The organism is Microlunatus sp. YIM B11417, from assembly GCF_059617205.1.
The window spans coordinates 1-55,891 of sequence record NZ_JCAMPJ010000005.1; the positions used below are offsets into that span (position 1 = coordinate 1).

The window sequence follows — 55,891 nt, forward strand, 5'->3', positions numbered from 1 at the left end:
CGCCGAGGCCGAGTATCGGACAGCGGAATGGGTCGACTGGTACAACCACGACCGCCTCCACAGCCGGCTGGGCTACCGACCACCGGCAGAGCACGAGCAAGCCCACTACGATCGGCTCCAACCCGTGCACCAACCAGAGCCGGCCCACCAATAACCGACCGGCCCGAAACCCGTGACGGTTCAAAACCAATGTTGCTACGACCGTATGAATCTGCCCGATTTCATCCGGGCGTAACCTCACACTCGGCGTGAGCGGTAGGCCTCGCGGGAGGGGTGCAGCTTCGAGATCGGCTGCGGCCGCATCGGACCGACGCGCGAGTCCCCGACTCACGTCTCGGTTCTGACCGTCGACCACGTCGCGCCGAGTGGACCCACATGGCCTCGTGCCGCGCCGGTTCCGGGCCCAAGGCCTCCACTCGATGCCACCCCTAGGCCTCGGCCGGCGGACACCACCTGAGCCGGGTTGCCGCCTGCGGCGCAAGGTGCGTTCTTCGAACCTGCCGGATCCTCAAGGACGGCCGCGCGAAGGCAGTACGGTTCTCGACTCTGGCAGCTCTGCGAGGTTCTGGAGTGCCAGCCCGGAGATCTGCGCAGCTACGGCGACGGACCGGAGTCCGACTGAGAGCGCGTCAGCTCTTGCGGGTCCTGAGCTTCCGGGTCGAATCGCCGGGGACCAAGGTGGTCGGCAGGGTGTGCTTGCCGATCGCGCCCGGGTCGTCGATCTGGACCAGGGCCTGCTCGACGGAGCGTCGGCCGAGGGCGTCCTGATCTTGCCGGACATGGGTGAAGCGGAAGGCGGCTCGGTCGAAGAAGAGGTCCGGGTGGTCGAAGCAGACCACGGAGCGGTGCCGGGGGATCTCCAGGTCCAGCCGGCGGCAGGCCTCACGGAGCAGCAGCGCGATGTTGAACTCGGAGACGACGAAGCCGGTCAGGTCGCGTCGCGCCGCGACGAACTCGGTCAGCGCCTCGATGTCGTCCTCGATCGGCGTGTCCGAGAAGGGCCGGGTGGACTCGACGCCGCGGAACTCGTTGCGCTCGTCGTGGTCGACGCTCGCGGTCGCGTTCGCCAGCAGGAAGCCGCGCCGGCGCTCGTCCAGGGTGGACACCGGGCCGGCGCTGGTGATCAGCCCGATCCGGCGGTGACCCAGCTCGATCAGGTGCTCGGTCGCCTCCCGGGCGCCGGCGACGTTGTCCGACGCGATGGTGGAGACCGGGACGCCGTCCAGCAGCCGGTCGATGATCACCAGCGGGAACGAGCGGGTGATCAACTCCAGCACCACCGGCGGTACGAACTCGGACGAGCTCGGCTCGAGGATGATCGCCTTGGCGCCGGAGTCGACCAACGCCCGGATCAGCCGGTCCTCGGCGCTCTGGTCGCCCAGGCTGCGGTTGATCACCAGCGTCGCCCGGTCCTGCGCCTCGTCGATCGCGCCGCCGATGATCTTGGTGCCGAAGGTGTCGTCGAAGTTCGTGATCACGCAACCGATCAGCGGCCGGGTGCCGCCGGCCGGCTGCTCGGCGAACCCGGCGGTCTGCACGTCGCTGATCACGAAGGTGCCGAGCCGGGGCCGCCGGACGATGAAGCCGTCGGTGCGGAGCAGGTCGAGCGCACGCTTGATGGTGATCGAACTGACCTGGTGCAGTTCGACCAGTTCGGACTCGGGCGGCAGCCGGTCGCCGACGGCGATACGGTGCTGCTCGATGTCGGCCCGGAGCTTCTCGTACAGCTGCCGGTAGAGCGCGCTCACGCTGGCGTCAGTACCCTTCGCCGCGCTTGACCCGGGGCGGCGGGATCCGGAACCGGCGGATCTGGATGCAGCGGTTCATGCCGTACATCAGCAGACCCCGGGTGGACGCCCGCGGGAGCCGGTCGGCCAGCACCTTCTTGAAGCCGCGCCACATCAGGAACACGTCGATCACGGCGACCAGCAGGAACACGTACATCAACACCGTGGTGATGTAGGTGACGAACGGGAACACCGTGTTCAGGAAGGTCAGGGCCAAGATCACGACCAGGGCCGGCAGAACGAACTCGCCGATGTTGAACCGGGAGTCGACGTAGTCGCGCAGCAGCACCTTCTCCGGCGCGGCCTCCCGCTCGTTCATCACCCGGAGCCGTTCCTCGCGGGACCGGCGGCTGGCCTCCCGCTTGGCCTCCTTCGAGTTCAGGTTGCGGCCGACCCGTTGCCGCCGGGCGGCCTCGGCCTCCTTGCGCGTCGGCGTCGGGCGGTCCTTCTTGGCCGGCCCACCGGCCGGCGACGGGGTCGGTTCCGGCTGCTCCGGTTCCGGAGCGGCTTCGGTACGGCGGCGGAACAGTGCCACGGGTCCCTCTCGGCTTCTCGATCTCTCTTCGGTACGCGGCTCGTCGGGGCGGCTGCGTCCTTCGGTCTAGGGCGCATGCCCTGCCAGGTCACCGATTCTCTCAGGGATGCAACCCAAATGCCCAAACTCTTCGGCCCGGCACCGTGGGCTCGTTACCATGGCGGGCATAGGGTTGATCTCAGTTCAGTCAACCTCAGCCAAGCCGGGGACCGCACATCCGCCATCGGAAGGACCAGCTCTCGTCATGAGTGGCATCTTTCAGCGCATCTCGCTGATCTTTCGCGCCAAGACCGACAAGGCCTTGGACAAGTTGGAAGATCCGCGTCAGACCCTTGACTACTCCTACCAGCGCCAGCTCGAGCTGCTGCAGAAGGTGCGCCGCGGGGTGGCCGATGTCGCGACCAGCCGAAAGCGGGTGGAGCTGCAGGCCAACGGTCTCAGCACCCAGGCCGACAAGCTGACCCAGCAGGCGCAGAAGGCGCTGCAGATCGGTCGCGAGGATCTGGCCCGCGAGGCGCTGACCCGGCGGTCGGGGATCCAGCAGCAGATGGCGGACCTGCAGACCCAGCACGCCCAGCTGCAGGGCGAGGAGGAGAAGCTGACCCGCGCCAGCCAGCGGCTGCAGGCGAAGGTCGACTCCTTCCGGACCCGCAAGGAGACGATCAAGGCGACCTACTCGGCGGCAGAGGCGCAGACCCGGATCAACGAAGCCTTCTCCGGCATCAGCGAGGAGATGGGCGACGTCGGCATGGCGATCCAGCGGGCCGAGGACAAGACCGCGGAGATGCAGGCCCGGGCCGGTGCGATCGACGAGCTGCTGGCCTCCGGTGCCCTGGACGACCCGACCGGCACCGCCAAGGACGACATCACGCTGGAGCTGGAGCAGCTGGCCTCCACCTCCGACGTGGAGAGCGAACTCGCCCAGATGAAGGCCTCGCTCGGCGCCGGCAGCTCTGCCCCGCAGGCGATCGAGGGCCAGCCCGCCGCGGCCCCGCAGCAGCAGGCGGCTCCGCAGCAGCAGGCCGCTCCGCAGCCCGCAGCGGACCCGACGCTGGGCCAGCCGGCTCCGCAGCAGCCGAATCAGGGCGACCTGCGATGATCGTCCGAATCCTCGGTGAGGGCCAGTGGCGCCTCGCCGAAGACGCGCTCGCCGAACTGAACTCCCTGGACGACGCGGTCGAGCAGGCGGTCTCCGCGAACGACGCCGACCGGCTGGCCACGGCCCTGCACGAGTTGCTGGAGAAGGTCCGCTCCGGCTCCGAGCTGCCGGCCGACGAACTGCACGATTCCGACCTCATCCTGCCGTCGTCCGATGCGACGCTCGACGAGGTACGGCAGCTGCTGGACGACTCCGAAGAGGGCCTGATCCCCGGCTGACCGGGCCCGCTGCACCACCATTGCTGGCGCTTTACCAGGAAAGTTTCTCTGGTAAGGCGCCAGTTTTCACGTATACGTGAAAAACCGACCGGCTAGGATTACGCAAGAAGAGCGTTTCCTAATTTGGAGGTACGGGTGCGGACGGTGCGGGTGGCGATCGTGGGTGCGGGGCCGGCCGGGATCTACGCTGCGGCGGGGCTGGCGGCGGCGGGACCGGAGCACGGGGTGCGGGTGCTGGTCGACCTGTTCGACCGGCTGCCGACCCCGTACGGGCTGGTCCGGTACGGCACCGCACCGGACCACCAGCGGATCAAGGAGGTCGTGGTCGCGCTGCGGGCGGCGCTGGCGGCTCCGGAGCTCCGGTTCTTCGGCAACGTCGAGTACGGCAGTGACCTGAAGCTGGCCGAACTGCGGCAGTGCTATCACGCGGTCGTCATCGCGACCGGGGCGGCGGAGGACCGGCCGCTGGTGATCCCGGGGATCGACCTCCCGGGCAGCTACGGCGGCTCCGACTTCGTCGCCTGGTACAACGGCCACCCGGACGTGCCGCGGGACTGGCCGCTGACGGCGCGGACGGTCGCCGTGCTGGGGGCGGGCAACGTCGCGCTGGACGTGGCCCGGATGCTCGCCAAGCCGGTCGCCGAGCAGCTGACCACCGAGATTCCCGACAACGTGGCCCGGAGCCTGGCCGGAAACGCCGCCCGGGACATCCACCTGTTCGCCCGCCGAGGGCCGGCCGCTGCGAAGTTCACCCCGCTGGAACTGCGTGAGCTGGCGGAGTCGCCGAGTGTCGACGTGATCGTCGACCCGGTCGGCGCCGAGGTCTCGGCGGCCGAGGAGGAGGCGATCAAGCGCAGCCGGCAGCGCCGGACCGTGGTGCGTACGCTGCTCGACTGGGTGGGCCGGGAGCCGACCGGGGCGCCGCGGCGGATCCACCTGCACTTCCGGGCGGCGCCGGTCGCTCTGCTCGGCGACGGACGGGTCGAGACCCTTCGCACCGAGCGCACCGAGTCCGGTCCGGACGGCAAGATCAACTTCACCGGCGAGTACCGGGATTGCCTTGTCCAGGCGGTGTATCGCGCGATCGGGTACAGGTCGACGCCATTGCCGGATGTTCCGTTCGACGACGCCGGGGCCGTCATCCCGGACGCGGCCGGCCGGGTCGTCGATCTTGATCACGAGGTGGTGCCGGGGCTCTACGCGACCGGCTGGATCCGGCGCGGCCCGGTCGGGCTGATCGGCCATACGAAGTCGGACGCCGCGGAGACCGTCGGCTCGCTGCTGGCTGATCTTGACGTGTTGCCGGAGCCGGACTCGCCGGCCCCGGAAGCGATCGTGGAACTGCTGCGAGCGAAGAAGATCGACTTCACGACGCTGGCCGAGTGGGACCGGCTGGACGCCTATGAGATCTCCCTTGGAGAAGCGTCCGGACGTCAGCGTACCAAGGTTGTTTCCCGAAAAGCCATGATCAACGGCGGCCGCGACACTTGACAGAATTTCCCTAAAGCGGCAATGTCGGGAACCGAATCTGATCACAGTTCCAATATCGATTATTGTCGGCCGACTCGGGGATGGTTCATTCGCGAGTGTGGCGCGCCAACCTTCCGACGAACCATCCCCGGTCGCAGGTGAAGGGAGAAATCGATGCTCGACGCGCTCGTCCGTGCCTTGGGGGACGGACTATCAGCTGTGGTCACTTTCGTGCCACGGTTGCTCGGATTCCTGATCATTCTGCTGATCGGATGGCTCATTGCGAAGGGGCTGTCCAAGCTGGTCGGCCTCCTGCTGACCAAGATCGGCTTCGGGAATCTGCTGGAGAAGGCCGGACTCAAGCAGTTCGTCGCACGGGCGAATATCGACGTCGGCGGATTGATCGTCAAGATCGTCTACTACTTCGTGTTGTTGATCGCGTTGCAGTTCGCGTTCAGTGCATTCGGCCCGAATCCGGTCGAGCAGCTGCTCACGACGATCATCACGTTCCTGCCGAGGGTGATCGTTGCGATCATCCTGGTCGTCATCGCCGCGGCTGTCGCCAAGGTGCTGAAGGACCTCGTGCTCTCCGTGCTCAGCGGCCGGTCGTTCGCCAACCTGCTGGCCAATCTCGTGTACGGCCTCGTGATCGCGCTCGGTGCCATCGCGGCGGTGAACCAGCTCGGTGTCGCGACCACGGTCACCACGCCGGTGTTGATCACGGTGCTCGGCACCATCGGCGGCGTGATCATCGTCGGCGTCGGCGGTGGCCTGATCCGGCCGATGCAGCAGCGGTGGGAGGGCTGGCTGCAGAACCTGTCCGAGCAGTTGGCGGCTCCGCCCCAGAACGCGCCGGAGCAGCCGGCACGCGCCGCCGGGCCGGCGGACCAGACCGGCTACGTCGGCGATCCGGGCCAGACCGGGTATGCGGGTGATCCCGGCCAGGGCGGTTACGGGACCGATCCGGGCCAGGGCGGGTACCCGGGCGATCCGGGGCAGCACCCGCCGCAGCAGTAATTCGGCGCGAGCACCCCAGCGTCGCGGCCCGTCGTCGGACCCACCGAGGTCCGGCGGCGGGCCTTACTGCGTTCAGCTTCCGGCGACCGGTCCGACGGGTCCGACCTGTCCGCGTGGCGCGGTCGTCCTGGACGGTCCGCGTGGTGCGGTGGTCCCGGACGGTCCGGCTGGCCTGGCGGTCGTGGTCGGTCCGAGTGGGTCCGGCGGCCGTGGTCGGTCCGGGTGGTCTGGCAGTCCTGGTCGGGCGCGGGTGCGGGTGCGGGTGGTCCTGCATGGTCCGCGGGGTCCGGTGATCTTGAGCGGTCCGCATTGTGCGGCGGTTCTCGGTCGGTCCGCCTGGTCCGGAGGTTCTCGGTCGGTCCACCTGGTCTGGCAGTCCCGGTCGGTCCGCCTGATCCGCAGTCCCGGTCGGTCCGCGTGGTTCGGGTGGTCGTGGCCGGTCCGGGTGGGTCTGGTGGGCGTGGTCGGTCCGGGTGGCCTGGCGGTCGTGGTCGGTCCGCGCGGTCTGGCAGTCCTGGTCGGGCGCGGGCGTGCGCTGGTCCTGCGGGGTCCGGTGGTCTTGAGCGGTCCGCATTGTGCGGCGGTCCTGGTCGGTCCGCATGGTCCGGCGGTTCTCGGTTGGTCCGCCTGGTCTGGCAGTCCCAGTCGGTCCGCATGATCCGGCGGTCCTGGTCGGTCCGCATGGTCCGGCGGTTCTCGGTTGGTCCGCCTGGTCTGGCAGTCCCAGTCGGTCCGCATAATCCGGCGGTCCTGGTCGGTCCGCATAGCCCGAGGTCCCGGTTGGTCCGCCTGGTCCAGCAGTTCTGGTCGGTCCGCGGGATCCGGCCGCAGCGGACGGTCCCGGTCCGGCAGCCCCGGACGGTAGGTCCGAACGTCCCGAGCCGGCGGGCCGAACGGCAGTGGCGGTGCCTCGAGGGCCGGTCGAAAGTGGTCCCTGGAGCCGGGCCGCCGCCAACGGGCCGGGCAACGAGCGGTGCACTGTCGAATCGTCGGAGGGGGTTCCGGCGACACGGGGAGTGACAGGTTTGACCCCGGCGTCGGGTGTCAGGGAGCGCCGCGGCCCGGCGTTGGTGGGGGCGAGCGTCGGCCCGGCTCCGTGGTTCGGCCGCCGGGCGAACGTCAGGTCCGTCGTCGTCCGCAGGGGGACTTTCGGCCCTTGGGTGCCGCCCCGCAGCGGTTCATGATCAGGGACATGGTCGAAGGGGGACGCGTGGACAGTCTGTCCGAAGCGCAGTGCCGCCGGCTGCTCGCCTCCACTCCGGTGGGCCGTGTCGTCTACACCGACCAGGCCCTGCCCGCGATCGCCGTGGTGAACCACCGGGTCCGCGGCGACGACATCGTCTTCCGGGCCGACGACGGCGGCCGGCTCGCCGCAGCCGTACACCGCAGTGTGGTGGCCTTCGAGGCCGATGCCGTCGACCCCGAGACCGCGGTCGGCTGGTCGGTCGTCGCGGTCGGCGAGGCGCTCCGGGTGGAGGGTACGGCCGAACAGGAGTCGTTGGCCGACCTTGGCCTGCGGACCTGGTTCGGCTCGACCGCCGGCACCGAGCTCGTCCGGATCCGGATCCAGTTGCTCACCGGCCACGCCACCGGCGACAACGGCGGATCGGCCTCCGGCCAGCGGACCGTGATCCCGCTCGCCTCCGGCTGAGTCCCTGGCCACACCGCCGTTACCGGAACTCAGCGGGCCCGCCGAACGTGACAGTGACTACAGGGTGAGGGGGTAGGCACGATGCTGGACGACTGGGATCCGGACGAGCTGTACGACGAGCGGCGTCCGCCGAACGAGGATGCCCTCGAGCTGGACGACCTCGAACCGGACGACCAGTCCGCCGAGGAGGCGATGTTCGGGGAACCGGAGGACGAGTCCGAGGACTGGCTGGACGGCCCCGAGGCGGGCACCACGAGGCCCGCCGCTCAGGCCGGCCAGGGCGCCGACGAGGTGGACGACTGGTCGCCTCTGCGGCGTGCCGTTCTGGTCGGCGCTACCGCCGCGGTGGGCGTCGGCGCGATTCTCATCGCCGTGTTGCGGCGCCGCGGCTGACCGCCGCGCCGCACGAGCCCCATCGAGCGGGCACCGGCCTCGGGCGACAGCGTCGTACGTCCAGCGGTGGGTGCCCGCTCGATGTCGTCCGGCTCGGTGCGAGGCCTGGCGGACGGTCAGTCCTGGGCGGAATCGCCCGGCAGGTCGAGCATCCGCTGCAAGGCCTGCTTCGCGTACCGCTCGGTGTCGGCGTCCACCTGGATCTGGTTGACCACGCGGCCCTCGACCAGGTTCTCCAGCGACTGCACCAGGTGCGGCAGGTCGATCCGGTTCATCGTCGCGCAGTAGCAGACGTTCCGCTCCAGGAACGAGATCTCCAGCTCCGGATGGGCCTTGGCCAGCCGCTGGACCAGGTTGAGCTCGGTGCCGATCACCCACTTGGTGCCCGGCTCGGCCGCCTCGATCGTCTTGATGATGAACTCGGTCGACCCGATCAGGTCGGCCTTGAGCACCACCTCGTGCTGGCACTCCGGGTGCACCAGCACCTGGACGCCGGGGATCCGGGCCCGGGCCTCGTCGACCGCCTCCGGGGTGAACCGGCCGTGCACCGAGCAGTGGCCGCGCCACAAGATCATCTTGGCGTCGCGGAGCTGCTGCCGGGTGAGCCCGCCGTTCGGCTGCCGCGGGTCGTAGACGACGCAGTCGTCGAGCTCATACCCGAGTTGCAGGACCGCCGTGTTGCGGCCCAGGTGCTGGTCCGGCAGGAAGAGCACCTTCTCGCCCTGCTGGTACGCCCACTCGAGCACCCGCTTCGCGTTGGACGAGGTGCAGACGACGCCGCCGTTGCGGCCGCAGAAGGACTTGATGTCGGCCGAGGAGTTCATGTACGTCACCGGGACCGTCAGGTCGGCGACGCCCGCGTCGGCGAGCACGTCCCAGGCGTCCTCGACCTGGGCCAGCCGGGCCATGTCGGCCATCGAGCAGCCCGCCGCCAGGTCCGGCAGGATCACCCGCTGGTCCTCACCCGTCAGGATGTCGGCCGACTCGGCCATGAAGTGCACGCCGCAGAACACGATGTATTCCGCCTCGGGCCGTGCCGCGGCGTCGCGGGCCAGCTTGAACGAGTCGCCGGTGACGTCGGCAAACTGGATCACCTCGTCCCGCTGGTAGTGGTGGCCGAGGATGAAGAGCCGGTCGCCCAGCTTCTCCTTGGCCCGGCGGGCCCGTTCGACCAGGTCCGGGTCGGACGCGGGCGGCAGTTCGCCGGGGCACTCGACGCCGCGTTCGGTGTCAGGATCGGTGCCGCTGCCCAGCACGAAAAGCGGGAGCGGGCTGGTGATCGCCATTCGCACACCCTAACTCCGCCGCCACTCCAGCCCTGGGCCGAGAACGGTGAGCGAGATGAAGATCACCGGGCCCGGCGAGGGCCGACCGGCGTCGAGGCCCGCGCCCGGTCGTGACAGCATCGGCGCATGCAGGTGCTCGTGATCACCGACCGGATCGGCATGCTCAGCTCGGCCGAGGCCGGCCGGGTGCTCGCCGAGGGCTGGCCGGGTTCGACGGTCGTTCCGGCGGGTGGCGCCGGGGCCGGTTTCGGGCGGGCGTACGCCGACCTGATCGGGGCCGAGCTGATCACCGGAATGGCCGGTGCGACGCCGGCCTGGTGGGCGGCCGGGGAGGACGCGGCGGTGGCCGGGCTGGAGGTCCCGGCGCCCGGCGAAGACCGAGGAATTCCGTACCAGGCCAGCACGCTGGCGCTGGGCGAGGTGACCGCGACGGCCCTGCGCGCACGGCCCCGGCCGAGGCGACTGGTGATCGACTGCGCCGCCGGGGCACTCGCTCACGACGGCGGCGCCGGCCTGCTGGCGGGCCTCGGGGCGACCGCGGACGTGCCGCTGGACGGTGGCGTGGCCGGGCTGGACGGGGTCGGCGCCGTCGCCCTCGGCCGGGTACGGGAGCTGATCGGCGACGCCGAGGTGATCGGCGTGATCCCGGCCGACCAGGCCGACCAGCAACTGCTCGGGCTGCGCGGCATCACCTCGGTCCGGCGCGGTAGCGCGGTCGACCCGGAGCGGCTCCTGCGCACCGACGCGACGCTGGAGCGCTGGGCCGGGCTGCTCGGCGTCGCGGACACCGCCGGAGCGGGGGCCTGCGGCGGCGCGGCGCTCGCCGTGCTGGCGCTCGGCGGACGCCTGGTCACCGGTCCCGAGCTCTCGCTGGAGTCCGTACCGGAACGCCGGTTGGACCTGGTCGTCTCCGGCTGTGGTGTCTTCGACTTCGCCGAGCGCGGCGGCGAGGTGGTCGCGACCGCCGCCCGGGTGGCCGAGCGGTCGCTCTGCCCGGCGGTGGTGATCGCCGGGGAGGTCCTGATCGGCGGGCGCGAGATGCGGACGCTCGGCATCGAGTCCGCCTATCCGGTACGGGCCTCGGCGGCCGACGCCCCGGTGACCGACGGGATCGAGCCGGCCGAGCTGTCCGCGGTGGTTCGGCGGGTCGCTCGGTCCTGGCGGTGGTGACTACACTGAAACCGGCCGGGAATACATCCGCCCTGTAGGGGGTTGGCCCGGTTGTAGGCGTAATTCGTCCAGGATTTGGAGACAGAGATGGCGGCGACCGACCAGCTGACCGAGGCCCCGACCACCGACGGTGTGGTGCTCACCAACGAGGCAGCGAGCAAGGTGAAGGCGTTGCTGGAGGGCGAGGGTCGCGACGACCTGGCGCTGCGGATCGCGGTTCAGCCGGGCGGCTGCTCGGGCCTGCGGTACCAGTTGTTCTTCGACGAGCGGCAGCTGGACGGCGACGTCGTGAAGTCGTACGAGGGCGTCAGCGTGGTGACCGACCGGATGAGCGCCCCGTACCTGATGGGCGCCACGATCGACTTCGTCGACACCATCGAGAAGCAGGGCTTCACCATCGACAACCCGAACGCCACCGGCTCCTGCGCCTGTGGCGACAGCTTCCACTGATCTGACATCATCTTCATCGCCGTCCGGGCAATCCGGGCGGCGATGTTGCATCTGCGGACGGGAATCGATGACGCCGTACCAACTCCTCGAGCGGGCCGTGAGCCGGACGGCCGAGGCCGTCCGTGGCCGGACGCCGACCGGGCGGACCCACGACGACGCCGATGACGTGGTCGGCACGCTGGCCACCGACGGCGCGCTCGGCTACGACCCGCGCCCGCTGCTGGCCTCGCTGCACCGGGCCGGCGCGCCGGTGGTGATCATCGGCCAGGTGGCCGGGATTCTGCACGGATCGGCGGAATTGACCGGCGACCTGGACCTGCTCTGGGACGGCGATCCGCGGCACGCGCCGGCGCTGGCGGCCGGGTTCGCGACGGCGGGCGCCGAGCTGGCCGACGACGACGGGCACCCGGTGCCCTGCGGGCCCGACTCGTTCCTGCTGCCGAAGGTGACCTTCGAGGCTCCCGGTGCGACCGGCGACGCCTGCACGCCGGCCCTGCCCTGGGGTTCGCTACGGGTCGAGGACTACCTCGGCCGGGCGCTGCGACTGGAGAGCCCGGACGGTTGGTCCGCCGGCTATCTCCGGGCGGACGACCTGATCGAGATGCGGCGCGCGGTCGGCCGGCCCAAGGACCTCCGCCGCGCCGCCGAGCTCGAGGCCCTGCTGTCGAACGCGCACTGAGCTTGCCGAAGCGCGGAAAGGCCTACGCCGACCGATTCGAGGGCTGACGTCGGCGGCTCATGATCGCGCGCACTTCATGATCACGAAGCGCGGCGGGTCGCTGCTGATCAGGTCGTGGCCGCGCATCCGGCACCAGGCCAGGAGGTCCGGCCCGGCCGCCGGGTCGTCGGCCATGATCAGGATCTGCTCGCCGTCGGCCAGGGTCTCGATCCGGCGGGCCAGCTCGATGATCGGGCGAGGGCACTTCAGGCCGAGGCAGTCGAGTTCTTCCATGATCATGATCTCCTGGTGATCATGGCGCACCCAGCCGGGACCGGACCTGGTCGACGATCGGCGGCAGCGCGGTGATCAGCCGGTCGACGTCGGCCTCGGTGGTGGACCGGGTCAGCCCGATCCGTACGTTGCCGTGGGTGAGGGCGCCCATCGCGGCGAGCACATGCGACGGGGTCTCCGAGGAGGCGCTGCAGGCCGACCCGCTGGCCACGGCGATCCCGGCCCGGTCCAGTTCCAGGGTCAGCGTCTCGCCGTCGACGTACAGGACCGAGAACGTGAGCAGGTGCGGCACCCGGCGGACCGGATCGCCGACCACCTCGACATCGCTGATCCGCGCCGCCACCTCGGTCCGGATCCGGTCGATCAAGGCGAACTGGCGGGCCGCCGGCTCGGGCTGCTCCAGCCAACGGTGCAGGGCGGTGACGGCGGCGACGATCGCCGGCACATCCGGCGGTCCGGGCCAGCGGCCGTCCTGGTAGTCGTCCACGGAGAAGGGTGCCCGCCAGCGGGTGCCGCGCCGGATGATCATGAAACCGACCGACGCCGGACCGCCGAACGCGGCGGCCGAACCGACCATGATCGACCAGGGTCCGGCTGCGCTGAGGTCGATCCGGCCCAGGGCCGCCGTCGCGTCCAGCACCAGCGGCACGTCGGCGGCCCGGCAGGCCTCGGCCGCCTCGGCGTACGGCTGCAGGGTGCCGACCTCGTGATTGGCCACCTGGAGCACCGCGGCGGCGACGTCGGGCCGGGCGACGGCGCTCGTCCAGGCCGCCGGGTCGATCCGGCCGGTCTGGTCCACCTCGACCCGTACCGCTTCGCCGGCGGCCGCGGTCGCCGCCAGCACGGTCGAGTGCTCGATCGTCGACGTGATCATGGTCCGGCCGACCCGGCGCCGGCCCAGGGCCAGACCGTCGATGGCCGCCGTCGCGGCCTGCGGTCCCGGGCCGGTGAAGACGACCTCGTCCGGCCGGGCGCCGACCGCCCCGGCGACCAGCTCGCGGGCCCGGTCCAGGGCCTGCGCGGCCAGCCGTCCCGGCCGGTGCAACCGGAGCGGATCGCCCCAGCCGGAGTCCTGCGCGGCGAGCCAGGCCTGCCTGGCCTCCGGCAGCAGCGGCTCGGCCGTCGAGGCGTCCAGAAAGACCGTCGGATTCGGTCCGGTCACGGGCGTAAACCTACCCCCGGAAAGCGTGGCGCAGCGCACCCGCGCCCCGGCGCTTCGGGCCGGAGGATCTGCGTTAGGGTGAGGTCCGACTGGTGACGTGTCACCAGCGCGCCGGCGGGTGCTTCCCGACGGCCCGAGATCGGCAGAAGAACACGGAGTTGTCGAAGTGAAAGGGCGCGATGTGCGTGGCACTGGCAACAGGCCTGCCCCAGTAGGACGTCACGTAGGACGCCCCGGGACGGCCGCTCGGCGTGCGCTGCTCGCGCTCTCCGCCCTCGGGCTGGTGGCGCTGACCGGCTGTGAGAGCGTCGAGGACCTGGCCCGGCTGGGTTACCCGGTGATGGCGAGCGACCGCGCTCCGGTGATGCACGATCTGTGGATCGGCACCTGGATCGCCGCCGGCGTGGTCGGGGTCGGTGTCTGGGGCTTGATCATCTACGCGGCCGTCCGGTATCGCCGGCGCAACGCGGACGCCCCGAAGCAGAAGCGCTACAACCTGCCGATGGAGATCTTCTACTCGATCGCCCCGTTCGTGGTGATCGGTGTGCTCTTCTACTACACCGTGCTGGCCCAGGACCAGGTGCTGGCGCCGGTCCAGAAGCCGGACCACGTGGTCAAGGTGGTCGGCCAGAAGTGGTCCTGGACCTTCAACTACAACGAGGCCGAGAACCCGGCGGTGGGTGAGAACGTCTGGGAGGCCGGTACGGTCAACCACTCGCCGGACCTCTACCTCCCGGTCGGCCAGTCGGTCCGGTTCGAGCTCAGCTCGCCGGACGTCATCCACTCGTTCTGGATCCCGTCCTTCGCGTTCAAGCGCGACGTGATCCCGGGCCGGACGAGCAGCTTCGACGTGACGCCGACCCGCGAGGGCGTCTACGCCGGCAAGTGCGCCGAGCTCTGCGGTACGTACCACTCGGCGATGATCTTCAACGTGCACGTGGTCAGCGAGGCCGAGTACAACGCGTACCTGAAGGGGCTGGCCGAGCGCGGCAACATCGGCGAGGCCCTGGGCAACGAGTCGGCCAACAAGAACGGCCCGGCCATTCCGGAAGCAGGAGGCGCGCGATGACGACGGCGGAACGGACCGTCGACGCCGAGATCTCACCGGCACGACGCCGGCTCGGCACGATCTCGTGGTCCTGGCTGACCACGACCGATCACAAGGTGATCGGCAATCTGTACTTCATCACCTCGATGGTGTTCTTCGGCTTCGCCGGCCTGCTGGCGTTGGCGATCCGGGCCGAGCTCGCCTTCCCGGGGCTGCAGTACGTCTCCCACGAGACGTTCAACCAGTTCTTCACCATGCACGGCACGATCATGCTGCTGCTGTTCGCGACGCCGCTGTTCGCCGGCTTCGCCAACGCGATCATGCCGCTGCAGATCGGGTCCCCGGACGTCGCGTTCCCGCGGCTGAACATGCTGTCGTACTGGCTGTATCTGTTCGGCGGCCTGATCACGGTGTCCGGCTTCCTCACCCCGGGCGGCGCGGCGAGCTTCGGCTGGTTCGCGTACGCGCCGCTGAGTGACGCGATCAACTCCCCGGGCGTCGGCGGCGACCTGTGGATCATGGGCCTCTACCTGGCCGGCCTCGGCACCATCCTCGGCGCGGTGAACTTCATCACGACGATCCTGTGCATGCGGGCCCCGGGCATGACCATGTTCCGGCTGCCGATCTTCTGCTGGAACATCCTGGTCACCTCGATCCTGGTGCTGATCGCGTTCCCGATCCTGGCCGCGGCGCTGCTGTTGCTGGAGGCGGACCGGTCGCTCGGTGCCCTGGTCTTCGATCCGGCCACCGGCGGGCCGATGCTGTGGCAGCACCTGTTCTGGTTCTTCGGACACCCCGAGGTGTACATCATCGCGTTGCCGTTCTTCGGCATCATCACCGAGATCCTGCCGGTGTTCAGCCGCAAGCCCGTCTTCGGCTACGTCGGCCTGGTGATCGCGACGCTGTCGATCGCCGCGCTGTCGATCGCGGTGTGGGCGCACCACATGTTCGTGACCGGAGCGGTGAACCTGCCGTTCTTCTCGTTCATGACGTTCCTGATCGCGGTGCCGACCGGCATGAAGTTCTTCAACTGGATCGGCACCATGTGGGGCGGCAGCGTCAGCTTCGACACCCCGATGCTGTGGGCGATCGGCTTCCTGACCACCTTCCTGTTCGGCGGCCTGACCGGCATCATCCTGGCCAGCCCGCCGCTGGACTTCCAGTTGTCCGACTCGTACTTCGTGGTGGCGCACTTCCACTACGTGGTGTTCGGCACCGTCGTGTTCGCGATGTTCGCCGGCTTCTACTACTGGTGGCCGAAGTTCACCGGGCGGATGCTGGACGAGACGCTGGGCAAGATCCACTTCTGGCTGCTGTTCATCGGCTTCCACACCACCTTCCTGGTGCAGCACTGGCTGGGTGCCGAGGGCATGCCGCGGCGCTACGCCGACTACCTGCCGACCGAGGGCTTCACGATCCTCAACCAGGTCTCGTCGGCCGGTGCCTTCCTGCTCGGCGCGTCGATCCTGCCGTTCCTCTACAACGTCTGGAAGTCGCGGCGCGCGCCGCTGGTCGGCGTGGACGACCCGTGGGGCTGGGGCCGGTCGCTCGAGTGGGCGACCTCCTGCCCGCCGCCGCGGCACAACTTCGTCTCGCTGCCGCGGATCCGGTCCGAGGCGCCCGCCTTCGACCTGCACCATCCGGAGCTGGCGCTCGAGGAGTACGAGGACAACGCCACCGAGGACGGCCGGCTGCTCAAGGCCGGGACCGACGCCGGTGAGGACAAGGGTCGGGTCGAGGTGCTGGAACAGCGAGCCGACCAGGATGGGAAGGAAGGCCGATGAAGACCGAGGCGTGGATCTTCGCGATCCTGGCGATCTTCCTCCTGATCGTCACCCCCATCTACTTCCTGATGAGCGGTGACCCGACCGGCACCGCGGCCCTGACGCTGTGCTTCTTCCTGGCGCTGATGATCACCGGCTACCTCGGCCTGATCGCGCGCCGGATGGAGCAGCGGCCCGAGGACAAGAAGGACGGCGAGATCGCCGAGGGCGCGGGGGAGCTGGGCTTCTTCCCGCCGTCGAGCATCTGGCCGCTCTACGTGGCGCTGACCCTGGTGCTGATCGTGCTCGGCCCGGTGTTCGGCTGGTGGCTGATGATCTTGGGCTTCGGCGTCGGGATCATCACCTGCACCGGCCTGGTGTACGAGTTCTACCGCGGTGACCACGCTCACTGAGCGGAGCGCTTGAGCTGCTGCTCGTGCAGGACCAAGGCGAGCAGTGGCAGCAGGATTCCCAACCCGAAGACGATCACCTGGGCGGTCGCAGCCTGATGGCTGTGGCCGCCCAGATGCGTTGTGTGGAAGATGAAGTGCGGCACCGTGAAGAGCAGGTTCGCCGCCACCGCGAGCCGGACCAGGACCGGGCGTAGCGTGACCGCCGCGACGAAGATCAACATCACCCAACCCAGCGTGGCCGCGCCGACGTCGCGCATCAGATGTTCGTTGTACGGCGGCAGGGCCGCGACCCACGGGCCGTCCTCGTAGAAGGCGAGCGGGGCGAACAGCTGAACCAGAGCCCCGGCGCCCTGGCCGACCCCCAAGATCAACAACACGGTACGGATCGCGTACCTCATCGGGCACCTCCGCCGTAGCGGGTCGACCGCGGTTCGGGGACCGCCGCCAGATGATCATCGAACCGCGGCCCAGGGGCGGCCCGGTCGGGGGCGAGATGATCACCGCGCCGGAAGGCCGCGAACGCGGCACCGGGCAGCCGGACCGGCAGCAGCGGCCGGCGCCGCTCGGTGAACGCCAGGTAGCGCCGGGCCAGTTCCTGGAACCGCACCACCTCCGGTCCCGCCAGGTCGCCGACCCGGCCGGCCGGCGCCCCGGTCGCCAGCTCGGCCAGCCGGTCCGCCACGACCGCCGCGGCGATCGGCTGGAACGGCAGGTCGAGCGCCGGCAGCACGGGCAGCCTGGCCGCCAGCGCCAGGACGGTGCGGAGCAACTCGTGGAACTGGGTGGCGCGCAGGATCGTGTACGGCAGCCCGGAGTCCGCGATCGTCCGCTCGATCGCCAGCTTGCCCGCGTAGTAGCCGAACGGGATCGTGTCGACCCCGACGATGGACACGTCCACCAGGTGCCCGATCCCGGCCGCTCGCGCGGCCGCGGTCAGCTTCCGTACCGCCTCGACGTCCTCGCCCGCCCGCGGCCGTCCGGCACAGTGCACCACCGTCGCCGCCCCGGCCAACGCGTCCGGCAGTCCGGCCCCGCTGACCAGGTCAGCCACCGCCCACGCATAGCCCCCGGTGTCCGACACCGGCCGCGGCCGCCGGCTCACCACCCGAACCGCCCGCCCCTGCTCCCGGAGCCGCCGAACCACCAGCCGCCCGACCTCTCCGGTCCCACCGGTCACCACCACGGTCTCGTTCGTCACGCAGGTAAGACCAGATCCGGACCCCGTTCGTGACACGCACCCTGCCTGTCCTGTCCGGCGCGCCGGGGGTGGGAGCGGGATTCGGCCTACTGGCCGGCCAACCGGGCGACGACCGGCGCGAGGGCGTCGGCGAAGTCGGCGCCGATGACGAAGTAGGAGAAGCCGATCTCCTCGCGGCGCCGTTGGATCTCCTCGGCGGCGGCCGCCGGGTCGCTCGGGAGGATGACCAGCGAGTCCGCCTCTCGGAGCGCCGCCGTGTCGAGGGTCGGTGGCGCCATGAACGGTGCCACGCCGTCGCCGACGGCCGCGATGTGCTGGGCGAGTTCGAGGTCCCCGCGGGCACCGAACTCCCGGACCCGGAGGGTGGTTTCGGCCCGATCGTCGTCGGCGGGGAGGACGAAGGTGACGGCGTCGGCCAGTTCGAGGGCCAGGTCCTGCGACTTCGGTCCGCTGACCGCCATGACGACCGGTGTGTGCAGGTCCGGTCCGTCGAAGGCCCGCAGGGCGGCGACGGCCTCGCGCATGCGCGCGCGACGTTCGGCCACGGAGACGGCAGGCTGCCCCAGTTCGACCTCGATGCCGGGCCTACCGGCCCCGAGGCCCATCTCGAAGCGGCCCTCGCTGAGCACCGAGAGGGAGTGGGCCTCCCACGCCAGGTCCGACGGTTGGTGCAGCGCAGCGGCGTAGACCCAGGACCCGATCCGCAGGTCGGTGAGCGCCGCCGCGGTGGCCAGGGTGGGACCGAGGGCCGGTTGCCAGGTGGGTACGTCGGGCATCAGCAGGGTCGAATACCCGTGGCCGGCGATGCGGCGGACCCGGTCTCGCCAGGTCGCCAGATCGGAGGTGATCGGAGCGACGACTCCGAACCGGAAGGTCCTGGTCGCGGGCTTGGCCTGATCGTCCATCGTGGTTCTCCTCGTTGGGGGGGCCTGTCCGGCCCGGTTGTCCTCCCAACGAACCGATCATCCCGAATCGGACAGCCGATCAACCACGGCAGCGGTCAGGGACGCCCATCGATCACGGCTCGGCCGGTTGCGAGATCGACCGGTACGGAAACGTGTTCGTGGGTGATCAGCCAGCCGGTGGGGGAGCGGCGCAGGCTGTCGCTGACCCGGACGAAGTAGTCGACCTCGCGCCCGTTCAGCAGCGTGCCGCCGGCCCGGACCAGCATGTGAGCGGCGGCGACGTCGCGGCTCGCCAGCACCTCCAACTCGCTGACCTGCTGGCCGATCGGCCCCTGCCAGCGGCTGAACCAGTCGGCGAACCGGTCGCGCAGGGCGGCGGTGCCGGAGTAGCGCAGCGGCGGCACGATGTCGAAGTAGACGATCTCCGGCGCGAAGACGGCCATCAGACCGTCCAGGTCCTTGTCCCAGGCGGCGCGGCCGCGGCGGTCCAGCAGCGCCTCGATCTCCGGTGCAGTCATACCTGAGGGACGAACGGGCGGCCGGGGATGTGACAGCCGGCTTCAGTCCGCGGCCGGGAGCTGGGCCAGCTGCCCGCCCAGGTAGCGGAGCTTGTCCGGGTTGACCACCAGATGGAGCTCCCGCACCAGACCGTCGACCGAGTCGAGCAGGACGGCGGCAACGAGCGTGTCGCCGGCGTACGCGACGAGACCGGGCTGCCCGTTCAGTTCGGCGAACCGCAGGTCGAAGCCGGCCCCGAACCGGCGCAGGCCCTTGCCGAAGTACGCGGCGACGTTGGACCGGCCGACCACCTCCCGGCGGGCCGCCCTGACCTTGCCGCCGCCGTCCGCGCGGGACACGACGTCCTCGGCCAGCAGTCGTTCCAGCCCGGGCAGGTCACCGTTCTCGGCCGCGGCGAGCAGGGTCTGCAGCAGTCGGCGCTGCTGAAGCGGGTCGGCGTCGAACCGAGGCCCGCCGTCGATCCGTTGCCGGGCCCTTCGGTGGTGCTGCCGGGAGGCCTCCTCGGTCAGCCCGAGCAGCGCGGCCAGCTCCCGGTGCCCGTACCCGAAGGCCGTGCGCAGGACGTAGACGGCACGCTCGACCGGGCTCAGCCGCTCCAGCAGGACCAGGCTGGCGTAGCCGACGGCCTGCCGGCGCTCGGCGTCGGTCGCCGGGTCGGCCTCGGTCAGCACCGGCTCCGGCAGCCACGGCCCGGCGTATTCGTGCCGGTGCGCGGCCGAGCCCAACCGGGTCAGGCAGAGGTTGGTCAGCACCCGGTCCAGCCACGCGGTCGGATGCTGGATCGCTCCGTGGTCGGCGGCGGCCCAGCGCAGGTAGGTGTCCTGGACCGCGTCCTCGGCGTCCTGTCCGAGCAGCCGGTACGCCAGCCCGAACAGCCGGCCGCGCAGCCGTTCGAGGTCGCCGTCTGATCGTCGGGCTGCTCCACGCCTCGACGCTACCGGGCCGGGCGGTTTGTCTTCGACCGCCGGGCGGCATATATTCCACTTGGAATATTTGGTACGGGGTATGGGAGGGTCATGAGCAGGCAACTGACTCCGCTGGCCGTGATGCTGCTGGCGCTGCTGGCCGAGCGCGAGATGCATCCGTACGAGATGTTCCAGACGCTGGTCGAGCGCGGCGAGGATCGGCTGGTCAAGGTCCGGCCCGGCTCCCTGTATCACACGGTCGAGCGACTGGCCGAGGCCGAGTTGATCCGGACCACCGGAATCGACCGAGCCGGCAACCGCCCGGAGCGGACCCGCTACGCACTGACCGAGGCCGGGCTGCGGCGGCTGCAGGCCCGAGTGACGGAGATGCTGCGGGCACCGGTGAACGAGTATCCCCAGTTCCTGATCGCCCTCGACGAGGCGCACAACCTGCCCCGCGAGCAGGTGATCGACCTTCTCAGCGAGTACGCCGCGGCCCTCGCCACCGACCTGGCCGAGATCACCGAGGCCCTCGACGGTGCCGGTGTCAGTGCCGTGCCGGAGGTGTACTGGCTCTCCTGGAAGTACCTGCTGCACACCAAACAGGCCGAGTTGGACTGGGTCGGCAGCCTGATCGAACGCATCAAGAGCAAGGACTTGGAATGGCCGAACTATCCGATACACGACCTGCGCCGACAGTAGATCCTGGCGGCTCGGAGGCGAAGCCGTGGCGCGCCCTCTGGGCCCTGGTGCTCGGCTTCTTCATGATCTTGGTCGACTCGACCATCGTCTCGGTCGCCACCCCGGTGATCATGCGGCACTTCGACGCCGACGTGAACCTGGTGGTCTGGGTGACCAGTGCCTACCTGCTCGCGTACGCGGTGCCGTTGTTGATCACCGGGCGGCTGGGCGACCGGTTCGGACCGAAGAATCTCTATCAGGCGGGCCTGGTCGTGTTCACGCTGGCCTCGCTCTGGTGCGGGCTGACCGGGACCATCGAGCAGTTGATCGTCGCCCGGGTGTTGCAGGGCCTCGGCGCGTCGATGATGACGCCGCAGACGATGGCGGTGATCACCAGGATCTTCCCGGCCGACCAGCGCGGTCGCGCGATGAGCCTGTGGGGAGCGGTGGCCGGGATCGCCACGCTGGTGGGCCCGATCGCCGGCGGCCTGTTGATCGACGGGCCGGGCTGGCAATGGATCTTCTTCGTCAACGTGCCGGTCGGTGTGGTCGGGTTCGTGCTGGCCGGCCGGCTGGTGCCGCGGCTGGAGACGCACCGGCACCGGTTCGATCTGATCGGCGTCGTGCTCAGCGCGGTCGGCATGTTCTGCCTGGTGTTCGGGATCCAGGAGGGGCAGACGTACCACTGGGGCATGATCATCGGGCCGATCTCGGTCTGGTCGTTGATCATCGCCGGTGTGCTGGTGCTGGTGGGATTCGTGCTCTGGCAGGCGAAGCAGTCCGGCGAACCGCTGGTGCCGCTCGGACTGTTCGCCGACCGCAACTTCTCGCTGGCCAATCTCGGCATCGGAGCGGTCGGGTTCGCCGTCACGGCGATGGGCTTCCCGCTGATGCTGTACACCCAGTCGGTGCTCGGCTTCACGCCCACCCAGAGCGCGCTGCTGATGGTGCCGATGGCGGTGATGTCGATCGTGCTGGCCCGCTTCGTCGGGCGGCTGACCGACCGGATGCATCCGCGCTACCTGGCCGGTTTCGGTACGTTCACCGTCGCCGTGGCGCTGGTCTGGCTGAGCCGGGTGATGGTGCCCGGTGCCCCGCTCTGGCAGCTGTTGCTGCCGATCACGCTGCTCGGCCTCGGCAGTTCGTTCATGTGGTCACCGCTCGGCACGTCGGCGACCCGGAACCTGCCGCCGCAGCGGGCCGGTGCGGGTGCGGGCGTCTACAACACGACCCGGCAGGTGGGGTCGGTGCTCGGTTCGGCCGGCATCGCCGCGCTGATGCAGAGCCGGCTCGTCGCGCACCTGCCCCAGGCGGCCGGCGGCCACGGGGGCATGGCGGAAACGGCGAGCCAGCTGCCCGAGCCGCTCCGGGCCGGCTTCGCCGCCGCGATGGCCGACGCGCTGCTGCTGCCCGCCGGCGTGATCCTGCTGGCCTTCTTGGCCTCGATGTTCTTCGCCACGCCGCGTCACCTGGTCCGCGAAAATTCCTGAACCCGGTGCAACCGTCGTTCCCGTACCGGCGTAGTGGAGGCAAGGGAGGATTCCACACCAAGGAGGAACGATGCGGGTTTCAGGGGTGATCCGGCGCGTTGCGGCCCTCGCTCTGGCGAGCGGTGTCGCAGTGGCGACGATGGCGTTGACGGCCGGATCGGCGGAGGCGGCGACCACGTACAAGGGGAAGGTCACCGCCAACGGGGGACTCACGATCAGGTCGGCGCCGTCCACGCACACCAGCAACAAGGGCACCGTGGCCAAGGGGACGACGATCACGATCGCGTGCAAGGTGCCTGGCACCTCGGTCGGCGGCAACCGGCTCTGGTACAGGCTGAGCAACGGCAAGGGCTGGGTGGCGGCGCGCTACGTCACCAACATCGGCACGGCACCGAAGTACTGCCCGTCCGACGACACCGAGCACGGGGACGGCCGCACCACCGCGGCGGTCAACCGGCGTCAGGGTCCGCACTTCAACGACGTCAAGCTCGGCACCCTGTCGTCGGGCACGAGGGTCGCTGTCGTCTGCTACGTGAAGTCGACCGCAGGGGTCGGCACCAACTTCACCTGGTACCAGCTGACCGACAAGAGCTGGGTGACCGCCGCGTACGTGAAGCGGCTGAACACCCCGGCGACGAACTGGGTGCCCTGCGCCTGAGCTGAGCCTGCCGGGAGGCAGTCTCTGAGTGAGAGGACCGGCCGTCGCGCACTTCGGGGCGCGGCGGCTTTGGTCTGTCCGGAGCAGGGAGATCTTGCTCACCCCATGCACACTTCTCCAGCAAGACGATTATTCTAGTGAATGGAAGTTAGAAGGAGGGACATGGAGACGGAGTCGCGGCGGGACCGGAAGAAGCGCCTGACCAGGGAACGGATCGTCGACGCCGCTGTCCGGCTGTTCCTGGAGCAGGGGTACGAGAGCACGACGGTGGCCCAGATCGCGGCCGCCGCCGACGTCGACCCGAAGACCTTCTTCAACTACTTCCACAGCAAGGGCGAGGTGATCTTCGACCGGCCCGGGCTGTACGACGAGGCGCTGCTCGGCGTGATCGCGGACCGGCGGCCCGGCGAGCGTCCGGGAGCGTTGCTGAGTCGGATCCTGGACGACTTCGAGCTCCGGGTGCTGCCGTACCTGGCACCACCGCGGGACCGCTCCGAGCGGGCCCGGCTGAACCAGTTGATCATGACGACGCCCGCGTTGCAGGCGACGCTGGCGACGCTGCTCCAGGAGCTGCAGCAGCGGCAGGCCGAGGCGCTGCGTGCGGCGTACCCGGACGAGCTGGACGAGGTCACCGCTGCGGCGATGACCGGAGCCCTGTTCGGGGCCATGTATCAGGCGGCGCTGGTCAGCATCCGGTCCGGCCACACCAGGGATGAGGGCTGGCAGGCGATGCTGCGGGCCCGCGACGTCGTCGCCCACGGGTTGCTCGGCGTCGACGCCTCGTTGAACGACGATCCCCCGTGAACGCGCGAAGGAGAAGTTGATCATGGTCGAGAGTGTGCGGGCGTTGACCCGGGACGCCGCGAGGGCCTTGCGGGAGGGGCCGGCGGGGATCCTGCGCCGGCAGCGGGAACGGCTGGCCGACGCGGTCGCCCACGCCCGCGCCGACGCGCCGTTCTATCGGGAGCTCTACCGCGACCTGCCGGACCGGGTGACCGACCCGACCCTGCTGCCGGTGACCGACAAGAAGCTGCTGATGGCGAACTTCGACGAGGCCGTCACCGATCCTGCCGTGACCCGGGCCAAGGTGGAGGAGTTCGTCGCCGATCCGGAGCGGGCCGGGCTGCCGTTCACGGACGCCGGGCATCTGGTCGCGACCACGTCGGGCACCAGCGGGGTGCGGGGGCTGTTCGTCCTGGACGAGCGCAGTTCCCGGGTGATCTTCGGACTCGGCCGTCGGTCCAACTCCGACCTGGGCCCGCGCGACGTGCTGCGCCTGTTGGCCCGCGGCGGCCGGACGGCGCTGGTCGCGGCGCCGCCCGGGCACTTCTACACATACGCCTCGACGGCCCGGCTCGCCCGGGAGCACCCGCGGCTGGCCCGGATGATGCGGATGTTCTCCGTGCAGCGGCCGCTGCCGGAACTGGTCGCGGACCTGAACGCGTACCGTCCGGCGGTGTTGGGCGGCTTCCTCAGCTCGATGATCATGCTCGCCGCGGAGCAGGAGGCGGGCCGGCTGAGGATCGACCCGGTTCTGGTGCTGCCCGGCGGCGAGACCGTCACCGACCAGGCCCGGAACCGGATCGAGGCGGCGTTCGGGGCGCGCACCCGGTCCGTCTACGGGTCGACGGAGTGCTACTTCCTGAGCACGGGCTGCGCCGAACACTGGTATCACGTCAACGCCGATTGGGCGATTCTCGAGCCGGTCGACGCCGACCACCGGCCGGTGCCGCCCGGCGAGCCGTCGCACACGGTGTTGATCAGCAACCTGGCCAACCGGGTGCAGCCCTTCCTGCGGTACGACCTCGGCGACAGCGTCGTGCTGCGGCCGGATCCGTGCCCGTGCGGCAGTCCGCTGCCGGCGATCCGGGTCCAGGGCCGCTCCGCCGACCTGCTGGCCTTCCCGGCCGGTCCCGGAGCGACGTCGGAGCTGTCCCCGATGCTCTTCGGTACGCTGCTCGACCGCGTTCCGGGCCTGGACCGCTACCAGGTGATCCAGACCGCGCCGGCCGTGCTGCGGCTCCGGCTGCAACCGCACGAGGGCGCCGATCCGGAGCAGGTCTGGCAGTCGGCCCGGGCGGGGCTGGACCGGCTGCTGGCCGACCAGGGTGTCACCGGGGTCGCCCTCGAACGGGCCGCCGAACCGCCGGAACGCACCACCGGCGGCAAAGTCCGCCGGATCGTCGCCCTGTCAGCGTGATCGGGACTCAACGTGGAACTTCGAGGGCACCAGACGCGGCGGTGGTTTCCACGTTGACTCGAGCACGTCACCAGGACGCGTGCAGCGGGCGGCCTTCCTCGTAGCCGGAGCTGGACTGGACGCCGACCGTGGCCAGTCGGTGGAACTCCTCCAGCGACGAGGCGCCGGCATACGTGCAGGAGCTGCGGACGCCGGCCACGATCGAATCGATCAGGTCCTCGACGCTCGGCCGCTCCGGGTCGAGGTACATCCGGGACGAGGAGATGCCCTCCTCGAACAGCCCAGCCCGGGCCCGCTCGAACCCGCTCTGGGTGCGGGTCCGCAGCTTCACGGCGCGGGCGCTGGCCATGCCGTACGACTCCTTGTACATCCGGCCCTCGGCGTCGGCGAGCAGGTTGCCGGTGCTCTCGTACGTCCCCGCGAACCAGGACCCGATCATGACGCTGCCGGCCCCGGCCGCCAGGGCCAGCGCGACGTCGCGCGGGTAGCGGACCCCGCCGTCGGCCCAGATCGCCCGGCCGGCCCCACGGGCCGCCTCGGCGCACTCGAGCACCGCGCTGAACTGCGGCCGGCCGACGCCGGTCATCATCCGGGTGGTGCACATGGCGCCCGGACCGACGCCGACCTTGATCACGTCGGCGCCGCCGTCGATGAGATCAGCCACTCCGTCGGCGGAGACCACATTGCCCGCCACCAAGGGAATCCGGCGACCGCCGGCCTCGGCCAGCCGGTCCCGAACCTCGCGGACCGCCTTCAGTGACGTGATCATCTTCTCCTGGTGGCCGTGCGCGGTGTCGATCACCAGGACGTCGACGCCTGAGCTGAGCAGTGACTCGGCTCGGCCGGCGACATCGCCGTTGATGCCGACCGCGGCACCGATGATCAACTTCCCGTCGGCGTCCAGGGCCGGTCGGTAGAGCGTGGACCGGATCGCGTGCCGGCGGGTCATCACGCCGAGCAGCCGGTCCTGGTCGACCACCAGCGCGACGTGCAGGTGCCGCGCGGTGAGGGCGTCGAAGATCGCTTCCGGCGACGTGTCCGGCGACACGATCGCCAGGTCGTCCGACATCACCTCGTGCACCTGGGCGAACCGGTCCACGCCGGACGCGTCGGCCTCGCTCACCGTACCCAGCGGGCGGCCGTCCTCGACCACCACGACGACGCCGTGCGCGCGCTTGCCGAGCAGCGACATCGCCTCGCCCACCGTGGTGTGCGGGGTCACCGAGATCGGGGTGTCGAAGACCGGATGGGAGCCCTTGACCTTGCCGATCGTCTCGCCGACGACATCGGTCGGGATGTCCTGCGGGATGATCGCGACCCCGCCGCGGCGGGCGACCGTCTCGGCCATCCGGCGGCCGGAGATCGCCGTCATGTTGGCCACCACGATCGGCAGGGTGGTGCCGACGCCGTCGGTGCTGGCCAGGTCGACGTCCAGTCGGGACGTGATCGCGGAGCGGTTCGGCACCATGAACACGTCGCTGTACGTGAGGTCGTGGGCCGGGGGAGTCTTCAGGAAGCGCACGAGCCTCATTGTCCCCCGCGGCACCCCGTTCGGCCCAGCCGTGGGATCAGGCGTCGGCCGTGAACGGTCGCCAGCCGGCGCCCAGGTACCAGTGGCCGCCGCGATCGAGCTGGTCGATGACGGCCCGCTGCAGTGAGCTGTGCCGCGGCAGCCGGGCCCGGCCGGCGACGTCCCGGGTGCCGAAGACGAACAGGAACGGTCCCTCGTCGTCCTGCCGGTTCCGGCGCTGGGTGATGCTGAACCGACGCTGGAACGCGGCGATGTTGGACTGCGGCAGCTGCTCGGCGAACTGCGGGTCGAGCAGCCACGAGTGGCAGGTGAAGAACCGGGCCGGGTGGTCGGGGAAGTGGCGCGGGAAGAAGTCCAGCGCGGCCCGGAACGACTCCGTACAGGAGCGCTCGTCGATCGGGCCGCAGTAGTCCGGCAGGTGTACGGCCAGGACGGGCTCGCCGGGCTCGGCCTCGACGCCGGCGGAGCGGATCTCCGCGCTCGTGGTCCGGCCCAGCGGCGCCAGCTCGAACTGCAACCGGCCCAGTTGGTGGAGCCGGCCCTGGAAGTGGTGCGCCAGCCAGCCGAGATTGTCGGTCAGGCCGCCGCGTCCGAGGCGGCGCCGGTGATGGGTCAGCTGACGGCCAAGGTCGGCCAGGGTCTGCCGGGTGGTCGCCTCGTCGATGCCCCGGCCGGCGTGCCAGCGGCGGGTCTCGGCCGCCATCGCCGCGAACGCGTACACCGGCCAGTAGGCGAGCAGCTCCTCGCCGGGGTCGCCGAGATCGGGCTCGCGGCCCAGCCCGGCCGGACCTCCGAGGCCGGTCAGCAGGGCGCTGAGCAGGCGGTCGACCAGCTCCCGTACCCGAGCGTCGTGGTTCAGCGCGGGGCGCAGCCGCAGCAGCCGGTCCAGGTCGACGTGCGGCACGCCGAGGTCGGCCAGGACCTGCAGCAGGCCGGCCCGCTCCGGCACCGGCGGCAGGTTCTCCGCGAGCGGGATCGAGGTCAGCCAGTCGCGTTCCTCGGCGGGCAGTCGGTCCAGGGCGTCGGGCATCGGGCGGTCCTTTCCGGGGCGGACTGAGAAGCCTAGGACGTGGTCACCGTCCACCAGGTGAAAAGAATTTACGATCATGGCTGGACACCGGCGTGGTCGGGGATAATTTATTGCAATCGTGCAGTGAACGTCGTCAGACTCAGGGGCCCGCCATGAACCCACCACTGTCCGTGTCCGGCATCTATCCCTCCCTCGCCCAGGTCGGCGACTTCGGGCCGCCGCGCAGCGAGATCGGCATCGGTGCCCTGATGCCCTGGAACGGCAAGCTCTACGTCCAGAACTACAACTCGCACAAGGCCGGCAGCGGCGCCGGGGTCAGCCTGCGCCAGATCTCGGCCGACCTGACCCAGGAGGTGGTGCCGGAGACGCTGGGTGTCGACGGCACCTACACCAACCGGTTCGTCCACTTCCCGACCTCGACCTTGATCATCGGTCCGCACCTGATCGATCCCGAACACAAGATCACCACGATCGAGGAACTCCGCCCGCACCGGCTCTGTGGCACGTCGCGGCACCTGACCGAGCCCGACCGCAAGGTGTACGTGCTCGCGATGGAGGGCGAGGTCTTCGAGCTCGACCTGCTCGAACGGACTGCCAACCAGGTCTGGGACCTGAACGAGGAACTGGGCACCGAGGGCGAGTTCAAGGTGCACTACAAGGACTGTTACACGAGCTTCGGCCGGCTGGTGGTCTGCTCCAACGAGTACGCGGAGGAGGAGTGGGCCGGCGAACGTTCCCGCGGCCGGCTCGCCGAGTTCGACGGGACCGCGTGGAAGATCATCGAGCAGAAGCCGTTCACCGGGATCGGCGGCCGGCACGAGTTCGGCGGCACGATCTTCGCCACCGGTTGGGACGCCGCATCGGCGATCCTGGAGGTCTACACCGAGGCCGATGATCGCTGGACCCGGTACCGGCTGCCGAAGGCGTCGCACTGTTTCGACCACAAGTGGCAGACCGAGTGGCCGCGGATCCGCGAGGTCGAGCACGAACGGCTGCTGATGGACCATCACGGGATGTACTACGAGCTGTCGCCGTGGGCGTACGGCGGCCGGGTCTGGGGCGTCCGGCCGATCTCCACCCATCTCGCGGTGCTCGGCGATTTCTGTTCCTGGCAAGGGATGCTGGTCACCGGGACGGACAGCGCCTCGCCCAGCCACGGGCTCAGTCCGACCACCGCCGAGCCGCAGTCCAACCTCTGGTTCGGCAAGATCGACGATCTCTGGTCGTACGGCAAGCCGGCCGGCTGGGGCGGACCGTGGTGGATCGAGCCGGTGATCGGCGGCGTGCCGTCGGATCCGTACCTGATGACGGGATTCGACGGGAAGTGCGTGCACCTGGAGAACCACGGCAAGCTGGCCATCACGGTGACCATCGAGATCGACTTCCACGGCCACGGGCGGTACGGGACGTACGCCTCGATCGAGGTGGATCCGGGCCGGACCGTCACCCACGTGTTCCCGCAGGGATTCTCGGCCCACTGGGTGCGGCTGGTCAGCGATCTGGACGCGACCGTCAGCGGACAGTTCTTCTACAGCTGATCATGGACGCACCGTTGAAGTCGATCAAGGACCTGCTGCCGGAGCTGGCCGGGGCGTCCCGCCGGGTCGCCGAGTTGATCCTGGAACAGCCGGACCTGGCCGGGCGGAGCTCGATCACCAGCCTGGCCGCCGCCGCGGAGACCTCGCCGGCCACCCTGACCCGGCTGGCGGCGGCGCTCGGCTACGAAGGATTCCCGGCGTTGCGGGCCGCGATCGCGACCGACCACGGCCGCGATCTGCAGGCCGGCTGGGAGGCCGACATCGGCACCACGATCACGCCGACCGACCCGCCCGGACGGGTGCTCGACGTCCTGGCCGGGACCCATGCCCAGGCGCTCCGGGCGGCGGTCGCCGCGATCGACCTCGACGTGGCCGGCCGGCTCGCCGACCTGATCGTCGACGCCGGCCGGATCGCGATCTTCGGCGAATGGGGCGACGCCATCCCGGCCGAGGAGTTGCAGATCCGGCTGCTCCGGATCGGCCGGCCGGCCTGGTTCCACCGCGGTTACCAGGAGGCCCTGGTCGCAGCCCGGCTGCTCGGGCCCGGGGACGTCGCGCTGGCGATCTCCCGGTCCGGGGAGCACCGTGACGGCGTCCGCTTCCTCAGCCTGGCTGCGGAATCCGGCGCCACCGCCGCCGTGATCACCGGCGCGACCTCGTCGACGATGGCGCGACGGGCCGAGCTGGTGATCGACACCGGGATCCGGGACGGTCCCGACTGGACCGGCTACTTCGCCGGACGTGCCACCGACACGCTCGCCGCCGGACTGATCTTCGTCCTGGTGGCGCAACGGACCCCGGACTCGCTGGGGATGCCGTTCCATGCAGTGGATCAAGAAGACGAAGGCGATCAGGAGTGATCATGAGGACCGAACAGCTCGCGTACGACATCGTGGTGGTCGGGGGTGGCCTGGCCGGCGTCTGCGCCGCGATCGCCGCGGCCCGGGCCGGCAAGCAGGTGGCGCTGATCCAGAACCGGCCGGTGCTCGGCGGCAACTCGTCGAGCGAGGTGCGGGTGTGGGTCTGCGGCGCCACGGCGCACGGGTCACAGCATTTCGCCCGGGAGACCGGGATCATGGGCGAGCTGTTCGTGGAGAACCAGTTCCGCAACCCCGACGGCAACCCGTACTACTGGGATCTGACGATCCTGGAGGCGGTCCGGGCGGAGGACAGGATCGACCTGTTCCTCAACACCGACGTCCGCACCGTCGCGGCCACCGGCCCGGAGGCGGACCGCGTGATCACCTCGGTGACCGGCTGGCAGATGGGGTCGGAGCGCGAGATCACGTTCACCGCGGACGTGTTCCTGGACTGCTCCGGTGACGGGCTGGTCGGGTTCCTGGCCGGCGCCCGTTACCGTACCGGACGGGAACCGCGATCGGAGTTCGGCGAGTCGTGGGCGCCGGAGGTGCCGGACAGCAACACGCTGGGCAGCACGATTCTCTTCTACACCAAGGATGTCGGCCATCCGGTGAAGTACGTGCCGCCGCCGTTCGCACTGGACATCACGACCACGTCGATTCCCGAGCGTCGGGTGATCAAGACCGAGTTGAACGGCTGCGCGTACTGGTGGATCGAGTGGGGTGGCGAGCTGGACGTCGTCGACGACAACGAGCGGATCCGCGACGAGCTGCAGGCCGCGGTGTACGGGATCTGGGACTACATCAAGAACTCCGGCAAGTTCGAGGCCGAGAACCTCACCCTGGAATGGATCGGCTCGGTGCCGGGCAAGCGGGAGTACCGGCGGTTCGTCGGTGATCATGTGCTGACCCAGCACGACGTGTTGGAGCAGACCTTTTTCGACGACCGGGTGACCTTCGGTGGCTGGTCGATCGATCTGCATCCGCCCGGCGGCATGTATGCCACCGAGGCCGGATCGCGGCACTGGTTCTCCGACGGCAACTACCACATTCCCTTGCGCAGCTTCTATTCCGCGAACGTACGGAACCTGTGGATGGCCGGGCGCAACATCAGCGCCAGCCACGTCGCGTTCGGCACCACGCGGGTGATGGCCACCTGCGCGGTGGGCGGCGAGGCGGCCGGGACCGCGGCCGCGCTGGCCCACGAGCTCGGCGTGACCCCGCGGGAACTGGTCGCCCGGCACCTGCCCGAGGTGCACCGTGCGCTGGTCCGCAGCGACGCCTCGACCCTCGGCGTGATCAACGACGACCCGGCCGATCTTGCGCTGGCTGCCACCGTGTCGGCGTCCTCGACGCTGCGCCGGATCGCGGTCGAGGTGTCCTCCGGGACGCACCCGCTGACCGACCCGATCGCCATGATCGTTCCGGTCTGGCCGCGGCTGGGCGAGGTCGAGGTGTTGGTCGACGCGACCCGGGACACCTCCGTCGTCGCCGAACTGCATCGGGCCGGTCAGCCGCAGAACTACGTACCGGCCGAGCAGGTGCAGCGGGTCGAGGTGGCGATCCCGGCCGGCGAGAAGCAGTGGGTCACGCTGCCGTTCGACTGGCAGCCGGACCAGCCGCAGAACGGGTTCTTGGTGATCAACGACAATGCCGACCTGGCGCTGCATCTCAGTGATCAGGCGGAGCCGGGGATGATCTTCTTCCGGCACCGGGAGCCCGGCCCGGACGAGGTCTACACCGAGCAGTGGCGGTCCTGGAAGTACCTGTGGCACCGGTCCGGGATCTGCCTGCGGCTGGCCGAGCCGACGACGGCGTACGCACCGGAGCGGGTGATCGGCGAGTACGCGCGACCCTACGGCGGTCCGCGGATGTGGGTCTCCGAGCCGCTCGATCATGATCAGGAACCCTGGCTGGAACTGTCCTGGCCGGAGGCTCGGCGGGTCGGCGAGGTCGTGATCATCTTCGACGACGAGGTGGAGGAGGACCTGATCAACCTGCACCACCACCGGACCCCGTTCGACGTGCTGCCCGGCCTGGTGCGCGACTACCGGCTGGAGGGTCTGGTCGACGGCGCCTGGACGACGCTGACCGAGGTCACCGAGAACCGGCGCCGGCGGCGCAACCATCCGTTGCCGGCCGACACCGAGCTGACCGGGCTGCGCCTGGTGATCACGGCGACGAACGGGGCCCCACGGGCGCACGTGATCGCGGTCCGGGCGTACTAGGGTCGATCCATGATCAACCGCCGGCTGCTGCTGTTGCGCCACGCGACGACCGAGGACTTCCGGCCCGGGTACACCGACCGGGACCGCCGGCTGACCGAGCAGGGCAGCCGGGAGGCGGCCGAGGTCGGCGCGTGGTTGCGCGAGCAGGGTGTGACGGTCGACCGGGTGCTCTGTTCGACGGCCGTACGGACGCGGCAGACGCTGGACGGCCTCGGCCTGCCGGCGCCCGCCGAGTTCTCCGACTCGCTCTACTCCGGCGGCAGCGACACGATCCTGGAGTCCGTACGCCTGCTGGAGGAGGACGTCCGGACCGCCCTGATGATCGGTCACTCGCCGGCCGTCCCCGGTGCGGTCCGCGACCTCGCCGACCCGGCCTCCTCCGACCCGGGCTCCCTGGTCACCCTCGACCGCCGCTACCCGCCCGCCACCCTGGCCGTCCTCGAATTCGCCGAGCCCTGGTCCGACCTCACCACCGCCCGCCTCACCCTGCTCCGTCTCCCCTGAACCGCCACGGCACCTGCCCCCACGTTCGGCACGACCCCGCCGGCGTCGCGGCCGCAATGCGTCGACTGTGACGTTTCCGACCGTGGGGCGCGCCGCAAGGGTCGGAACCGTCACCGTCGGTGATCCGGTCGGCCCCGTCCGGGCCGGCTGGTTGCCACGACGCCGCCGGGCCAGAACACGCGCTGCACCACAACCGGAACCGTCGGCCTCGTCCCACGAACCATCACACACCTCCACGACTAGAGGTGTTGCGATCACGACGTGATTCGAAGGCCCGGATCGCGGTCAACTGTCCACTCGATGAGGGCGGCCGAGAGTAGGCGGTCGGCGCGGCCGACCGGTTCGCGCGACAGCTGATGCTCCCGCACCGGGGGCGCGGTGTCGGGGTGGGGTGTCTGGCGGTGGGCGCTCCCGTGCCGGGGCGGACGTGCCTCGATGGCGGCGGGGGAGCCGGCCGGATGATCTTCGGTGGGTGGCGTCGGGGCGGTTCGAGGGCCGGGGGACGGGGATCACCGGGAACGCTTCACGGTTCGTGGGAGCGGCGCGGCCATCATGATCACGACGCCGGCCAGCGCACCGCCGAGGGCGTACCCGGCGATCGGGAATCCCGCTCCCGTACGCGAGCGAAGGTGTCAGGGCTATCAAGATCACGGACGCGGCGAGCAGCCGGCGCATCGGTCAGCCGTTCAGGACGATCCGCTCGGGGCGCGGGCGGCGGAGCTGCCGGAGGAGCAGGGTTCCGGCCACGCCGATGCCGAGCCCGAGGAGGCCGAACAGGGCTCCGGTGAGCGACGCCGGTGGGCCGCCGGTGCTCGCGGCGACGGCTCCGGCGGCCGGCGGCGACGTCGATTCCTCAGGTGTCGGCCTGGGGGAGGCGGGGCGCAGGACGCCGGTCTCGGCCAGTGCGGCTCGTAGCTTCTCCGGCTCGGCGGCCCGGTGCCAGGCCTCCCGCTTCGGTTCGCCTTCCCAGCCCTGGCTGGTGTTGATCCAGGCCGCGTCCTCGGTGAGGTAGATCCGGTCGACCCGCCAGACGGACATGTCGTGGATCAGCCAGGTCAGCCGGATCTCGTTGCCGAAGCCGGTCTCGAGACCGCCCGGCGGCGACTCGCCGGCCGCCGGCTGCTCAACCCCGGCACCCGTGTCGATGCCGACCAAGCCGGCCAGGCGTTCGTAGCGGGCATCACCCGTGTACGCCGAACTGGTCCGCGCGTTGGCCGGGTTGACGATCAACAGGCTGGTCGGCCCGCCGGCCGCGGCCGGACTCGCCGCCAGGAGCCCCGCCGCCAGCACACCCATCAGGATCAAGCCGACCCGAATCAAGCCGTTCATGCCCCGGATACACCGCCGCCGGCGGAACGGTTCCGGTCAGACGACCCGGCTGGGCAGGCCGCGCCGGGCCAGCACGTCCTCGAGCGCGAAGATCGCCATGCCCGCGGTCACCGGGTTCCGGCCGATCTCGAGCGGCTGGATGCTCACCACGTCCAGCGACGCCTCCAGGGCCTGCGCGCCGACCAGGTCGGTCAGCCGGGGCATGATCCAGGGCCGCAGCGCCTGGAACATCCAGCCGCAGAGCATGATCCGGTCCGGGTTGAGCAGGTTGATCACGTCGCCGAGCCCGTACGCCAGCGAGGCACAGGTCCGGTCGAGCAGCTCGGCCATGGTCGGGTCGTCGGCCTGGAGCCCGGCCGCGACGGCCGCGATGAACGCGTCCTGGTGCAGCGCCACGGCGGGATGGCCGGGCGCCAGCTCGCCGAGGGTCGCCTGCATTCCGGGTACGCCGACGTACGCCTCGACACAGCCGCGACGGCCGCACCGGCACGGCCGCCCGTCCTGGATCAGCGTGGTGTGGCCCCACTCGCCGGCGTTGTTGCAGGTGCCGCGGACCAGCCGGCCGGCGATCGCGATGCCCGCCCCGACCCCGGTGCCGAGGTTGACCACGACCATCGTGTCGGTGGCCGGCCCGTTGCCGAGCCACAGCGCCGCGACGGTCACCGCCTTCAGCGGGTTGTCCAGGTGCACGCCCACGTCGAGTTCGAGTTTCGCCTCGAGCTGGTCGCGCAGGTTCACCTGGTGCCAGTCCCAGTTCGGGGCGAAGACCGAGACTCCGGTGCCGGGCATGACCTGACCGGGCACCGAGATGCCGATGCCGCCGACCCGGTCCGGGCTGACCTCGGCCCGGGCGAGCACGCCACGCACGGCGGCCGCGACGCCGGCGACCACCGTGGCCGGCTGGTTGTCGGAGTCGTCGAGGGGTTCGGTGTGCTCGTCCAGATGGTCCAGCGACAGCGAGTAGAGCGCGGCGGTGGCGTACGTCTCGGCGACGTCGACGCCGAGCAGCCGCAGCGGTTCGTTGTTGATCGCCAGCTTCGAGGACGGCCGGCCGATCGAGGCGCCCTTGCCGACCACGTGCACGAGGCCGGCGTCCTGCAGCTCCGCGACGACGTTCGCCACGGTCGCCGTGCTGAGCGTCGTCGCCACTGCGAGCTGTTGCCGGGTCGCCATGCCGGAGGTCAGCAGCTGGCGGAGCACGGCGAACCGGCTCTCGTTGCGGATGTCGCTCGCTGAACGCGTACTCACGTCGGCCGAGTCCTCCTCTCCGGTACCCGGAGGACGAGGTCGGGCAGCCCGGTCGCTCGCAGTGTCACCGTGGCACCGTCTCCGCGTACGTACGCGATGAGCATGCCATCCGAGGTCGACCGGTGGTCGGCACGGTACGGCGTCGTGTCGGAGAGGTCGCCGTTGTCCAGGCCCAGCAGGTCGCCGCCGTCCACCGCTGCGGTGATCATGACCTCGCCCTGCGCGAGCCGTCCGTCCTGATCGACGACCCGGCATTCGAGCTGGTGTACGTCGGCGCCGTCGCCGGCGATGCGATCGAGCCCCGCCCGCCAGGCCCCGGGCACGGTCCAGACGTCGGCCACCAGCGCGGCCGGCTCCGCCCCCAGGGTCAGCGCGTCGCGCACCGTCGTTTCGCCCACGCGCGCCTCGGCGACGAGGCTGTTGCTCCCCGGGGCGACCGTTCCCCGCCAGTACCCGAGCTCGGCGTCGAAGACCAGCTCGACCGGCTCGGCGCCGCAACTGACGCTCGCCTTGTCGGCGTTGGTGAAGCAGGCCACCTCGAGTTCGGCGCCCGGCACCCACCGGCGAGTGAGGCTCCGGTCGTCCGCCGACCCGACCGGGCGGACCGCCAGCCGGACCATCGGCTCCTCGGACCACCAGCTGCGCCGCAGGTGCCAACGTTCCTTCGGGAAACCGGCCGTCGTCAGCAGGCCGGCTGCCGAGCCGTGGCTGGGCCAACCGGGCGTCTCGCCGAGGTAGTCGATCCCGGTCCAGAGGAACTGGCCGGCGACGAACTCCTGGTCGGCGACGTGCCGCCACGCCGCGTAGGTGTGCGATGTCTCGCTCCCGACGAACGGCTGGTCGGGGAACCGGCGATGATCATCGGCATAGAGGTGTTCCTTGTAGTTGTAGCCGATCAGGTCGAGTCGCTCGAGCAGCCCGGTCGTGCTGGACAGTTCTGGAAACGCCGCGGCGAACGTCACCGGCCGGCTGGTGTCGCGGGCCTTGACGATCATGATCAGCTCGTCGGCGATCGTGGTCAGCCGCCGGATGTCGGGCCGGTTCGGATCGTAGGCACGCTCGGCGGCCGGCTTGTTGGCGTCGTTGTTGCCGGTCATCTCGAGGAACTTCGGGCTGGCGTACGGGTCGTTGGGATAGTCGACCTCGTTGCCGATGCTCCAGGCGATCACCGACGGATGATGCCGGTGCGCGTCGACCATCGCCTCAAGATCACGAACGTGCCACTCCGGGAAGTCGTGCGCGTAGCCCTGGTGCTTCGGCGGGTACACGTTGTGGCCCTGCCACCACTTGTTCTTCGGGTTCTCCCACTCGTCGAACGCCTCGTCGATCACGTAGAGCCCGAGCAGGTCGCACAGCTCGTACAGCTCCGGGGCGTGCGGATTGTGCGCCATCCGGACCGCGTTGCAGCCGCCCTCCTTGAGCAGCAGCAGCCGCCGCAGCCACACCTCGGCCGGCACGGCGACTCCCAGCGGGCCGGCATCCTCGTGCAGGCACACCCCGCGCAGCACCCTCCGCTCGCCGTTGATCATGAACCCCTGGTCCGGGTCGAAGGCGATGGTGCGGAGCCCGGACACCAGCTCGTGCCTGCTCTCGCCGTCGATCATGGTGACCAGGCGGTACAGGTGCGGATGATCATCCGACCAGAGCAACGGGTCGCTGACCTGGAGCTGCGTGGACAGCTCGACCGTGCCGCGCGCAGGCACCGTGATTTCGTGCCCTGGTCCTGTCGAAGGGCTGGGCGCGGTCCGGCTCGGCCCTTCGACAGGCTCAGGGCGCGTTGGCTCCAGCCGGTGCGTCACCACGACCTGCCGATCGGTGTCGGTGTGATTCTCCAGCCGCTGGACCACCTCGACCTCGGCCAGGTCCGGCGTCGCGCTGCGAGTGGTGATCATGGTCCCGTGATGGGCGACCGAGACCGCCTCATGGGTCTCCAGCACGACCCTGCGGGTGAGCCCGGAGCCGTTGTACCACCGGGAATCCGCCAGGTCGCGATGATCGACCCGGACACTGATCACCAGGTCGTCGTCCGGCGCGTAGCCGATGATCTCGGTCAGGTCGAACGAGAACTCGGCGTGCCCGGACGGCCGGCCGCCCAGGTGGTAGCCGTTCACCCACACCTGCGCGTTCTTGTAGACCCCGTGGAAGACCAGGCGAACTGCTGCGGCCTCCCGCAGTCCCAGCGTGCCGATCGAGCAGCGAGTCCGGTACCAGCCGACACCGCCCGGCAGATAGCCGGTGCCGCTGGAGCACGACACGTCGAACGGGTACTCGACGGCCCAGTCGTGCGGGACCGTGACGGGTCGGAAGCCGGACTCGTCGGCGTTACGCTTCCAGGCGTCCGGGTCGTCCGCGGGGAGGAAGGACCAGGCCTCGATGGCGGTGCTGCGCATGCGATCCCTTTCGTTGTACGGCGCGGGGAAGTCGGCGTCAGCCCTCGAGCCCGTACTTCTTGAAGACGTTGACCAGCACGACGGCGTTGACGAACGCGATCCCCGAGAATCCGAAGGCCAGCCAGACGATGCCCCACCCGAAGACCTGCGGGTAGTAGATGCCGACGATGATCGGGAGCACGGTCACCGCGAGGACGGCGAGCGCGGCCAGCGGGTGCCGGGCCGACATCCGCCGGGCGTTGTTGATCACGCGGCCGAGCGGGTCGGAGAACGTCGCCTGGTACGGGAACATGAAGATCACCGTCCCGACCACCCGGTAGGCCAGCAGCAGGACGGCGGCGAACAGGCCGAGCCGGACCAGCGCGTCCAGTTCGGCCCGGTCGACGACGACGTACCAGGCCGCCACCACCGCGACGAGCCCCAGCGCGATCAGGCCGAGCAGCGTGCCCTGGCGGAGGTTGCTCCGGAACGCAGCGAGGTACGTCCTCGGCACCGAGTCGGACCGGCCGGTGACCAGGCTGATCGCCGTCGCGTTCAGGGCGGTCAGGGAGGCACCCAGGGTGACCAGCGGCAGCGAGGTCGCGACGAACAACAGGTTCAGCACCATCAGGTCGGCCAGCTTCGACAGGAACCGCATGGCCGGCGAGTTCTCGCTGAAGATCGTGATCACTGGTCCGCTCCCGCTTCTGACGACGTTCGAGCCGATCGGCTACTTCAGCCCTTTGTCGGTGGCCCACTTGTCCATGTCCTGCTGGATGGACTGCTTGACGTCCTCGTACCCGGCGGTCGCCAGCTCCTTTCGCATCTGGTCGATCATGGCTTGCGGATCCTTGGCCTTGCCGTACTGGAGTTGCGGAAGGTAGTTCGACAGCACCGAGCCCATCGCCGCCAGACCGGAGTCGATCATGTCCTTGTTGATCAACAGCGTCGAGTACGGGTAGTCCTTCGACATCCCCTCGAGCTGGGTGAAGATCGCCTCCTTGTCCGGGTGGTCGGTCAGCCGCGGCGGCTCGAACTCGTCCATCCGGCCGCCCCAGAAGTTGGCGCCCAGGCCGTCCTTGGTGGGGTCGTAACCCTCGGGGTAGCCGAGCTTGCCGTCCTTGATCACGTAGTCGGAGCCCTCGATGCCGAAGTTCAGCAGCTTGTAGCACTCCTCGTCGTTGCGGATCAGCTCGTAGACCTGCAGCGCCTTCTCCGGGTTCTTGGAGTTGGCGCTCACCGCCATCGCGCCGTGCGTCTTGAGATCACGGAAGATGTTCTTGTTCTCCTGCCCCCACCAGAACATCTTGGGATCGGAACCCTTCTGCCGGTTCGACAGGTTGTACCAGACCCCGCCGACGAACGTCTGGGTATGGTGCTGGGCGACCCCGGAGCGGCCCGCGTACAACGCCTCCGTGGTGTCGCCGTCGTAGTTGAGCGCGTCCTCGCGCCAGACGCCGATCTCGTTCCACTGCTTCGCGAGGTTCGCGGCCTCGATCAGTTGAGGCGACTCCATGTACCAGGAGCCCACCGTGAACGGGGCGGCCGCGGAGGTCTGGAACGGGTAGAAGTTGCCGGCACTGACCTGCTGGATCGTCTGCCCGTCGGTGTGGCCCTGCAGGTAGCCGAGGAGCGCCGCGCCGTTGGACCCGGCGACGTCCCACGGGTAGGCCTTCTTCTGGTTCTGCTTCACCCAGGAGAAGTACTGGGTGAACTGCTCGAACTGGGTGATCGTCCCGTTCGGGATGCCGGCCGCCTTCGCCCAGTCGCCGCGGTAGAAGAAGCCGTGGTTGGTCCACTGGGTGAAGTTGTCCTCGGGGATGAAGTAGATCTGCCCGTCCGCGCCCTTGCACACCTCCCAGTTGCCGCGGGAACCCACGGCGTCCCAGGTCTTCGGGGCGTTGGACTTCATCAGTTCCTCGTCGAGGGCGAGGAAGGCGCCCTTCTGGGCGTTCTCGTACGCGAACAGCCAGTCGGTGGCGGTGGTGATCAGGTCGATCTTGGAGTCACCGGACAGCAGTTGGACGTTGTACTGGGTCTGCCAGTCGGCCCATTCGACGTAGAAGAGTTCGAGCGTCGCGTTCGCCTTCTCGGTGAGCAGGACGTTGAGCTTCGCGAGCATCTTCTCCAGCCGGCCGTTGGTCGGCTTGTCGCCGAGGGCCAGCATGGTGATCTTGGTGGGTGCGCCGCCGTCGGAGTTGTCGTTCGACGGCGAGGTGCAGGCGGCCAGGCCGGTGGCGCCGGCGGCCAGGGCCATGCCCATCACGGCACGGCGGGAGAGAGAGGAGCCGGACATGGCGTTCCTTTCGGTTCGATGAGCAAGGAGCGGGAGATCAGCCCTTGACGGCACCGACGGTGATGCCGCTGACGAAGTACTTCTGGACGAACGGATAGACCAGGATGATCGGGCCGGTGGCCACGACGGCGCTGGCCATCTTGAGGGTGTTGCTGGGCAGATCGGTGATCGTCACATTGGAGCCGGCCACCGAGTTCCGCAACGCGTTGGCGGTGTTGATGATGTTGTAGAGGTGGTACTGCAGCGGCGGGAATTCCACGGTGCTGCCGAGATACAGCGACGAGAGGTACCACTCGTTCCAGTAGGCGAGTGCCGTGAACAGCCCGATCGTCGCCAGCGCCGGCTTGAGCATGGGAAGGACCAGCTGGGCGAAGATCCGGAAGTCGCCGGCGCCGTCGATCTTGCCGGATTCGATCACCTCGTACGGCACCGAGCGAGCGAAGTTCTTCATCAGGATGATCAACCAGGGCGACAGCAGCAGCTGCAGGAACACCGCGAGGTAGTTGCCGCGCAGGCCGAGGGTCCGGGCGATCCACAGGTAGGTCGGCGCCAGGCCGGCCGAGAACAGCGTGGTGAAGTAGATGAAGAACGAGATGTAGTTGCGGAGCGGGAAGTCCTTGCGCTGCAGGGCATAGCCGGTCATCGAGGTGATCGCCAGCCCGAGCGCGACCCCGGCCACGGTCATGATGATCGTCACCGCGTAGGAGCCGATGATCTGCCGCGGTGCGCTGAAGATCAAGTCGTACGCCGCCGTCGAGAACCCCTGCGGCAGCAGGCTGAAACCGTTCTCGACGATCTTGGATTCCTCCGAGAAGGAGGCGGAGACGATCAGGATGAACGGCAGCACGCAGATCAGGGCGAACAGCGAGACCGCGACGTAGGACACCGTGCGGAGCAGCGCCTCGCTGCTGTCCAGCTTGACCTTCCGCGGCTTCGCCGGCCGCTCCGTCCGTTGCGACGGCAGTTGCTTGGTCGAGGATTGAAGCGTCGTCATCTCGGCCACCTCAGAAGAGCGCGTAGTCGGGGTTGATCCGGCGCATGATCCAGTTGACGACCAGGATCAGGACGAAGCCGAAGATGGACTGGTAGAGGCCGACCGCCGTCGACGACGTGAAGTTGTTCTGGGTCAGCAGCATTCGGTAGACGGCGGTCTCGATGATGTCCGTCGACGCATAGAGCTGGGCGTTGTTGCCGACCAGGTTCCAGAACAGGCCGAAGTTGCCGTGCATGATCCCGCCGAGCGAGAACAGCAGCAGGATGAAGAAGGTCGGCTTGAGGCTGGGCAGGATGATGTGGACGATCCGCTGCCAGGCCGACGCGCCGTCGATCGCGGCCGCCTCGAACATCGACTGGTCCAGGCCCATGATCGCCGCGAAATAGACGATCGAGCCGTAGCCGGTGCTCTGCCAGACGTGCGCCATGATGATGATGAACGGCCACACCCCGGCCATGCTGTAGAGCTTGAGCGGATCGCCGCCGGCCTGGACGATCAAGGTGTTGACCGTCCCGGTCTCGTAGTTCAGCAGGTTGAACGCGATCACGCCGATCAGCACCACCGACACGAAGTACGGCAGGAACATCAGCGCCTGGCTGACCTTCTTGAAGTACCGCGAGCGGATCTCGTTGAGCATGATCGCCAACGCGATCTGCAGGACGTTGCCGATGATGATGAACGCCAGGTTGTACAAGATCGTGTTCCTGGTCAGCAGCCAGAGCTGGCCGGACTTGATCAGGAACTCGAAGTTCCGCAACCCCACGAACGGGCTGCCGAAGATGCCGTCCCGGTAGTTGAAGTTCGTGAACGCGATCCACGCGCCGGGCATCGGCGCGTAGGCGAACACCGCGAAGAACGCGATCGCGGGCAGGCACATCAGCAGCAGCATCTTGCTGTGGCGCAGGCCGCGCCAGAAGGACTTCGAACCGGTGGTGCTCCCCGATCCGGTGGTCAGATCAGGCTCTCGCTGGGCTGGCAGCACTGCCATACGCAATCACCTCACTGTGTCTGCGGTATCAACGTCGCGGCCACCTCACCGAGAGGCTCAAGGGCCGCGACTGCGTTGATCAATGACACGCCCTTTTACTAAGGGTTGTCAATAGTCTGATCGGAACCCGAAGCTTGCGATCAGGTCACGAACGCGCAGCGTCCAGGTCCGCCTTGGTGAGGACCGAGCGGATGGCGATGCCGGCGTCGGCCAGCGCCGTTCCGGCCGAGCCGGTCCGGTCGATCGCGCAGACCACCGTGGCCACGGTCGCGCCGAGCTCCCGCAGGCCGGCCGCACCGTCACGGACGGCCCCGCCGGTGGTGATCACGTCCTCGATCAGCGTGACCCGGCGGTCGCGCACCTCGGCACCTTCGATCAGCCGGCGAGTTCCGTACGTCTTCGGCGCCTTGCGGACGAACACCGCGGACAGGCCGGTCAGCGAACTGACCATCGTGGCGATCGGCACCCCGCCCAGCTCGAGGCCGCCGAGCAGCTCGGTCTCCGCCGGCAGCAGTGGCACCATCGCCTCGGCGACCCGGCGGAGCAGGTCCGGCCGGGACTCGAACCGGTACTTGTCGAAGTACTCCGGGACGACCTGTCCCGACCGCACCGTGAAGCTGCCCTGCAGTCGGCAGGCGGCGTCGATCTCCCTGGCCAAAGCGTCGCGATCCATGACGCCAGTGTCACGTACCGGTGCTTGATCAACTCGCGCCGGTCAGCGTGAGCACGATCAGGACCACGTTGAGAGTGACGATCGCCGCGGCGACCAGGCCGGCGACGGCGGTGGTCGCGCGGTGCGAGACATGATCACCCATCACGTCCCGGCGCGCGGTCAAGATCACCAACGGGATCAGTGCGAACGGGATCCCGAACGACAGCACCACCTGGGACAGCACCAGCGCGCGGGTCGGGTCGATCCCCGCGGCGAGCACGACCAGGGCCGGGATCAGGGTGATCACCCGGCGCAACAACAGCGGGATGCGGCGGTGCAGCAAGCCCTGCATGATCACCGCGCCGGCGTAGCAGCCGACCGCGGTCGAGGCGAGGCCGGAGGCGAGCAACCCGAGCGCGAAGAGCAGGGCGATCACCGGTCCGAGATTCGCGCCGACGGCCGCGTGGGCCGCCTCGATGGAGCCGTCCGTGGGGGTGTCCTGCAGGGCCGACGCCGCCAGCAGCAGCATGGCCAGGTTGACCGCACCGGCGAGCAGCATCGCGCCGCCGACGTCGTACCGAGTGGTCGAGATGACCCGCCGTCCCTCGCCGTCGACCGGCTGCAGGCCGTGCCGGTCGCGGGCCAGTGCGGAGTGCAGGTAGATGGCGTGCGGCATCACGGTGGCGCCGAGCATGCCCGCCGCCAACAGCACGCTCTCGGTGTCGCTGAACCGCGGCAGCAGCCCGCCGACCGCCTCGCTCGGCGACGGCGGTGCGACGAAGAGCCCGGCGAAGAAGCCGATCGTGATCACCGCGAGCAGGCCGGTGATCACCCGCTCGAACGGGCGTTGGCCGCGCCGGCTCTGGATCGCCAGCAGACCGATCGAGACGATGCCGGTGATCACGCCGCCCAGCAGCAACGGCAGATCGAACAGCAGGTTCAGGGCGATCGCGCCGCCGAGCACCTCGGCCAGGTCGGTCGCCATCGCGACCAGCTCGGCCTGCACCCAGTACGCCAGCCGGGCCTTCCGGGGCAGCCGGTCGCCGAGCACCTCGGGCAGCGACCGGCCGGTGGCCAGGCCGAGCTTCGCGGACAGGAACTGCACCAGGCCGGCCATCAGGTTCGCCGCGACGACGACCCAGACCAGGAGGTAGCCGTAGCTCGCCCCGGCGGTGATGTTGGTGGCGACGTTGCCCGGGTCGACGTACGCGATCGCGGCGACGAACGCCGGTCCGAGCAGGACCAGTCCCGCCCGCATCCGACCGACCCGCCCCGTCGTGGTTGACCGCAGCATCAGTGCCCTCCCTGATCTGAAAGTTCGGCATGCCAAACTTTGAACTACGGCATACGGTAACTGATCAACGGTGAGTGCGGCAGGGGACCGGCTCAGTCCTGGAACACCGGAGCGAGGGCGAACGCGGCGAACACCGCCGGATCCTGGAACACGACGTTGCGCGCGACCGCGCCGTCGACGACGGTCAGCACCTGCAGGGTGTGCAGCCGGAACACCCCGTCCTCGTCGGCTCGGTAGGCGACCAGGGCCGGCTGGCCGTTCGCCGTGGTGACCCGGGTCCGCCAGTCCGTGCCGCGGGTCCGGAAGACCCGTTCCATGAAGGCGCCGTAGGCGGTCGCGCCCGCGTACCAGAGCGGGACCGGCGGCATCTCCAGCACCGCGTCCTCGGTCAGCAGGGCGACCAGGGCGGTGACGTCGGCCGCCTCGAACGCTCGCACGTAGCGGTCGACCGTGCGGCGCACCGCCGGGTCGTCCGGCTCGTCCGGCTCCGGGTCCCGGCCGGTCGACACCAGGGCGGCCCGGGCGCGCTGCAGGGCGCTGTTCACCGCGGCGGTCGTGCTGTCGAGCTGCTCGGCGACCTCGGCGGCACTGAATTCCAGCACCTCCCGCAAGATCAACACCGCCCGCTGCCGGGCCGGCAGCCGCTGCAGGGCCGCGACGAAGGCCAGCCGCACCCCGGACCGTTCGGCGACCTGCTCGGCCGGGTCCTCGGGCTTCCGCGCGCGGTCGGGCAGCGGCTGCAGCCAGGGCACCTCGAAGTCCGGCACCAGCGGGTGGTCGGGGTCGGTGGCCGCCGGACCGAGACCGGACGGCAGCGGCCGGCGGGCGCGGCCGGACAGCGCGGTCAGGCAGGCGTTGGTGGCGATCCGGTAGAGCCAGGTGCGCCAGGACGCGCGCCGCTCGTCGTAGCGGTCCCGGGCCCGCCAGGCCCGCAGCAGCGTCTCCTGGACCAGGTCCTCCGCGTCGCTGAACGAGCCCAGCATCCGGTAGCAGTGCATGATCAGCTCGCGCCGGTGCGGGGCGACCCGCTCCTCGAACTCCGTCTCGAGCTGCCCTCCGGTCACGCACGCAGATTAGTCCCGCCGACCGCGATGAGTCCGGAGTGATCGGCGAGTACGTACCGCTGTGTCATCGACAACCGAGGAGAAGATCATCATGAACCGCGTCATCGTCATCGAGTTCAGCACCGTCGACGGCGTCGTCGAGGACCCGGACGGCTCGGACGGCACGCCCTTCGGCGGCTGGGCGTTCCGGTACGGGCGGGAGGCGGTCGCCGACGACAAGTTCCGGCTCGGCGACAAGCTCGAGACCGGGGTCCTGCTGTTCGGCCGGGCCACCTGGCAGCTGTTCAGCGGCCGTTGGCCGAGCCGGACGGATCCGTACGCCGCGCGGATGAATCGGGCCCGGAAGTACGTGGCGTCACGCACCCTGACCGACGTCGGGGCATGGTCGAACTCGGAGTTGATCAGCGGCGACGTGATCGCGGCGGTGCGGGCGCTGCGGGAGCGGCAGGACGTGATCGTGATCGGCAGCCTCGGCCTGGCTCGGACGTTGGCCGATCATGACCTCGTCGACGAGTACCGGGTGTTGATCTTCCCGGCCGTCGCGGGTGCCGGCCGTCGCCTGTTCGACCGGGCGCCGCGGCGCGAGTTGCGGCTGGTGTCGGCGGCTGCGCACGGAGTCGTCGCCCTGCTCCGGTACGAGACCGTGGATCAGCCGAACCTGACCGATTCGGCGATCGCGACGGCGCGTTCCTGATCGAGGTCGCCTTCGAGTCGTGCGGTGACCGTCCGGCCGGTCCCGTCGGGCGTGGACTCGAAGGCGAGCGACGGGCCGGACCGGCGGGCCTCGTCGGTGTGCTCGACGCCGGCCGGGTCCACGTAGGAGATCGTGTGCGGGTCGGGCAGCCAGACGGCGAGCCGGCCGTGCACCCGGAGCTGGGTGAGCCGGTCCCAGTTCCGTTTCACGAAGACGATCATGCTGCCGTCGAACTCGGACAACAGGACGGTGCCCCGGTCGGTCTCGAACTCGAGTTCGACCACTCGGCGGTCCTCCGCCACCCGGACCCGGCTCGGGGAGCCGAGCACGTCCGGCAGACCGATCGGGAAGTCGATCATGGTCCTGGCGGCGTCGACGTCAGGCACCTCGATCATGGTCGGCCCACCGGTCCGGCCGGGCGTTCCGGCGGCGCTGGGGGAGGGCGCCGGAGCGGACTGGAAGACGATGCCGCCGACCCGCAGCCATTCGATCACCGCCGCGCGGACCGGGCCGGCCAGCAGCAGCCCCGCGATCAGGGCGGCGATGATCATCGCGACCAGTCGGCGCCGGGCCTTGACATCGATCACCAGCCGGCGCAGGAACCGCCGTGCCGGGTGTTGCTTGCGGTCCGGGACCCGAGCCAGCACCCGCTCGGCGAGGTCGTCGGGGACCGGCTCGATCCGTACCCCGTGGCCGAGTTCGCGCAGTGCGGTCTCGAGTTCTTGATCATTCATCGTCGTTCACCTCCGTCCGCAGCCGGGCCAGCGCGCGGGACAACCGCGACTTCACGGTGCCGCGGGGCACCCGCAGACTGGCCGCCGTCTCCGCCTCGGACAGCTCCAGCAGATAGCGGCAGACCACGACCGCGCGCAGCGGCTCGGGCAGTCGGTCCACCGCGCCGGCCAGCGTCTCGGCCGAGACCGCGGTGAGCACCACCGCCTCGGTGTCCGGCGAGGTGACCGTCCGGTCGTCCCACCAACGCTGCTCCCGCTGCTCCCGGCGGCTCCGGCCGCGATGCAGGTTCCGCGTCTCATTGATCACGATCCGCAGCAGCCAGGGCCGGAACTCCTGCCCGGCCCGGAACCGCGGCATCGCCCGGAACGCCTTCACGAACGCCTCCTGCACCACGTCGTCGGCCTCCGCCCCGGCACCCCACAACACCGCCGCCCGCTTCGCGACGGGCGCATGCAGCCGCACCAGGTCGGCGAACGCCGCGCGCTCACCACCCGGACCGCCGTGCCCGACTCCGTCGCCGATCCCCGCCTCCCTTCCGTACCCCCACTACACCGCCGGCTCGCACCAGGTTCCACCTCCACGCCCGCCGACCGGTCACCAAAGCAGCGGTTCTGGCGGCGTGTCGCTGCAGAAGTGACCGGTCGGCGAGTACCGGGGGGAGGGCCTGGGAAGGAGGCAGGGAGGCGGTCCGGCTCGCTCCTCCCTTGATCCGGGTGGCCGTGTCGCGATTTCACTGCAGGTGAGTCGCTCCGGGCAATCTCAACGATGGACCAACCGAGTTCAAGAGCTTTGGCGACGCAGCCTGGCCTGCATCATCGCCACGTTGGCGCGGTGCCACCCGTCGAGCGAACCGCAGTCGAAGTATCGGCCGCGAGCGACCGATACACCGATGGAGCCTGACTTCATGAGTTCGAGAAGAGCATCGGTGATCATCGCCTCGCCGGTTTCGGGGTTGGCCTGCTGGGCGCGGACCACCCGGAAGGCGGCCGATGTCAGGTAGTAGCGGCTGATGTTGGCATAGGTCCCGTGGGCGGTGCTCGACTTCTCGATCAAGGAGACCAGCCGCCGGCTCATGCCATGATCACGAAGCTCGACGATGCCGTACCGGTGCGCGTGCTCGGCCGGCACCGTCGTCACCTGCATGGCGGCGAGGCAATCGGTCGCCGCAGTGCGAAGGTCGGCAAGATCAACGGCGTCGCCTCCGCCGCCCGGCGGGGTCAACAGGTCGTCGCCGGAGAGGTAGAAGCAGGACCGCTCGCCGACGAAGTCGGCTGCCAGCCGGGCTGGGACTGCGCAGGCGTGGGTTTGTCGACAACCGCACGTTCCGCGTACCGGACGGCGTGGGTTTGTCGACAACCCGACGCCCTGAAGCTGAAGTCCCGCACCGCGCCCGAACCCCCATCTGGGGTCTTCGGCGGCGAACCTCGGCTCACGTCGACCGGTCACTTCCGCAGCGACACGCCGCCCAAACCGCTGCTTTTGTGACCGGTCGGCGGGTTTTCAGGGAGGGGGAGGTTTGGTGCTGTCGCGTTCGGTGAGGGTGGGGGTGGAGTCGAGGTAGGCGCCGGTGCTGTTGCCCTCCAGGACCTCGAACATGCGGCGGGCGGCGTGGGCGCCGTAGGCCATCACGTCGTGGCTCATCGCGGACAGCGACGGGTGGGTGATCTGGCAGAGGGAGGAGTCGTCCCAGGCGAGCAGGGAGACCTCGTCGGGTACGGCGACGCCGAGCTCGAGGCAGGTGGAGAGGCCGGCGACGGCCATGATGTCGTTGTCGAACAGGATCGCGGTCGGCGGGTCGTCGGCGGTGATCAACTCGCGGGTCGCGGTACGGCCGGCCTCGGCGGAGAAGTCGGAGGCGGCGATCACGGCCTCGACGCCGGCCCGTTCGGTGGCGGCCCGGAACGCCGCGCCGCGGATGCCGACCTGACCGTGGTCGGCCGTGCCGGAGACCCGGCCGATCCTCCGATGACCCAACCCGACCAGGTAGTCGACGGCGTTCACCATTGCGGTCGCGTCGTCGGTCCAGACGGCCGGGAAACCGGCGGCCAGGCCGGGGTCGCCGATGCAGAGGACGGGCAGGTCGAGCCGGTGCAGTAGTGGGATCCGCGGATCGTCGACGCGCAGGTCGACCAGGATCACGCCGTCGACCCGGCGCTCGGAGTTCCACTTCCGGTACGTGTCGAGTTCGGCGTCCAGGTCGGCGGTGACCTGCAGCAGCAGCGCGTACGACCGCTCGGAGAGCACGCTCTCGATGCCGGAGATCAACTCCATGAAGAACGGCTCGCTGCCGAGCACCCGCGGATTGCGGGTCAGCACCAAACCGAACGCCTCGGTCCGCGACCCGGACAGCATTCGCGCGGTCCAGTTCGGCGCCCAGCCGAGTTCCCGGGCCACCTTGAGGATCCGTTCCCGGGTCTCCTCGGAGACGCCGGGCCGGCCGTTGAGTGCGTACGAGACGGCGCCCTTCGACACACCGCAGCGGCGGGCGATCTCGTTGATCGTGATGCGAGCCACCACACCTCCTTGTGTCGAGCGGGCTCGTGTCCGTGAAGGGAGACGCTACTGCATGAACTGAACCGGTTCGGTAGAGTCGGGACACATGATGGGATGCAACGGCGCCATCCACCCGTGCGCGCCACTCGGCCGAGCCGGATCACCACCAGCCCCACACCCGAGCGGGCACCGCGCGACGCCGTCCTCCGGACCAGTCATCCACCATCGCTGACGCCAACCGCTACCAAGTTACGAGGGAGCCTCCATGTCTCATCCGACCGGCCTATCGGTGCAGCTGTACACCGTGCGCAACGCGCTGGCCGAGGACTTCGACGGCACGCTGGCGAAGATCGCCGGCTTCGGTTACACCCAGGTCGAGCCGTTCGGCCTGACCGACTACGCCGACGCACTGCGGACCGGCCTGAGCAAGCACAACCTGACGGCACCGTCGACCCACGTCGGGCTGCTCAAGGGTGATCAGGAGGAGATCTTCGGCGTCGCCAAGGAACTCGGCGTCTCCCTGGTCATCGACCCGCATGTCGACCCGGCCCGCTGGGAGTCCGCCGAGGACGTGAAGCAGATCGCCGCCGACCTGAACGCCGCCGCCGAGAAGGCCGCCGCGCACGGGCTGACCGTCGGCTACCACAACCACTGGTTCGAGCTCGAGTCGATCATCGACGGCAAGCACGCGCTCGAGGTGCTGGCCGACAACCTGGCCGACGGTGTCGTGCTCGAGGTGGACACCTACTGGGCCAAGGTCGGCGGTGCCGACGTGCCGGCGCTGCTGCAGCGGCTCGGCGAGAAGGTCGTCGCGCTGCACATCAAGGACGGCGACGGGACCCGGGACAACAAGAAGCAGGTCCCGCTGGGCACCGGCTCGATCCCGATCTGGGAGTACGTCGACGCCGCGCCGAACGCGCTGCGCGTGGTGGAGCTCGACGACAGCGAGCAGGACCTGATCGAGGCCGTCGGCACCAGCTTCGCGTACCTGAGCGCCGGCAAGGAGGCCTGATCATGACGGAGAAGCGCACCGGACCGGTCGGCGTCGGCATCATCGGCACCGGCGTCATCAGCAACACCTACCTGGACAACCTGAAGAGCTTCCCCGACGTCGAGGTGCTCGCGGTCGGCGACCTCTACCCCGAGGTGGCCAAGGCCAAGGCGGAGGAGAAGGGCATCGCCGTGGCCGGCGACCCGTCGGTGGTGCTGAACCACCCCGACGTCGAGATCGTGGTCAACCTGACCATCCCGGCGGCTCACGCCGAGGTGGCGCTGGCGGCCGTGGCGGCCGGCAAGCACGTCTGGAACGAGAAGCCGCTGACCCTGGACCGGGCCAGCGGTCAGCAGCTGCTGCAGGCGGCCGAGGAGAAGGGGGTACGGGTCGGCTGCGCGCCGGACACCTTCCTCGGTTCCGGGCTGCAGGCCACCTTCAAGGCGCTGCAGGACGGCGTGATCGGCGAGCCGCTGACCGCGTTGATCTTGTTCCAGAGCCCCGGTCCGGAGTCCTGGCATCCCAACCCGGCGTTCCTGTTCCAGGACGGCGCGGGCCCGCTGTTCGACATCGGCCCGTACTACCTGACCGCGGTCGTGCAGGCGTTCGGCGCGGCCGAGTCGGTCGCCGCGATCGGGTCCAAGGCGAAGGCCAAGCGCGTGATCGGGTCCGGGCCGAAGGCGGGCGAGGAGTTCGACGTCACGGTGCCGAGCCAGACCGCAGGCCTGGTCCGGTTCGCCAGCGGCCAGTCGCTGACCTCGATCTTCAGCTTCGACTCGCCGCAGCCGCGGACGCTGCTGGAGATCACCGGGACCGAGGCCACGCTGCTGGTCCCGGACCCGAACACCTTCCAGGGTGAGATCAAGATCAGAAAGACGGGCTCCGACGACTGGGAGGTCATCGGGACCACGACCGAGAAGTCCAGCCGCGGCACCGGCGCCCTGGACATGGCCCGGGCGATCCGGGAGGACCGGCCGCACCGGGCTCAGGGTGCGCTGGCCTACCACGTGCTCGACATCATGACCTCGATGGCCGAGTCCGGCGAGCAGGGCCAGTTCGTCCAGGTCGAGAGCACGGTCGCGCCGGCCGATCTGTTGCCGGAGGACTGGGACCCGAAGGCGAAGACGCTCTGATCAAGATCGTGCCCTGAGTCTGTCGGCCTGCGACAGGCTCAGGGCACGTTCGCGTTCAGTTGATCACGCCGACAGTGATCAACACCGCGGGCAGCACCAGCGGCGAGATCGCGAGCAGCAGGGCGAGGATGCCACGCTTGCGGCCCTTCCCGGTGCCGATCGCCTGGACCGACAAGGTGATCGCGGCGCCGATCAGCACAACCGCCACGGCGAACGCGACGAGCATGATCACGGCGATGATCCCGGCCACGGCGACGGCCTGGCCGGCCTCGGTGGTGCCGTTCTGGATCAGCTGATTGACCGCGTTCACCAGGACGCCGAGATTGGCGACCAGGAGCGCGATCGACACCACGAACAAGACGACCTCGATGATCGCGACGGTCAGCGCCGCCTTGCCGAAGCCCGTCGCCCGTTTCTCCTCGGGCGTCTCGGCCGCTGCCTCCATGTCCTGTACGTCACTCATCTAGACCTCCAGGTCGGGCGCCGAGGACCCCCGAGGGCGACCCGTAGCCCTCAGCGGCCCGCGACTGCGTGTTGCGGAGCCCCGTGGTCCTGAGACTGGCACGGGTCACTCCGCCGGCGCAACCTCCCGCACCGGCGACCTGGTGATCGCGGGCGACCCGATCAGCCGGTGATCAGGTCGTTCACCGAGCGCAGCACCGGCCGGGTGGTCAGCGCAGCCTCGTCCAGCGGCGCCGGGGCCGTGACGACGAACGTGTGCGACTGCCCGGCGGTGAGCGTGATCAGACCGCTGTCCACCCGGGCGGCCGGGTCGAGCCGGTCCGGGAAGATCGCCAGGTCCTTGATCAACGCCTCCGCCCGTACGGTGACCCGCTGGACGTCGCCGTCGCCGACCACCGTCACGGTCGCCGCGTCGGCCTGCTGGTGCACCCGCAGGCTGGTGTCCTCGACGAAGTACCAGTACGCGTCCGCCGCGCCGTCCGCCGCCAGGGCGAGGAACTCGACCGTCGGGTCCTCCGGCGTGATCAACTCCGGCGCCGGCTCGATCGTGACCGTCGACCGCGGCGCCGCCTGGAACGGCACCTCCTGTTCGGCCAGGGTCTCGCTGCCGAGGCCGGTGCTGCGGCGGGTGATCGACAACGTGCCGGACCACGGCTCGTCGCTGTCGTTGTGGATGATCACGGCCGGCGCCTGCCCCTGGATCGGCTGCAGGTCGAACGGCCCGTTGCTCGCCGGCCGCGGCTGGACGGTGATCAGACGGTCGGCGTAGACCGCCTGGAGGGCGTACCAGAGCGGCTTGCGGATGCCGGTCGAGTCCACCGCGGCCCAGGAGATCACCGGCCACTGATCGTTGAGCTGCCAGACCACGGTGCCGCTGTTCAGCGGGTGCAGGCTGCGGAAGTGGGCGATGCCGTACGCGACCGCGCGGGCCTGGTTGAGCTGGGTGGTCCAGTGCCAGTCGTCGGCGTGGAACGGCTCGGTGCTCCACATCGGAAGATGATCACCGAGGCCGAGCTGCAACTTGAGGTTGCCGTCGCCGGCCTTCTGGTGCACCAGCATCTGCGGCCCGAACGGGTCCAGCGGCTGATCATGGACCACCGACGTCAGCGTCGACCAGGCCGGCGGACCCTGGAATCCGAACTCCGCAACGAAACGGGCCGGGTAGTCCCGGTAGTGGCTGTAGTCGACCCGGTTCCAGACGTCCCAGATGTGCATGGTGCCGTGCCGGTAGTCGTTCGGGTAGTGGTACTTCGGCGGGGAGGACGGGCTGCCTGCCGTGTACGGCGTGCGCGGGTCCAGTTCCGCGACCAGCGACGGCAGCAGGTCGGAGTAGTAGCCGTCGCCCCAGGTGAGGTCGCCGAGCTTGGCCTTCCAGCCCCAGTCGACGTAGCCCCAGAGGTTCTCGTTGTTGCCGTTCCAGATGGCCAGACTGGCGTGCCGGCTGAGCCGGGTGATGGCCTCCCGGGCCTCCGCCTCGACCTCGCTCCGGAGCGGCTCCTCCTCGGCGTACGCGGCGCAGGCGAACAGGAAGTCCTGCCAGACCAGGATGCCGAGCTCGTCGCAGAGGTCGTAGAAGTCCTCGCTCTCGTAGAACCCGCCGCCCCAGACCCGGAGCAGGTTCATCCCCGCGTCCTTGGCGTCCATGATCGAATTCAGGTACGTCTCCCGGCTGGTCCGGGTGATCAAGGCGTCGTCGGGGATCCAGTTGGCGCCCTTGACGAACATCCGCCGCCCGTTGACCAAGATCACGAACTCGCTGCCGGCCCGGTCCGGCGCCGTGCTGATCTCGACCGTACGGAAGCCGACCCGGCCCCGCCAGGTGTCCGCCGACCCGAGCGTGACGGTGACCGGATAGAGCGGCTGCTCCCCGTACCCGACCGGCCACCAGAGTTCGGCTTCCGGCACCGCGACCGTGATCACCGCGGAGGTGGTGCCGGGCGTGACGTCCTGCTCGGCCCGGTGGCCGCCGATCTCGACGCCGATCGTGGCCGGCTCGGTCGCCCCGGCCGCCCATGCGAGGTCGACGTGGGCGGTGAGCACGCCGCCGCCGTCGGGACCGGGGGCGGCCAGCGGACGGACCGCGGCGATCCGGGCCCCGTTCCAGGTCTCGATCCCGATCGCCCGCCAGATCCCGACGCCGGCCAGGTCGGGACCCCAGTCCCAGCCGTACGTGCTCGCGGCCTTGCGGATCGCGTTGTACGGATGGGCATACGAGGCCGGCCGGGGTTCGCCCAGCTCGGCCTCCAGTCGGCGGGCCGCCGTCGCCGGGCCCTCGAAGTCGATCACCAGCTCGTTGTCGCCGTCCACCAGCAGAGCGGTGATGTCGAACCGATAGCCGCGGTGCTGGTTGGCGGTCCGGCCGACCTCGGTGCCGTTCAGCGTGATGGTCGCGACCGTGTCCAGCCCGTCGGCGACCAGGTCGTGCCGGGCTCCGGCGGAGGGGTCGAACCCGAAGGTGGCGCGGTAGGTCCAGTCGGTCCGGCCGATCCAGGACAGCAGCGACTCGTTGTCACCGTCGAACGGGTCGGGGATCCGGCCGGCGGTCAGCAGGTCGGCGTACACCTCGCCGGGGACCGTCGCCGGAGTGGCGGCGCCGACCAGGTCGGACCAGGGTTCCGGCAGCTCCGCGGTGGCGGGACGCAGGGTCCAGGCCACGCCCGCGGCCGAGCCGAGGTCGGTCCGCGTCAGGGCGACGGTGGAGTCGGACGAGTCCGAGGATGTGAGCAACGGGTCGTTCATCCCACTGACGCTACGGGAACCCGGCGGTTGACCGGAAAACGGGTGCCCACTGGTCGGTGGCCGGGTGCTAGATTGGGGACGATCCGGCGTCGACGAGCGTGACGACCTCCGAGCCGGCCCGTCTGGTCAGCGGCAAATGACCGATCCGAGGCCGGCCGCTCTGGCCGGCGAAGGTGTGGTGGCACCGCGAGCTCCCGATCGCCCACACCTCCCGGGGCAACAGCTACCAGGAGGTGAAACAGATGACCACAGCCACATCCTTACGACGAACGCTGGCCGGCGATCTCCGGCCGGCCGAGACGGTCATGATCGAAGGCTTCGTCCATCGGCGACGGAGGCTCGCCTCGGTGATCTTTCTGATCATCCGGGACCGGTCCGGCCTGGCTCAGGTGGTGATCACCGAGGACCGCGAGCGCGCCGAGCAACTCGGCGAGGAGACCGTGGTCCGGGCCACCGGGCGGGCGGTGGCGAACCCGCAGGCACCGGGCGGGGTCGAGCTGGTCGACCCGGAGCTGGAGGTGCTCGGCGAGCCGGACGGCCCGCCGCCGCTCGAGCTGTGGCGCCCCGGGCTGAAGGCCTCGCTGCCGACCCTGCTCGACCACGCCGCGCTGTCCTGGCGGCATCCGGCCCGGCAGCGGGTCTGGCGGCTGGCCGCGGCGGCCCTGCAAGGCTTCCGTGGTGCTCTCGCAGCGCAGGACTTCACCGAGATCGCCACCCCGAAGCTGGTCGGCGGGGCGACCGAGTCGGGCGCGAACGTGTTCCAGCTCGACTACTTCGGCCGGCCCGGCTACCTGGCCCAGTCGCCGCAGTTCTACAAGCAGATCATGGTCGGCGTGTTCGAGCGGGTCTTCGAGGTCGGGCCGGTGTTCCGGGCCGAGCCGCACGACACGGTCCGGCACCTGGCCCAGTACACGTCGCTGGACGCCGAACTCGGCTTCATCCGTGATCACCGGGACGTGATCACGGTGCTCCGATCGGTGATCGCCGCCATGATCGAAGCGGTGGCGGCCGTGCCCGGGGCTGGACTCGAACTGCCCACCGTGCCGCCCGAGTTCCCGGTGATCCATTTCGCCGAGGCTCTGGCCCTGGTCGGGGCCGACCCCGAGGAGCCGGACCTGGCGCCCGAGCACGAGCGCCGGCTGGGCGAGTGGGCCCGCACCGAGCACGCCTCCGATTTCCTGGTCGTGGAAGGGTATCCGGCCGCCAAGCGTCCCTTCTACACGCACCCGCAGCCCGATGATCATCGCTGGACGAACTCGTTCGACCTGATCTTCCGGGGCACCGAGCTGGTCACCGGTGGTCAGCGGCTGCACCGGCTGGAGGACTACCGGGCCGCGCTCGCCGACCGCGGTGAGGACCCGGAGTCCTACGCCGACTACCTGGCCACGTTCGGCTACGGGATGCCGCCGCACGGCGGGTTCGCGATCGGCCTGGAGCGCTTCGTGGCGCAGCTGACCGGCGCCGCGAACGTCCGCGAGGTCACCCTGTTCCCGAGGGACCTGCACCGGATCGCACCGTGAACGTGGTCGCACCACGGGCCGCCCGTTTTTCACGCAACGTGAAAAACTGTCGCTATACCAGAGAAGCTTCCCTGGTATAGCGACAGGAAACCTGGTGAAGCGGCCCGGCGAAAGCCGGTGGGCCTGCCGACTGGCCGACCCACCGGGCTCCGCTACCCGGACGGCTACA

55 protein-coding genes (1 of these 55 cut by a window edge) are annotated in these 55,891 nt (G+C 69.8%); 26 read left to right on the forward strand and 29 right to left on the reverse strand.

The genetic code is table 11. The annotated features are described in order from the left end of the window. Positions 1-154: integrase core domain-containing protein (locus AC6CCG_RS22470; RefSeq protein WP_496657434.1), on the forward strand; the 154-nt coding region annotated here is incomplete at its 5' end. 475 nt (positions 155-629) lie between these two features. Here the strand turns inward: AC6CCG_RS22470 and AC6CCG_RS22475 are convergent. Both AC6CCG_RS22475 and AC6CCG_RS22480 read right to left on the reverse strand, forming a co-directional pair. Then, the gene (locus AC6CCG_RS22475; protein WP_496656918.1) at positions 630-1,748 is read right to left on the reverse strand and encodes a GntR family transcriptional regulator; all 1,119 of its coding nucleotides are present in this window, start codon (positions 1,746-1,748) and stop codon (positions 630-632) included. A 7-nt stretch (positions 1,749-1,755) separates the two neighbouring features. After that, entirely contained in the window at positions 1,756-2,322 is a 567-nt protein-coding gene (locus tag AC6CCG_RS22480) for a DUF3043 domain-containing protein (protein ID WP_496656919.1), read from the reverse strand. 244 nt (positions 2,323-2,566) lie between these two features. On the opposite strand from AC6CCG_RS22480, the gene AC6CCG_RS22485 reads away from it, so the two are divergent. From AC6CCG_RS22485 to AC6CCG_RS22510, 6 genes are all read left to right on the forward strand, one after another. After that, on the forward strand, positions 2,567-3,421 hold the full coding sequence (locus tag AC6CCG_RS22485) for a PspA/IM30 family protein (protein ID WP_496656920.1): 855 nt from the start codon (positions 2,567-2,569) through the stop codon (positions 3,419-3,421). Continuing rightward, positions 3,418-3,699 carry a PspA-associated protein PspAA gene (gene pspAA, locus AC6CCG_RS22490; RefSeq protein WP_496656921.1) on the forward strand — a complete coding sequence of 94 codons (282 nt, stop codon included), beginning with the start codon at positions 3,418-3,420 and terminating at the stop codon, positions 3,697-3,699. The genes AC6CCG_RS22485 and pspAA overlap by 4 nt, the downstream gene beginning before the upstream one ends. A 135-nt stretch (positions 3,700-3,834) precedes the next feature. Beyond that, positions 3,835-5,190 (forward strand): FAD-dependent oxidoreductase, encoded by a 1,356-nt coding sequence (locus AC6CCG_RS22495; RefSeq protein WP_496656922.1) that lies wholly within the window; start codon positions 3,835-3,837, stop codon positions 5,188-5,190. A gap of 153 nt (positions 5,191-5,343) precedes the next feature. Next, on the forward strand, positions 5,344-6,186 hold the full coding sequence (locus AC6CCG_RS22500; RefSeq protein WP_496656923.1) for a collagen-like triple helix repeat-containing protein: 843 nt from the start codon (positions 5,344-5,346) through the stop codon (positions 6,184-6,186). Positions 6,187-7,396: 1,210 nt separating this feature from the next. Beyond that, positions 7,397-7,837: a pyridoxamine 5'-phosphate oxidase family protein gene (locus AC6CCG_RS22505; protein ID WP_496656924.1), complete on the forward strand. Its 441-nt coding sequence runs from the start codon at positions 7,397-7,399 to the stop codon at positions 7,835-7,837. Positions 7,838-7,918: 81 nt separating this feature from the next. After that, positions 7,919-8,230 carry a hypothetical protein gene (locus AC6CCG_RS22510; protein WP_496656925.1) on the forward strand — a complete coding sequence of 104 codons (312 nt, stop codon included), beginning with the start codon at positions 7,919-7,921 and terminating at the stop codon, positions 8,228-8,230. A 116-nt stretch (positions 8,231-8,346) separates the two neighbouring features. On the opposite strand, the gene nadA is transcribed toward AC6CCG_RS22510, so the two are convergent. Then, on the reverse strand, positions 8,347-9,516 hold the full coding sequence (nadA, locus tag AC6CCG_RS22515; RefSeq protein WP_496656926.1) for a quinolinate synthase NadA: 1,170 nt from the start codon (positions 9,514-9,516) through the stop codon (positions 8,347-8,349). 126 nt (positions 9,517-9,642) lie between these two features. On the opposite strand from nadA, the gene AC6CCG_RS22520 reads away from it, so the two are divergent. The 3 genes from AC6CCG_RS22520 (at position 9,643) to AC6CCG_RS22530 (ending at position 11,815) form a co-directional block, all read left to right on the forward strand. Next, positions 9,643-10,686, forward strand: a complete 1,044-nt coding sequence (locus AC6CCG_RS22520) for a glycerate kinase (RefSeq protein WP_496656927.1) — start codon at positions 9,643-9,645, stop codon at positions 10,684-10,686. Between the two features lie 87 nt (positions 10,687-10,773). Next, complete coding sequence (locus AC6CCG_RS22525) at positions 10,774-11,136, forward strand: HesB/IscA family protein (protein WP_496656928.1); 363 nt, start codon at positions 10,774-10,776, stop codon at positions 11,134-11,136. A gap of 67 nt (positions 11,137-11,203) precedes the next feature. After that, positions 11,204-11,815: a hypothetical protein gene (locus AC6CCG_RS22530; RefSeq protein WP_496656929.1), complete on the forward strand. Its 612-nt coding sequence runs from the start codon at positions 11,204-11,206 to the stop codon at positions 11,813-11,815. 57 nt (positions 11,816-11,872) lie between these two features. On the opposite strand, the gene AC6CCG_RS22535 is transcribed toward AC6CCG_RS22530, so the two are convergent. Together AC6CCG_RS22535 and AC6CCG_RS22540 are read right to left on the reverse strand one after the other, a co-directional pair. Beyond that, positions 11,873-12,094 (reverse strand): sulfurtransferase TusA family protein, encoded by a 222-nt coding sequence (locus AC6CCG_RS22535; protein ID WP_496656930.1) that lies wholly within the window; start codon positions 12,092-12,094, stop codon positions 11,873-11,875. A gap of 13 nt (positions 12,095-12,107) precedes the next feature. Beyond that, positions 12,108-13,250, reverse strand: coding sequence for a cysteine desulfurase family protein (locus AC6CCG_RS22540; protein WP_496656931.1), 1,143 nt, complete (start codon positions 13,248-13,250; stop codon positions 12,108-12,110). Positions 13,251-13,431: 181 nt separating this feature from the next. Between AC6CCG_RS22540 and ctaC the strand changes: the two genes are divergently transcribed. The 3 genes from ctaC to AC6CCG_RS22555 are packed head-to-tail and all read left to right on the forward strand — an operon-like array spanning position 13,432 to position 16,474. Continuing rightward, complete coding sequence (gene ctaC / locus AC6CCG_RS22545; protein ID WP_496656933.1) at positions 13,432-14,319, forward strand: aa3-type cytochrome oxidase subunit II; 888 nt, start codon at positions 13,432-13,434, stop codon at positions 14,317-14,319. After that, complete coding sequence (gene ctaD, locus AC6CCG_RS22550) at positions 14,316-16,082, forward strand: aa3-type cytochrome oxidase subunit I (protein WP_496656934.1); 1,767 nt, start codon at positions 14,316-14,318, stop codon at positions 16,080-16,082. Before ctaC ends, ctaD begins: the two co-directional genes overlap by 4 nt. Then, positions 16,079-16,474, forward strand: coding sequence for a cytochrome c oxidase subunit 4 (locus AC6CCG_RS22555; RefSeq protein WP_496656935.1), 396 nt, complete (start codon positions 16,079-16,081; stop codon positions 16,472-16,474). Before ctaD ends, AC6CCG_RS22555 begins: the two co-directional genes overlap by 4 nt. Here AC6CCG_RS22555 and AC6CCG_RS22560 read toward each other — a convergent pair. The 5 genes from AC6CCG_RS22560 to AC6CCG_RS22580 form a co-directional block, all read right to left on the reverse strand. After that, on the reverse strand, positions 16,468-16,872 hold the full coding sequence (locus tag AC6CCG_RS22560; RefSeq protein ID WP_496656936.1) for a hypothetical protein: 405 nt from the start codon (positions 16,870-16,872) through the stop codon (positions 16,468-16,470). The genes AC6CCG_RS22555 and AC6CCG_RS22560 overlap by 7 nt on opposite strands. Beyond that, entirely contained in the window at positions 16,869-17,672 is an 804-nt protein-coding gene (locus AC6CCG_RS22565) for an SDR family oxidoreductase (RefSeq protein ID WP_496656937.1), read from the reverse strand. The genes AC6CCG_RS22560 and AC6CCG_RS22565 overlap by 4 nt, the downstream gene beginning before the upstream one ends. Positions 17,673-17,758: 86 nt before the next feature. Continuing rightward, a complete protein-coding gene (locus AC6CCG_RS22570) occupies positions 17,759-18,577 on the reverse strand; it encodes an LLM class flavin-dependent oxidoreductase (RefSeq protein ID WP_496656938.1) in 819 nt (272 codons plus the stop codon). Between the two features lie 95 nt (positions 18,578-18,672). After that, complete coding sequence (locus tag AC6CCG_RS22575) at positions 18,673-19,095, reverse strand: YybH family protein (protein ID WP_496656939.1); 423 nt, start codon at positions 19,093-19,095, stop codon at positions 18,673-18,675. A 42-nt stretch (positions 19,096-19,137) separates the two neighbouring features. Next, positions 19,138-20,124 (reverse strand): sigma factor-like helix-turn-helix DNA-binding protein, encoded by a 987-nt coding sequence (locus AC6CCG_RS22580; protein WP_496656941.1) that lies wholly within the window; start codon positions 20,122-20,124, stop codon positions 19,138-19,140. Between AC6CCG_RS22580 and AC6CCG_RS22585 the strand changes: the two genes are divergently transcribed. From AC6CCG_RS22585 to AC6CCG_RS22605, 5 genes are all read left to right on the forward strand, one after another. Next, positions 20,113-20,703, forward strand: coding sequence for a PadR family transcriptional regulator (locus AC6CCG_RS22585; RefSeq protein ID WP_496656942.1), 591 nt, complete (start codon positions 20,113-20,115; stop codon positions 20,701-20,703). The genes AC6CCG_RS22580 and AC6CCG_RS22585 overlap by 12 nt on opposite strands. Further along, positions 20,664-22,172: a DHA2 family efflux MFS transporter permease subunit gene (locus tag AC6CCG_RS22590; RefSeq protein WP_496656943.1), complete on the forward strand. Its 1,509-nt coding sequence runs from the start codon at positions 20,664-20,666 to the stop codon at positions 22,170-22,172. The genes AC6CCG_RS22585 and AC6CCG_RS22590 overlap by 40 nt, the downstream gene beginning before the upstream one ends. Before the next feature lie 70 nt (positions 22,173-22,242). Further along, positions 22,243-22,830: an SH3 domain-containing protein gene (locus tag AC6CCG_RS22595; protein ID WP_496656944.1), complete on the forward strand. Its 588-nt coding sequence runs from the start codon at positions 22,243-22,245 to the stop codon at positions 22,828-22,830. 162 nt (positions 22,831-22,992) lie between these two features. Then, entirely contained in the window at positions 22,993-23,634 is a 642-nt protein-coding gene (locus AC6CCG_RS22600) for a TetR/AcrR family transcriptional regulator (RefSeq protein ID WP_496656945.1), read from the forward strand. A gap of 22 nt (positions 23,635-23,656) precedes the next feature. Beyond that, entirely contained in the window at positions 23,657-25,030 is a 1,374-nt protein-coding gene (locus AC6CCG_RS22605) for a phenylacetate--CoA ligase family protein (protein WP_496656946.1), read from the forward strand. A gap of 67 nt (positions 25,031-25,097) precedes the next feature. Here AC6CCG_RS22605 and AC6CCG_RS22610 read toward each other — a convergent pair whose 3' ends face one another. Next, positions 25,098-26,561, reverse strand: coding sequence for a GuaB1 family IMP dehydrogenase-related protein (locus AC6CCG_RS22610; protein WP_496656947.1), 1,464 nt, complete (start codon positions 26,559-26,561; stop codon positions 25,098-25,100). A 37-nt stretch (positions 26,562-26,598) separates the two neighbouring features. Next, on the reverse strand, positions 26,599-27,591 hold the full coding sequence (locus AC6CCG_RS22615) for an acyltransferase domain-containing protein (RefSeq protein ID WP_496656948.1): 993 nt from the start codon (positions 27,589-27,591) through the stop codon (positions 26,599-26,601). Between the two features lie 152 nt (positions 27,592-27,743). Between AC6CCG_RS22615 and AC6CCG_RS22620 the strand changes: the two genes are divergently transcribed. The 4 genes from AC6CCG_RS22620 to AC6CCG_RS22635 are packed head-to-tail and all read left to right on the forward strand — an operon-like array spanning position 27,744 to position 32,721. After that, positions 27,744-29,129: a hypothetical protein gene (locus tag AC6CCG_RS22620; RefSeq protein ID WP_496656949.1), complete on the forward strand. Its 1,386-nt coding sequence runs from the start codon at positions 27,744-27,746 to the stop codon at positions 29,127-29,129. Between the two features lie 2 nt (positions 29,130-29,131). After that, on the forward strand, positions 29,132-29,989 hold the full coding sequence (locus AC6CCG_RS22625; RefSeq protein WP_496656950.1) for a MurR/RpiR family transcriptional regulator: 858 nt from the start codon (positions 29,132-29,134) through the stop codon (positions 29,987-29,989). A 2-nt stretch (positions 29,990-29,991) separates the two neighbouring features. Next, positions 29,992-32,217, forward strand: coding sequence for an FAD-dependent oxidoreductase (locus AC6CCG_RS22630; protein ID WP_496656951.1), 2,226 nt, complete (start codon positions 29,992-29,994; stop codon positions 32,215-32,217). Between the two features lie 9 nt (positions 32,218-32,226). Then, a complete protein-coding gene (locus AC6CCG_RS22635) occupies positions 32,227-32,721 on the forward strand; it encodes a SixA phosphatase family protein (protein WP_496656952.1) in 495 nt (164 codons plus the stop codon). A 678-nt stretch (positions 32,722-33,399) separates the two neighbouring features. On the opposite strand, the gene AC6CCG_RS22640 is transcribed toward AC6CCG_RS22635, so the two are convergent. The 10 genes from AC6CCG_RS22640 to AC6CCG_RS22685 form a co-directional block, all read right to left on the reverse strand. Beyond that, a complete protein-coding gene (locus AC6CCG_RS22640; RefSeq protein ID WP_496656953.1) occupies positions 33,400-34,050 on the reverse strand; it encodes a hypothetical protein in 651 nt (216 codons plus the stop codon). Positions 34,051-34,086: 36 nt separating this feature from the next. Next, positions 34,087-35,298, reverse strand: a complete 1,212-nt coding sequence (locus AC6CCG_RS22645) for an ROK family protein (RefSeq protein WP_496656954.1) — start codon at positions 35,296-35,298, stop codon at positions 34,087-34,089. Beyond that, positions 35,295-37,688: a glycoside hydrolase family 2 TIM barrel-domain containing protein gene (locus tag AC6CCG_RS22650; RefSeq protein WP_496656955.1), complete on the reverse strand. Its 2,394-nt coding sequence runs from the start codon at positions 37,686-37,688 to the stop codon at positions 35,295-35,297. Before AC6CCG_RS22650 ends, AC6CCG_RS22645 begins: the two co-directional genes overlap by 4 nt. Positions 37,689-37,725: 37 nt before the next feature. Further along, the gene (locus AC6CCG_RS22655; protein ID WP_496656956.1) at positions 37,726-38,358 is read right to left on the reverse strand and encodes a YesL family protein; all 633 of its coding nucleotides are present in this window, start codon (positions 38,356-38,358) and stop codon (positions 37,726-37,728) included. Between the two features lie 39 nt (positions 38,359-38,397). Beyond that, positions 38,398-39,963 (reverse strand): extracellular solute-binding protein, encoded by a 1,566-nt coding sequence (locus AC6CCG_RS22660; protein WP_496656957.1) that lies wholly within the window; start codon positions 39,961-39,963, stop codon positions 38,398-38,400. A gap of 37 nt (positions 39,964-40,000) precedes the next feature. Further along, on the reverse strand, positions 40,001-40,957 hold the full coding sequence (locus AC6CCG_RS22665) for a carbohydrate ABC transporter permease (protein WP_496656958.1): 957 nt from the start codon (positions 40,955-40,957) through the stop codon (positions 40,001-40,003). A 10-nt stretch (positions 40,958-40,967) separates the two neighbouring features. Next, entirely contained in the window at positions 40,968-41,945 is a 978-nt protein-coding gene (locus AC6CCG_RS22670; protein ID WP_496656959.1) for an ABC transporter permease, read from the reverse strand. Between the two features lie 145 nt (positions 41,946-42,090). Then, positions 42,091-42,618 (reverse strand): orotate phosphoribosyltransferase, encoded by a 528-nt coding sequence (gene pyrE / locus AC6CCG_RS22675; RefSeq protein WP_496656960.1) that lies wholly within the window; start codon positions 42,616-42,618, stop codon positions 42,091-42,093. A gap of 28 nt (positions 42,619-42,646) precedes the next feature. Further along, positions 42,647-43,891, reverse strand: coding sequence for an Nramp family divalent metal transporter (locus AC6CCG_RS22680; RefSeq protein WP_496656961.1), 1,245 nt, complete (start codon positions 43,889-43,891; stop codon positions 42,647-42,649). Positions 43,892-43,983: 92 nt separating this feature from the next. Further along, positions 43,984-44,955, reverse strand: a complete 972-nt coding sequence (locus AC6CCG_RS22685) for a sigma-70 family RNA polymerase sigma factor (RefSeq protein ID WP_496656962.1) — start codon at positions 44,953-44,955, stop codon at positions 43,984-43,986. 91 nt (positions 44,956-45,046) lie between these two features. On the opposite strand from AC6CCG_RS22685, the gene AC6CCG_RS22690 reads away from it, so the two are divergent. Beyond that, positions 45,047-45,649: a dihydrofolate reductase family protein gene (locus AC6CCG_RS22690; protein WP_496656963.1), complete on the forward strand. Its 603-nt coding sequence runs from the start codon at positions 45,047-45,049 to the stop codon at positions 45,647-45,649. Here AC6CCG_RS22690 and AC6CCG_RS22695 read toward each other — a convergent pair. The 4 genes from AC6CCG_RS22695 to AC6CCG_RS22710 all read right to left on the reverse strand — a co-directional run bounded on the left by AC6CCG_RS22695 (position 45,604) and on the right by AC6CCG_RS22710 (position 48,898). Further along, complete coding sequence (locus tag AC6CCG_RS22695) at positions 45,604-46,383, reverse strand: hypothetical protein (protein ID WP_496656964.1); 780 nt, start codon at positions 46,381-46,383, stop codon at positions 45,604-45,606. The genes AC6CCG_RS22690 and AC6CCG_RS22695 overlap by 46 nt on opposite strands. Beyond that, positions 46,376-46,846: an RNA polymerase sigma factor gene (locus tag AC6CCG_RS22700; RefSeq protein WP_496656965.1), complete on the reverse strand. Its 471-nt coding sequence runs from the start codon at positions 46,844-46,846 to the stop codon at positions 46,376-46,378. Before AC6CCG_RS22700 ends, AC6CCG_RS22695 begins: the two co-directional genes overlap by 8 nt. A 318-nt stretch (positions 46,847-47,164) precedes the next feature. Then, the gene (locus AC6CCG_RS22705) at positions 47,165-47,830 is read right to left on the reverse strand and encodes a sugar phosphate nucleotidyltransferase (protein WP_496656966.1); all 666 of its coding nucleotides are present in this window, start codon (positions 47,828-47,830) and stop codon (positions 47,165-47,167) included. Positions 47,831-47,884: 54 nt separating this feature from the next. Continuing rightward, entirely contained in the window at positions 47,885-48,898 is a 1,014-nt protein-coding gene (locus tag AC6CCG_RS22710; protein ID WP_496656967.1) for a LacI family DNA-binding transcriptional regulator, read from the reverse strand. A 244-nt stretch (positions 48,899-49,142) separates the two neighbouring features. Between AC6CCG_RS22710 and AC6CCG_RS22715 the strand changes: the two genes are divergently transcribed. Next, positions 49,143-49,889, forward strand: coding sequence for a sugar phosphate isomerase/epimerase family protein (locus tag AC6CCG_RS22715; RefSeq protein ID WP_496656968.1), 747 nt, complete (start codon positions 49,143-49,145; stop codon positions 49,887-49,889). Between the two features lie 2 nt (positions 49,890-49,891). Then, on the forward strand, positions 49,892-51,001 hold the full coding sequence (locus AC6CCG_RS22720) for a Gfo/Idh/MocA family protein (RefSeq protein WP_496656969.1): 1,110 nt from the start codon (positions 49,892-49,894) through the stop codon (positions 50,999-51,001). Between the two features lie 55 nt (positions 51,002-51,056). Here AC6CCG_RS22720 and AC6CCG_RS22725 read toward each other — a convergent pair whose 3' ends face one another. Both AC6CCG_RS22725 and AC6CCG_RS22730 read right to left on the reverse strand, forming a co-directional pair. Beyond that, a complete protein-coding gene (locus AC6CCG_RS22725; RefSeq protein WP_496656970.1) occupies positions 51,057-51,464 on the reverse strand; it encodes a hypothetical protein in 408 nt (135 codons plus the stop codon). 161 nt (positions 51,465-51,625) lie between these two features. Then, positions 51,626-54,202 (reverse strand): glycoside hydrolase family 2 protein, encoded by a 2,577-nt coding sequence (locus tag AC6CCG_RS22730; RefSeq protein ID WP_496656971.1) that lies wholly within the window; start codon positions 54,200-54,202, stop codon positions 51,626-51,628. A 242-nt stretch (positions 54,203-54,444) separates the two neighbouring features. On the opposite strand from AC6CCG_RS22730, the gene aspS reads away from it, so the two are divergent. Continuing rightward, entirely contained in the window at positions 54,445-55,722 is a 1,278-nt protein-coding gene (aspS, locus tag AC6CCG_RS22735) for an aspartate--tRNA(Asn) ligase (RefSeq protein ID WP_496656972.1), read from the forward strand. A 164-nt stretch (positions 55,723-55,886) separates the two neighbouring features. Here aspS and AC6CCG_RS22740 read toward each other — a convergent pair whose 3' ends face one another. Then, a protein-coding gene (locus AC6CCG_RS22740; RefSeq protein ID WP_496656973.1) for an alpha/beta fold hydrolase crosses the window boundary here: on the reverse strand, positions 55,887-55,891 show its end. The gene runs 1,927 nt beyond the window's last position; 5 of the gene's 1,932 nt are visible here — the last part of the coding sequence; its start codon lies beyond the right edge, outside the window; the stop codon is at positions 55,887-55,889.

What these genes read in the sequence shown, in the direction of transcription:
- AC6CCG_RS22485 (WP_496656920.1), top strand. Translation starts at nt 2,567, where the DNA reads ATGAGTGGCATCTTTCAGCGCATCTCGCTGATCTTTCGCGCCAAGACC.
- pspAA (WP_496656921.1), top strand. Translation starts at nt 3,418, where the DNA reads ATGATCGTCCGAATCCTCGGTGAGGGCCAGTGGCGCCTCGCCGAAGAC.
- AC6CCG_RS22500 (WP_496656923.1), top strand. Translation starts at nt 5,344, where the DNA reads ATGCTCGACGCGCTCGTCCGTGCCTTGGGGGACGGACTATCAGCTGTG.
- AC6CCG_RS22510 (WP_496656925.1), top strand. Translation starts at nt 7,919, where the DNA reads ATGCTGGACGACTGGGATCCGGACGAGCTGTACGACGAGCGGCGTCCG.
- nadA (WP_496656926.1), bottom strand. Translation starts at nt 9,516, where the DNA reads ATGGCGATCACCAGCCCGCTCCCGCTTTTCGTGCTGGGCAGCGGCACC.
- AC6CCG_RS22520 (WP_496656927.1), top strand. Translation starts at nt 9,643, where the DNA reads ATGCAGGTGCTCGTGATCACCGACCGGATCGGCATGCTCAGCTCGGCC.
- AC6CCG_RS22525 (WP_496656928.1), top strand. Translation starts at nt 10,774, where the DNA reads ATGGCGGCGACCGACCAGCTGACCGAGGCCCCGACCACCGACGGTGTG.
- AC6CCG_RS22530 (WP_496656929.1), top strand. Translation starts at nt 11,204, where the DNA reads ATGACGCCGTACCAACTCCTCGAGCGGGCCGTGAGCCGGACGGCCGAG.
- AC6CCG_RS22535 (WP_496656930.1), bottom strand. Translation starts at nt 12,094, where the DNA reads ATGATCATGGAAGAACTCGACTGCCTCGGCCTGAAGTGCCCTCGCCCG.
- ctaD (WP_496656934.1), top strand. Translation starts at nt 14,316, where the DNA reads ATGACGACGGCGGAACGGACCGTCGACGCCGAGATCTCACCGGCACGA.
- AC6CCG_RS22555 (WP_496656935.1), top strand. Translation starts at nt 16,079, where the DNA reads ATGAAGACCGAGGCGTGGATCTTCGCGATCCTGGCGATCTTCCTCCTG.
- AC6CCG_RS22560 (WP_496656936.1), bottom strand. Translation starts at nt 16,872, where the DNA reads ATGAGGTACGCGATCCGTACCGTGTTGTTGATCTTGGGGGTCGGCCAG.
- AC6CCG_RS22570 (WP_496656938.1), bottom strand. Translation starts at nt 18,577, where the DNA reads ATGGACGATCAGGCCAAGCCCGCGACCAGGACCTTCCGGTTCGGAGTC.
- AC6CCG_RS22575 (WP_496656939.1), bottom strand. Translation starts at nt 19,095, where the DNA reads ATGACTGCACCGGAGATCGAGGCGCTGCTGGACCGCCGCGGCCGCGCC.
- AC6CCG_RS22585 (WP_496656942.1), top strand. Translation starts at nt 20,113, where the DNA reads ATGAGCAGGCAACTGACTCCGCTGGCCGTGATGCTGCTGGCGCTGCTG.
- AC6CCG_RS22590 (WP_496656943.1), top strand. Translation starts at nt 20,664, where the DNA reads ATGGCCGAACTATCCGATACACGACCTGCGCCGACAGTAGATCCTGGC.
- AC6CCG_RS22595 (WP_496656944.1), top strand. Translation starts at nt 22,243, where the DNA reads ATGCGGGTTTCAGGGGTGATCCGGCGCGTTGCGGCCCTCGCTCTGGCG.
- AC6CCG_RS22600 (WP_496656945.1), top strand. Translation starts at nt 22,993, where the DNA reads ATGGAGACGGAGTCGCGGCGGGACCGGAAGAAGCGCCTGACCAGGGAA.
- AC6CCG_RS22605 (WP_496656946.1), top strand. Translation starts at nt 23,657, where the DNA reads ATGGTCGAGAGTGTGCGGGCGTTGACCCGGGACGCCGCGAGGGCCTTG.
- AC6CCG_RS22610 (WP_496656947.1), bottom strand. Translation starts at nt 26,561, where the DNA reads ATGAGGCTCGTGCGCTTCCTGAAGACTCCCCCGGCCCACGACCTCACG.
- AC6CCG_RS22615 (WP_496656948.1), bottom strand. Translation starts at nt 27,591, where the DNA reads ATGCCCGACGCCCTGGACCGACTGCCCGCCGAGGAACGCGACTGGCTG.
- AC6CCG_RS22620 (WP_496656949.1), top strand. Translation starts at nt 27,744, where the DNA reads ATGAACCCACCACTGTCCGTGTCCGGCATCTATCCCTCCCTCGCCCAG.
- AC6CCG_RS22625 (WP_496656950.1), top strand. Translation starts at nt 29,132, where the DNA reads ATGGACGCACCGTTGAAGTCGATCAAGGACCTGCTGCCGGAGCTGGCC.
- AC6CCG_RS22630 (WP_496656951.1), top strand. Translation starts at nt 29,992, where the DNA reads ATGAGGACCGAACAGCTCGCGTACGACATCGTGGTGGTCGGGGGTGGC.
- AC6CCG_RS22635 (WP_496656952.1), top strand. Translation starts at nt 32,227, where the DNA reads ATGATCAACCGCCGGCTGCTGCTGTTGCGCCACGCGACGACCGAGGAC.
- AC6CCG_RS22640 (WP_496656953.1), bottom strand. Translation starts at nt 34,050, where the DNA reads ATGAACGGCTTGATTCGGGTCGGCTTGATCCTGATGGGTGTGCTGGCG.
- AC6CCG_RS22650 (WP_496656955.1), bottom strand. Translation starts at nt 37,688, where the DNA reads ATGCGCAGCACCGCCATCGAGGCCTGGTCCTTCCTCCCCGCGGACGAC.
- AC6CCG_RS22660 (WP_496656957.1), bottom strand. Translation starts at nt 39,963, where the DNA reads ATGTCCGGCTCCTCTCTCTCCCGCCGTGCCGTGATGGGCATGGCCCTG.
- AC6CCG_RS22665 (WP_496656958.1), bottom strand. Translation starts at nt 40,957, where the DNA reads ATGACGACGCTTCAATCCTCGACCAAGCAACTGCCGTCGCAACGGACG.
- AC6CCG_RS22670 (WP_496656959.1), bottom strand. Translation starts at nt 41,945, where the DNA reads ATGGCAGTGCTGCCAGCCCAGCGAGAGCCTGATCTGACCACCGGATCG.
- pyrE (WP_496656960.1), bottom strand. Translation starts at nt 42,618, where the DNA reads ATGGATCGCGACGCTTTGGCCAGGGAGATCGACGCCGCCTGCCGACTG.
- AC6CCG_RS22680 (WP_496656961.1), bottom strand. Translation starts at nt 43,891, where the DNA reads ATGCTGCGGTCAACCACGACGGGGCGGGTCGGTCGGATGCGGGCGGGA.
- AC6CCG_RS22690 (WP_496656963.1), top strand. Translation starts at nt 45,047, where the DNA reads ATGAACCGCGTCATCGTCATCGAGTTCAGCACCGTCGACGGCGTCGTC.
- AC6CCG_RS22695 (WP_496656964.1), bottom strand. Translation starts at nt 46,383, where the DNA reads ATGAATGATCAAGAACTCGAGACCGCACTGCGCGAACTCGGCCACGGG.
- AC6CCG_RS22715 (WP_496656968.1), top strand. Translation starts at nt 49,143, where the DNA reads ATGTCTCATCCGACCGGCCTATCGGTGCAGCTGTACACCGTGCGCAAC.
- AC6CCG_RS22720 (WP_496656969.1), top strand. Translation starts at nt 49,892, where the DNA reads ATGACGGAGAAGCGCACCGGACCGGTCGGCGTCGGCATCATCGGCACC.
- AC6CCG_RS22725 (WP_496656970.1), bottom strand. Translation starts at nt 51,464, where the DNA reads ATGAGTGACGTACAGGACATGGAGGCAGCGGCCGAGACGCCCGAGGAG.
- AC6CCG_RS22730 (WP_496656971.1), bottom strand. Translation starts at nt 54,202, where the DNA reads ATGAACGACCCGTTGCTCACATCCTCGGACTCGTCCGACTCCACCGTC.
- aspS (WP_496656972.1), top strand. Translation starts at nt 54,445, where the DNA reads ATGACCACAGCCACATCCTTACGACGAACGCTGGCCGGCGATCTCCGG.